Source organism: Cryobacterium adonitolivorans (assembly GCF_004402695.1).
In the GTDB taxonomy this organism is placed as follows: Bacteria; Actinomycetota; Actinomycetes; order Actinomycetales; family Microbacteriaceae; genus Cryobacterium; species Cryobacterium adonitolivorans.
The window spans coordinates 1-41,323 of record NZ_SOFL01000037.1 but is presented as its reverse complement, the minus strand read 5'-3'; the positions used below and the strand labels follow the sequence as shown (position 1 = coordinate 41,323).

The window sequence follows — 41,323 nt, the reverse complement described above, 5'->3', positions numbered from 1 at the left end:
CCCCCTGAGCAGACCATATCCACGAACCTCGTCCGCGTGCCCGCCGGAAAAAGCTTGACCATCCAACACTCCTTGAATCAGAGCGTTGCTACGACCGTATGACTTTGCCCGCGAATCCTGGTGCTTAAGTCACAGCTCGCGGATGGGGGCAGGGCTTGTTCGCGTAGGCTGGAGTGACTATGGATGACTTCTGGGCCAACGCTTTGTTCTCGCTCGCGCCCACGGTTCTGGTCGGGGTGATCTTCTGGATCATCATGCGCGCCATCATCCGCGCCGACCGCACCGAACGAAACGCCTACGCGCGGGTCGAAGCCGAGGAACGAACCAGACTCGGCCTCGACAAACCGGCCAGCTAACCGTGTTCGGTATCGACCTGTCCACCATCCTTCTCGTGGTGGCATTCCTTGTTGACTTCGCCATCCGAGTGATCGCGATCATCGTCGTGCCGCGCAACCGCAGGCCCACCTCCGGCATGGCGTGGTTGCTGGCGATCTTCCTGATCCCCTTCTTCGGTTTCCTGCTTTTCCTGCTGATCGGCTATCGCACCCTGCCCAAGCGCCGGGTGGAGATGCAGGCCGAGATCAACCAGTTCATCCTCGACAGCACCGCCGGCATGGAGCGGGTGCAACGCGACCACCCGTGGCCGGCCTGGCTCGAATCCGTGGTCGCGCTCAACCGCAACCTCGGGGCGATGCCGCTCGTCGGCGACAACCGGGCGCGGCTGCACGGCAACTATGAGGAGACCTTCGCCGCGATGGTCGCCGACATCGACAAGGCCAGGAAGTACGTGCACGTCGAGTTCTACATCCTCTCCCTCGACCCCACCACCACGCCGTTCTTCGACGCCCTGGAGAACGCCGTCAAGCGCGGCGTGACGGTGCGCGTGCTGATGGACCACATCCAGTCGATGCGGAAGCCGGGCTTCGCACAGACCAAGAAACGGCTCACCGCCTCCGGAGTGCAGTGGCAGTTGATGCTTCCGCTGCAGCCGTTCAAGGGCAAGTGGCAGCGCCCCGACCTGCGCAACCACCGCAAGCTCGTCATCGTCGACGGCCGGGTGGGGTTCATGGGGTCGCAGAACGTGATCGACCGCACCTACAACATGAAGCGCAACATCCGCCGCGGCCTCAAATGGAAAGACCTGATGGTACGGCTCGAGGGCCCCATAGTCTCCGGCCTGAACGCGATCTTCATCACCGACTGGTACAGCGAGACCAACGAGCTCCTCACCCGCGACATCGAGCCCGTGCACCCCGAAGACATCTCCGATGCCATCGACTGCCAGGTCGTGCCCAGCGGGCCAGGCTTCGAGGGGGAGAACAACCTGCGACTGTTCCTCGCGCTGCTCTACTACGCGCAGGATCGCATCGTGATCACCAGCCCGTACTTCGTGCCCGATGAGTCGATCATGTACGCCGTCACCACCGCAGTGCAGCGCGGACTGCACGTGGAACTGTTCGTCTCCGAGATCGGCGACCAGGCTCTCGTGTACCACGCGCAACGCTCCTACTACGAGGAACTGCTCCGGGCGGGCGTGAAGATCTACATGTACAAGGCGCCGTACGTTCTGCACGCCAAGCACTTCACCATCGACGACGACGTCGCCGTGATCGGCTCGAGCAACATGGACATGCGCTCGTTCAGCCTCAACTTCGAGGTGTCCCTGATGGTGCGTGGGGCCTCGTTCGTGCAGGCGCTGCGGGCGGTGGAGGACGGCTACCGGGCCGACAGCCGCGAACTCACCCTCGACGAGTGGATGAAGCAGCCGCTGCGCTCGACGATCCTCGACAACCTCGCCAGGCTGACCTCCGCCGTGCAGTAGCCGCGGCCCCCGGCCGGTTCAGCGGCGGGGCTTGAGCCGCACGGTGGGCAGCACCGGTGCCGGCAGCGGCGCACCGTGGTAGGCGACGTGACCGAACCGGCCGGCGGCATCCGTGCCGTCGATCACCTCTGACTGCCACTGGGCTCGCCAGGCGGTGATCTCCTCGTGGCTGCGGCCGATGAAGTTCCACCACATCACGATCTGCTCGCCGAGCGGTTCGCCGCCCAGCAGCACCACCCGGGCGGTGCCGTCGCCGGTGTTCTGCAGGCGGATGGCCGAGCGGCCGGCCAGGGCGACACCCAGTTCGTTTTGCTGCACCGTCGCGCCGGCGAACAGCACCGTGCCGGCGTCGACGAGCACCCCGTGCTCGAAGGACCAATCCACGTCGAGGTCGATCGACGACCCGGCCGGCAGGTCGATCTGCGCGCCGACCAGCGGGGTGTCCCCGGTGGCGGCGGCCCTCTGCCCGGCCAGGGTGCCCATGAACACGTGCAGGGTGACCTCGCCGAGCGTGATGGGCTCGATGACGTGGTTCTCGAAGTGCGGTGCCTGGTGCCGGGTGAGGTCGGGCAGCGCGATCCACAGCTGCACGCCGTGCAGTGCCGTGGTGTCTGGCGTGGAGACCTCGGAATGGCTGATGCCGGAGCCCGCGGTCATCAGGTTCAGCTCGCCCGGCCGCACCAGGGCGAGACTGTCGACGCTGTCGCGGTGCTCGACCTCGCCGGCGAACAGCCAGCTCGCCGTCTGCAACCCGGTGTGCGGATGTGGCGGCACCACCATCCCGCCGGTGACGGAGACGTCGTCGGGGCCGTAGTGGTCGATGAAGCACCAGGCGCCGATCAGGCTTCTCTCGCGCTGGGGGAGGGTGCGACGCACGCCCATCGCACGGAGGCCGCCCAGGGGGACGTCCCGCGGCGTCAGGATGACGACATCCGCCTCGGTGATCGTGCTGGGGTCGCAGACGATTTCGGCCGGTTCGGTTTCGAGGTTGCTCACACTGCGAGCCTAATCCGGGCGTGCCGGGGTGCGCAGCGGTTCGAGGGGTTCTGTCGGGCCGGTCTGTCCGCGCAGATCGTCGGGGTCTCCTGGCGGCAACGGGAGGGTGGGGTTGACCGGTTCCGTGCTGGCCGTGGCCGTCGGTTCCTGCGGTCCTGGACCCGTGCCCGGCCTGGCCCGGGGGACCAGGGGGACGCCGGGGGTGACCGGCGGGCGCTGCAGCAGCTCGACGAGCAGCACGGCCAGCAGCGCGAGGACCGCCGTCCAGATGATTACCGGCACGGCGAGCGGCCGCCAGAAAATCGCGACGGCGGCGGCGGCCAACCCGATCAGCACGTGGACCAGGCGCCGGTAGTGGTAGAGGAATTCTCCGAAGCCGCCCGTCGTGACTCCGGCGTTCTCCGCAGCCGTGCGCAACCGTGCGGTCGTTCCGATGGTGGCCCGGCGGAGCATGGTCGACCCGCGGAACGGCCCGGCCAGGTACGCCACGACGGCCACGGTGAAGCCGACCAGCCCCACCGACAGGGCCGTGGTGTTGATGAACGGCACCACGGCGTCATAGAGCGCCTGGGCCACATTATTGGGGAGGTACGTCGGCGACAATGCGCTGATGAAGAGGATTCGCCCCACCGCGATTCCGGCGGCGAGCAGGGCCATGGACAGGGCCAGGGTGAGTCCGGCCCAGATCATGGTGCGCGAGCGTCGTTTGGCCACCAGCACGCCGAGGACGATCAGGCCCAGGCTCACCAGCGGCAGGATGAAGCCGAGCACGTTCAGCAGCTGATAACCGGTGCGCGCCTGCACGAGGGAGTCTGACTGGGCCACCACGATGGTGCGATTCACCTCGGGGATGTTCTGCGCCAGCGAGAAGCCCCGGTTGACCAGTTCCTTCTTCACTTCCTCGATGATCGGTCCGAGCTGGATGCCGAGTTCGCCGGTGTCGCTGATCATCAGCGCCGTGGAGGTGTCGCCCTCCAACGCCGCGATGACCTGGGTCTGGCTGGTCCGCAGCGCCTGTTCCCAGAGCTCGGCGAAGGCATCCGAGGCGACGATGTTGGTGGCGGCGGATCGGATCAGGCTTTGCACCCCCTGCGTGGCGGGCTGTTCGAGCAGCCCGAGGGCGTTTTTGGCCTCCGGGGGGAGGTCGAGGTTGGCCAACCCGTCGAACAGGTCCTTGGTGATGCCGTCGATGTCGACGTTGTCGTTGACGACCGTGACGATCTCGTCGACCAGGTACGCCTGCACGGCGGGGTCGTCCGCGAGCGGGGCGAGCGAGGCGACGAACCTGTCGGTGTCGTTGACGTACCCCTTGGTCCAGTACGCCACCACGCTGATCGGTGCCAGGAGCACGCCGATGGTGATGAGCAGCGCCGCGAAAAACGCCCGCCACCTGGCGGACGCGCGGTGTTCGGCGGCCGGGCCGAGCTGTCCGCGCAGCCGGGAATTCTCGGCGGAGAGCCGGGCGATCTCGGCGGCTGGGTCGGTGATGCCGTTGGAACGAGCCGGATTGGCGAGGTTCGGGGAGCCGTCCATGGTGCCGCCGCCTTTCGCCTGCCTGCGCAGGTCCCGAAATAGTGGAGCCGAATGGTGACAGTATTGCGCAGTCCGGTGCCCTCGCAAGGGCGCGACGGGGTTGGCCGGGTTCAGTCGGCGCGCACGAGCAGGTCGCCGACCTCACAGTTCAGCGCGACGCAGACCGCGGCGAGGGTCGAATACCGGATGGCCCTGGCCCGGTCGTTCTTGAGAACCGAGAGGTTGACCACGCTGACCCCGACCAGCTCGCTGAGCCTGGTGAGGGTCATGCCCCGCTCGATAAGCAGCTCGTCGAGCCTGCAGTGGATGCCCGTGGCCTCGTCCTCGGCGGCGGGTGCCACTAGACGAGTCCGTCGGTCTCGCGCTGCAGGCGCTGGCCCATCGAGATGGCCGCGGCCGCGACGAGGAGCACGACTCCGGTTCCGCCCGGAGCGAGGTCGACGAGGGTTGCCAACGGCCAGAAGCCGCCAGGGGCGTCGCCGTTCAGCTCGCCAGCAGCGATCATCCGGCCGAGCCCACCGAAGCCCTGCCAGAGCACGGTGCCCAGGAGCAGCGCATCCGCGAAGAGTGTGACGACGAACCTGTCGGTCAGGAGCTGCCCGACCACGGTGGCGACGCCGATTCCGGTCGCCAGGAGGCCCCAGAGCAGGGCGCCGCCCAGAGCCAGCCAGGTGAGAACTCTGCCGAGCCGTCTTTCCAGCCGGGCCGTGCGGTCCGCCAGATGCAACTCGTCCGAACGGGGGCAGGTCGGGGGAAACACCGCGCAGCCGTCGGCGCGGCGTGCGGCGGAGCGGACCCCGCACGTCACATCCGTCACGCCCACGGCGAACAGAGGCACGCATCCGGCCTTGCGCTGGTTACTCTCGTTGTATCGGTGCCATAACCGCCCTGGCGCCAAGGGAGTGTTCATATGTTTGAGAGATTTACCGACCGAGCTCGTCGTGTCGTCGTCCTGGCCCAGGAAGAGGCCAAGATGCTCAACCACAACTACATCGGAACCGAGCACATTCTGCTCGGGCTCATCCACGAGGGTGAAGGCGTGGCCGCCAAGGCCCTGGAGAGCCTCGGCATCTCGCTGGATGCCGTGCGTGAACAGGTGCAGGACATCATCGGCCAGGGTCAGCAGCAGCCGACCGGGCACATCCCGTTCACGCCGCGCGCCAAGAAGGTCCTCGAGCTGAGCCTTCGCGAAGCCTTGCAGCTGGGCCACAATTACATCGGAACCGAGCACATCCTGCTCGGGCTCATCCGCGAAGGCGAGGGCGTTGCCGCCCAGGTGCTGGTCAAGCTCGGCGCCGACCTGAACCGGGTGCGCCAGCAGGTCATCCAGCTCCTTTCCGGCTACCAGGGGAAGGAGCAGGTGCAGGTGGGTGCGAACGAGACAGCGGCCAACCCCGCGGGCAGCCAGATCCTCGACCAGTTCGGGCGCAACCTCACCCAGGCCGCGCGCGATAACAAGCTCGACCCGGTGATCGGGCGCGAGAAGGAGATCGAGCGGGTCATGCAGATCCTCTCCCGCCGCTCCAAGAACAACCCCGTGCTCATCGGTGAGCCCGGCGTCGGCAAGACCGCCGTCGTCGAGGGCCTCGCCCAGGCGATCGTCAAGGGCGATGTGCCGGAGACGCTGAAGGACAAGCAGCTGTACTCGCTCGACCTCGGTTCGCTCATCGCCGGCAGCCGCTACCGCGGTGACTTCGAGGAACGCCTGAAAAAGGTCACCAAGGAGATCCGCACCCGCGGCGACATCATCGTGTTCATCGACGAGATCCACACCCTCGTCGGAGCCGGTGCCGCCGAGGGCGCCATCGACGCGGCCTCGATCCTCAAGCCCCTGCTCGCCCGCGGTGAACTGCAGACCATCGGCGCGACCACGCTGGATGAGTACCGCAAGCACTTCGAGAAGGATGCCGCGCTCGAGCGCCGGTTCCAGCCCATCCAGGTGAACGAGCCGTCGCTGCCGCACACCATCAATATCCTCAAGGGGCTGCGCGACCGCTACGAGGCGCACCACAAGGTGTCCATCACCGACGGGGCCCTCGTGGCCGCGGCGAACCTCGCCGACCGGTACGTCTCCGACCGGTTCCTGCCGGACAAGGCCATCGACCTGATCGACGAGGCCGGCGCACGCCTGCGCCTGTCGATCCTGTCCAGCCCGCCCGAGCTGCGCGAATTCGACGAGAAGATCGCCGTGGTGCGTGCCGCCAAGGAAACCGCGATCGAGGACCAGGACTTCGAGAAGGCCGCTGGCCTGCGCGACGAGGAGAAGAACCTCCTCGGCGAGCGTCTGCGCCTGGAGAAGAAGTGGAAGTCCGGCGACGTCAAGACCACCGCGGTGGTCGACGAGGGCCTGATCGCCGAGGTCCTGGCGCAGGCCACCGGCATCCCCGTGTTCAAGCTCACCGAGGAGGAGTCCTCGCGGCTGGTCTTCATGGAGAAGGCTTTGCACCAGCGCGTCATCGGTCAGGAAGAGGCCATCTCGGCGCTCGCCAAGACCATCCGTCGCACCCGTGCGGGCCTGAAGGACCCGAAGCGTCCGAGCGGTTCGTTCATCTTCGCCGGCCCGACCGGCGTCGGCAAGACCGAGCTGGCCAAGGCGCTCGCCGAGTTCCTCTTCGACGACGAGGCCGCCATGATCTCTCTCGACATGAGCGAGTACGGCGAGAAGCACACGGTGTCGCGCCTGTTCGGTGCGCCTCCCGGGTTCGTCGGCTTCGAAGAGGGCGGCCAGCTCACCGAGAAGGTGCGCCGCAAGCCGTTCTCCGTGGTGCTGTTCGACGAGATCGAGAAGGCCCACCCCGACATCTTCAACTCCCTCCTGCAGATTCTGGAAGAGGGCCGGTTGACGGATGGCCAGGGTCGCGTGATCGACTTCAAGAACACCGTCATCATCATGACCACCAACCTCGGCACCAGGGACATCAGCGGCTCGCCCGTCGGCTTCCAGCTCGAGGGTGACACCGCCACCAGCTACGACCGGATGCGCGGAAAGGTGAACGAGGAGCTGAAGAAGCACTTCAAGCCCGAGTTCCTCAACCGTGTCGACGAGATCATCGTCTTCCCGCAGCTGTCCAAGCCCGAACTGCTGCAGATCGTGGACCTGTTCATCAAGCGCCTGGGCGACCGGCTGCTCGACCGCGACATGACCATCGACCTCACCCTGGCGGTCAAGGAGCACCTCATCGAGGTCGGCTTCGACCCCGCGCTGGGTGCCCGGCCGCTGCGTCGCGCGATCCAGCGTGAGGTTGAGGACCGCCTGAGCGAGAAGATCCTGCACGGCGAACTGAACGCCGGCGACCACGTGCACGTGGACTTCGTGGACGGGGAGTACGTGTTCACCACGACGAACCGCAACGAGGCCGTCTCGGTGGGCATCAACACCGCCGCGGGTATCGGCACCGGACCGGGCACGCCCGACCTGGCCATCACCAGCGAATAGGCACCACCCAGCACTACACGAACGGCCCGGCGGACTCCCGCCGGGCCGTTCGTCGTGCGCCTCTAGACTTGACCTCTCGGCGGAACAGAATCGGCGGCTTCGGCGGCCAGGAGAGCGGGCGGACGTGACACAACAGGAGTTCATCGTGCGCCGGGCCCAAACCCGTGACGTGCCGCTCATCCAGGCACTCGTTGAACCCCTCGTGCAGCAGCGCATCCTCCTCGGCAAGGACCGCGTGGTCTTCTACGAGGCCGTGCAGGAATTCAGGGTGGTCGAGGACCTGGACGGCAACCTCGTCGGCTGCGGCGCCCTGCACGTGATGTGGGAGGACCTCGGCGAGGTGCGCACTCTCGCCGTGTCAGAGGACTGGCTCGGGCACGGCGTCGGGCACGCGCTCATGGGCCGGCTCGAGGCGGACGCCAGGGAGCTTGGCCTCAGCCGCCTGTTCTGCCTCACCTTCGAGGTGGGCTTCTTCACCCGGCACGGCTTCGTCGACATGGGCACCGAAACCGTCGACCCGGCCGTGTACGCGGAACTGGTTCGCTCACCGGACGAGGGTGTCGCGGAATTCCTCGACCTCGCCCGCGTCAAGCCGAACACCCTCGGCAACACCCGGATGCTCAAGCGCCTGGTCTGATTCGGCCACAGCACGCTCAGATGTGGGCACTGTCGGCGTTTTTGTGCTCATCTGAGCATGTTGTCGTCCCGTAACCAGCTGGACATAGACGGTCGTTAGGCTGCCCCCGAAGCACTCCGGCCAACCTGCACGGTTCCTGCGCCACCCGCCCCGCGGGGTTCGTGGCGCGCCCACTGGCACGTTCGGCGTGCCCCAAACCCGAGCTCCACCGTCGGCCCACCCGGCGCCCTGCTCTGCTCTGCCCTGCCCCTGCTCTGCTCTGCCCTGCCCCTGCCTGCTCTGCCCTGCCCTGCACACTGTTCCGCCAGACCGTTCATCGCACCCACCCAGGAGACTCCATGCCGCTCGCCCCGCCCCGCCCGCTTCGGCTGGCCCTCGCTTCGCTGATCGGAGCGTGCCTCGCCGTCGCCCCGGTCGTGGCGTTCCCCGCTCAGGCCAACACCGCCGGCACCGGCGTCGTCATCAACGAGGCCTACCTCAGCGGTGGCAGCGCCAACGCCGCGTTCACAAACAAATTCGTCGAGCTGTACAACCCCACCAGCGCTCCCATCGACCTGTCCGCCTGGTCGCTGCAGTACCGCAAGGCCTCCGGCACCGTCACGGATGCCCCGAGCGCCGTGGCCCTCACCGGCACCATCCCGGCCAACGGGTACTACCTCGTCTCCGGCGGGTCGAACGGCACCAACGGTTCGGCGCTGCCCGCCGCCGACCTGGTTTCCACGCTGAACCCGAGCGGCACCGCCGGCACCCTGATCCTCGCCAACTCCACCACGCCGCTCGCCCTTGCAGCCGGTGACGCCGCCGGCAACCCGAACGTGATCGACCTGGTCGGCTACGGCACGTCCCTCACCTATGAAGGGGCCGTCGCAACGGCGCCGACGGCCAATTCCGACGTCAGGTCGTTCAACCGCGGCAACGCCGCCGACACCGACAACAACGCCACGGACATCAGCCTGTCGGCCACCATCAGCCCCACCAACGCCGCCGGGCAGACCAGCGCGCCCCCCGCGCCGGTCCCCACCGGCACCCCGACCCCGACGCCCACCACGGCACCGCCGACCGGCACCACCGCGATCAGCGCCATCCAGGGCACCGCGGACGCCAGTCCGCTGGCCGGCGGCACCGTGAGCACCGTCGGCGTCGTCACCGCCGCCTACCCCACCGGCGGGTTCGCCGGCTTCTACCTGCAGACCCCCGGCTCCGGCGGCGCCAACGCTGCCGCCGCGGATCCGGCCTCCCACGGCATCTTCGTCTACACCAGGACCATCGCCAGCACCGTGGCCATTGGCGACTATGTGAGCGTCACCGGGGCCGTCAGCGAGTACTACGGGCTCACCCAGCTGACCGTCAACACCCTCGGCGACATCGCCCAGCTCGATCGCGCCGGCATCACGCCGCCGGTCGGCACGGCCCTGCGGCTGCCGGCCACCGACGCCGACCGTGAACGGCTCGAGGGCATGCTCGTCGCCCCCGCGGGCGACTTCACGGTGACGAACAACTACACCACCAACCAGTACGCCGAGATCGGCCTCGCCGCCGGTACCACGCCCCTGGTGAACCCCACCGTCACCGACCGCCCCGGCAGCGCCGGGTACACGGCCGCCATCGCCGCCAACGCAGCGCGGGCGATCACCCTCGACGACGGCGCGAGCACCAACTACCTGAGCTCGTCCAACCAGGGCAAGCCGGTGCCGTACCTCTCGACCACCGCCCCGGTGCGGATCGGCGCCGCGGTCACCTTCACCCGGCCGACGATCCTGGACTACCGCAACAACGCCTGGAAGCTGCAGCCGACCAGCGCCCTGGTTCCCGACAACGCCGTCACCGTGCAGCCGGCCACCTTCGCCAACACCCGCACCTCGGCACCGGAGAAGGTGGGCGGGGACATCCGCCTGGGCACCTTCAACGTGCTGAACTACTTCTCCACCACCGGAGACACCCTCACCGGCTGCCAGTACTACACCGACCGGGCCGGCGCCAAGACCACCGTGAGCGGTGGCTGCGACGCACGTGGCGCGGCCGACCAGGCGAACTTCCTGCGCCAGCAGGCGAAGATCGTCGCGGCCATCAACGCCCTCGACGCCCAGGTGATCTCCCTCGAAGAGATCGAGAACTCGGCAGTGTTCGGCGTCGACCGTGACACCGCGCTGGCCACCCTGGTTGCCGCGTTGAACGCGGACCTCGGCCAGGATGCCTGGGCATTCGTGCAGTCCCCGGCCGCGCTGCCGGCCAACGAAGACGTCATCCGCACCGCCTTCATCTACCAGAAGGCAATGGTCGAAACCGTGGGCGGATCCACGATCCTCACCGGCTCCGCAGCATTCAGCAACGCCCGCCAGCCACTCGCCCAGGCCTTCCAGCTTGTCGGCGACACCGGCAGCCGATTCCTCACCATCGTGAACCACTTCAAGTCCAAGGGGTCGGGCACCGGCGTCGACGCCGACATGGGCGACGGCCAGGGCGCGTCGAACGCCTCCCGCGTCAACCAGGCGACCGCCCTCGTCGCGTTCGCCGACACGATGTCAGCAGAGACCGGCATCGACCGGGTGTTCCTCACCGGCGACTTCAACGCCTACGACCACGAAGACCCGATCAAGGTGATCACCGACGCCGGCTACCTGAATCAGGAGGCCAAGAGCGGCGAATACACCTATGCGTTCGGCGGGTCGGTCGGGTCCCTCGACCACGTCTTCGCCTCCGCCGAGGCGGACGCCGTCGTGGCCGATGTGGATGTGTGGAACATCAACTCGGTCGAGTCCGTGGCACTGGAATACAGCCGGTACAACGCCAACGTCACCGATTTCTACGTCGCAGACCCGTTCCGGTCCTCCGACCACGACCCCGCGATCCTGGGCCTGAACCTGGCCACCTCGACGACGGAGCCGACCCCGGAGCCGACCACCGAGCCGACCCCGGTTCCGACGACCGGGCCCACGCCGGTCCCCACGACGACGGCGCCCGCCGTCCCGACGGCCACGGCGCCGGCGGTCGCCCCGACCGCGGCACGGGAGAGCGCCCTCACCGCCGCCTTCCGCGACCGGATCAGCACCAATGCGGCGCGCTACATGGCGGGGTCAGCGATCACCATCACGGCCGGCACCCCGCACGCCGGTGAGATCGTGTCGGCCTGGGTGCGCTCCACCCCGGTCAACCTGGGCGGCTGGCTGCAGGTCAGTGCCGCGGGCACGGTGACCACGGCGCTGCCGAAGGACCTGGCCGCGGGGACGCACCGCATCATCCTGCAGGATGCCGCAGGCGCCGTCATCGGCTGGACGGAGATCACGGTTGTCGCCTCCGGTACGGCGGCGGCCGGCACGCTCGCCAGCACCGGCGTCGAAAGCGCGCCGGTGCTGGCGGGGGCCCTGCTCCTGCTGCTGCTCGGCGCGCTGCTCGCTCGTCGTCGCCGGTCCACCCTGCCGAGCGCATAACCGGGCGTCGATCAGAGCGGGCGTTCCGCAGCCGGGGGACGCCCGCTCCCAGTTGCTCAGAAGTTGGCCTGGTCGGCGTTTTTCTGCTCATCTGAGCATGTTGCCCGGCCGTAACCCGCCGGACATCCGGCGTCGTTAGGCTGCCCCCACAGCACTGACCGGCAGGTGTCGTCGTCGCCTCGCGCGCGGCACCAGCACCGGCCCCTTCACCTGCATCCCGTCACCACACGGTAATTCCCTTGAGGAGAACAATGTCGCTCAACCCGTCCCGCCCGCTCCGGCTGGCCTTCGCTGCAGTGATCGGAGCGTGCCTGGTGGGCGCGCCCGTCGTCGCCGTCCCGGCCATCGCGGCCCCGCTCCCGGTGCAGCTGAACCTGCTGAACATCAACGACTTCCACGGGCGGATCGACGCGAACACCGTGAAGTTCGCCGGAACCGTGGAAACCCTCCGCGCCCAGTTCCCGGACAGCACCCTGTTCCTCTCCGACGGGGACAACATCGGCGCCTCGCTCTACGCATCCGCCTCGCAGAATGACACCCCGACCCTCGACGTCCTCGACGCCCTGGAGCTGTCTGCCTCGGCGGTCGGTAACCACGAGTTCGACAAGGGCGTCGCCGACCTCACCGGCCGGGTCGCGGGCGAAGCCGACTTCGACTACCTCGGCGCCAACGTGTACCAGGCTGGAACCCAGACGCCCGCCCTCCAGGAATACGTGATCCGGGACGTGCAGGGCGTCAAGGTCGCCGTCATCGGCACCGTGACCGAGGAGACCCCCACCCTGGTCTCGCCCAACGGCATCACCACGGTCAGCTTCGGCGACCCCGTCGCCGCGGTCAACCGCGTCGCCGGCCAGCTCACCGACGGCGACCCCGCCAACGGCGAGGCCGACGTCATCATCGCCGAATACCACGAGGGCGCCGGCGCCGGAACAGTGGAGAACGCCACCCTCGAGCAGGAACTGGCCCTCACCGACAGCGCCTTCGCCAAGATTGTCACCCAGACCTCGCCGGCCGTGGATGCCATCTTCACCGGCCACACCCACAAGCTCTACGCCTGGAACGCCCAGGTGCCCGGCGCCGCGACAGGCGTGACCCGCCCGGTCCTGCAGACCGGCAACTATGGTGAGAACATCGGCCAGGTCGTGCTCAGCTACGACTCCGTCACCAAATCCACCACCACGGTCCTCAACCAGAACGTCAAGCGCAGCACCGCGGCCGACGCCGATCTGGTGAACGCGTTCCCGCGGGTCGCCGCGGTCAAGTCAATCACGGATGCGGCGCTGGCCCAGGCGGCCGTCACCGGAAACGTGAAGGTCGGTTCCATCACCGCCCCCATCAGCCGTGCCTCCATCGGCGGGGCAAACCCGGTGGTAGAAGACCGTTCCGCACCGTCGACCATGGGCACCCTGGTTGCCAACTCCCTGCGCGAGTCCCTGGCCGACCCGGCCAAGGGCGGCGCCGAGATCGGCATCGTCAACCCCGGCGGCATGCGCGCCGAACTCTCCACAACACCGGACTCGGACGTTAGCTTCTCGGAGGCCAACGCCGTCCTGCCTTTCCTGAACAACCTCTGGACCACCACCCTGACCGGGGCGCAGTTCAAGGTCGCCCTGGAACAGCAGTGGCAGCGCGACAGCAAGGGTGCCGTGCCGAGCCGCCCGTACCTGCAGCTGGGACTCTCCGACAACGTGAACTACACGTTCGATGCGACCCGCGCCGAAGGCGACCGGATCACCGGCATCTGGATCAATGGCGCACCCATTGATCCCGCCCGCGGCTACCGGATCGGCTCGTTCAACTTCCTGCTCACCGGCGGTGACAACTTCCGCATCTTCACCGCGGGCACCGGAACCCGCGACTCCGGTCTGATCGACCGGGACGCCTGGATCTCCTACATCACGGCCAAGAGCCCGCTGTCGCCGTCGTTCAAGGCGCTGCAGGCATCCGTGACCGGCGTTCCGGCCACCGCAGTGAAGCCCGGTGACTCGGTGAGCTTCACCGTGGGCAAGCTCAACCTCACCTCACTGGGCTCGCCGAGGAACACCGAACTCGCCGTCACCTGGGCTGGCAGCAAGACGGTCTTCGCTCCGGCATCCGTCGACGCCACCGGCGCCGCAACGGTCACCGTCACGGTGCCCGCCGACGCCGCGCCCGCCAGTGAGATCACCCTCACGGCCAAGGAATCCGGCACCACGGTGCGGGTGCCCCTGGCCGTCACCGTTCCGGTGACGAAGCCGACCCCGGTCCCGACCACGGAGCCGACCCCGGTCCCGACGACGGCTCCGACCCCCGCCCCCACCGAGCTTCCCCAGACCGGATCGGCCGCTCCCACGAGCGCACCGACCGCCGCCGCGGAGTCCGCTCTGACCAAGGCCCTGCAGAACAAGATCACGGTCAATGACTCCACGGTGGCCGCCGGCGATAAGCTCACCATCGGCGTCGGAACCGCGTTCGCCCGTCAGTATGTCTCCGTCTGGGTTCGCTCCACGCCGATCAACCTCGGCGGCTGGCAGCAGGTCAGCGCCGCGGGCACCGTCACCGCGGTGGTTCCGGCCGGTCTCGCTGCCGGTACGCACAGCATGATCGTGCAGGATGCCGCGGGCGCCGTGATCGGCTGGACCGAGATCACCGTCGCCGGCGTCACCCCGGCCGCGACACTCGCTCAGACCGGACTGGACGCCAGCCCGTGGCTGGCCGGCGGCGTGCTGATGCTGCTGCTCGGCGCGGTCCTGATGCGTCGTCGCCGGGTTTCGATGGAATCGTAACCGACACGCAGAGCATTACCGGCGGCGCCGGTAGACCTCGCTAGCCTTGGACCATGTCGACGATCAAGCACCCCGTCGGCCCCCAGACCAGCAACGTCTACCGGCGCCGCCGTCTGGTGGTCGGCCTCGGCGTGCTCGCCGTGCTCCTGATCATCATTCTGATCGTCCTGCGTCCCGGCGGCGGCAGTGGCCCAGCCTCAACAGCGGCACCGGCGCCGACCGGCAGCGCGGCCGACCCGGCAGCGACCGCCGACCCGGCCGCCACCGACGCTGCCGCCGGCCCGGCGTGCGACCCCGCGACCGTGCAGGTCGAGGCGATCACCGACCAGGACGCCTACGACCCTGGCGACGAACCCGAGCTCTCGCTGAGCGTGACCAACACCGGCAGCACACCCTGCAACCTGAATGCCGGCACCTCCACGCAGGTGTTCACGATCACCAGCGGCGCCGATGTGTACTGGACCTCGACCGACTGCCAGACCGACCCGGCAGACGCCGAGGTCACCCTGCAGCCCGGCGTCGCGGTCAGCACCAAATCCCCGCTCACCTGGGACCGCACCCGGTCCAGCCCGGAGACCTGCGAGATCACCGAACGGGAGGCAGTGCCCGGCGAGGGTGCGTCGTACTACCTCTCCGTGAGCGTGGGCGGCGTCGAATCGGCCGGCCCCACGCAGTTCCTGCTCAACTAGTCCGGGCGGGCCGTTCGCTCAAGGCTGAGACCTGAAGTGGGTGCGCGTCGACACCGGATGATTGAATGGAGCACGTGACAGACGCGACCCAGGACACCCGCTCAGAAGCCCTCGCCACCGCACTGGCCAACCAGGATGTGGCCGCGGTGGCTTACGCACTCCGCAACGATGTGGTGATCGCGCCGCTGCTCGTGGTGAAGGGCTCCGCCGAACAGGTGCGGGTCTTCGGCCGTGAGGGCAGCGACAAGCGCACCCTGCTGCTCTTCTCCTCCGGCGAGAACTACGCCCGGATGATTCCCGACGAGATCAATCCGCAGGTGATGGTGGCCGACGGTCAATGGCTGAGGGAGTTCCTCACCGTGCACAGCGAGTCCCTCGAGATGGTGTTCTTCGACGTTGCCGGCCCCGCCGTGATGCAGGCGGCTCCGGCCGACCTGCTGCGCGCTCTCGGACCGATCGAAGACGTCGGCACCGACGCGGCCGAGCCAGACCCCGCCCCGTAGCCGCACGGGCCCAGCCGGGCTACCGGAACGCGTCGTCCAGTTCGGCGTCGCGTCGGGAAATGCCCGTGCCCAGCGCCCGGTTCACCGCGGTCTGCACGGTGCTGCTGGACGCGTCGATGCGGGTGCTGAACCCCATCCGGGCGGCCTCGGCGGCGCGCTGCTTGGCGGCGCTCACCGGGCGGATCTCGCCAGCCAGGCTGATCTCGCCGAACGCCACCACGTTGTGGGCGATAGGTTCATCGAGGATCGCCGACGTCAGCGCAATCGCAATGGCGAGATCCGCGGCTGGTTCCACCAACCGCACGCCGCCCACCGTCGACACGTAGACATCCTTCTTCGAGAATTGGTGGCCCACCCGCTTTTCCAACACGGCCAGCAGCATGGCCACCCGGGAGCTGTCCACGCCGTTGGTCACCCGGCGCGGGTTGGGCATGGCGGTGTCGATCACGAGCGCCTGCACCTCAACCGGCAGGGCACGACGGCCCTCCATCGCCACCGTCACGCAGGTGCCGGAGACCGCGGTGGTGCCGCGGCTGAGGAACAACCCGCTCGGGTCGGCGACCTCGCTGATGCCATCACCGGTCATTTCGAAACATCCGACTTCGTCGGTGGAGCCGAACCGGTTCTTCAGGGCCCGCACGAACCGCAGCGCGGTGTGCCGGTCGCCCTCGAACTGGCAGACCACGTCCACCAGGTGCTCGAGCAGCCGGGGGCCGGCAATGGTGCCGTCCTTGGTGACGTGCCCCACCAGCAAAACCGGCAGGTTACGGTCCTTGGCGAGCCGGATGAGCGTGGACGCGACCTCGCGCACCTGGCCGGGCTGACCGGCCTGGCCGTCGTTGAGGGAGCTGGACACCGTCTGCACGGAGTCGATGATCACCAGGTCGGGTTTGACCGCGTCGATCTGACCGAGGATGGTGGCCAGGTCGGTCTCGGCGGCAATGAAGAGCTCCGGCTGCAATGCGCCGGTGCGTTCAGCGCGCAGGCGCACCTGCGCCACCGACTCCTCGGCGCTCACGTAGAGCACCCGGGACTTGGCCACGGCCGCCTTGGACGCCACCTCGAGCAGCAGGGTGGATTTGCCCACCCCGGGCTCACCGCTGAGTAGGATCACCGAGCCGGGCACGATGCCACCGCCGAGCACCCTGTCGAACTCGTTGATGCCGGTGGGCCAGTGCGCCACCGCTGTCGTGTCGACATGGGTGATCGGGCGGGCGACGCCGGTGCCGCTCACAATGGAGGGAGCGACCGACCGGCTGATGCCGGTTTTCTCCGCGGTTTCCACCACGGTGCCCCACTGCTGGCATTCGCCGCAGCGGCCCGCCCATTTCAGCGTGGTCCAGCCGCACTCGGTGCAGCGGAAGTTGGAGACGGGTTTAGCCATGCTGCGAGCCTAGCTGCGGCCGCCGACAGCCCTCACTCGGTCAGGGCCTCCTGGGGCACGCGTCGCGCCACGGCCGAACTGAGCAGCGGCAGGAAAGCCTCCGCCCAGGTACGGTAGCCGCGGTCGTTCGGATGGAACATATCGTTGGCAACCTGCGTCAGCACGCTGCGCCAGCCCTGTCGTTTGGTGGTCGCGTGCAGCGGCACCACCGTGAGGCCGTGCTCGGCGGCCACGTCGCGCACGATCTGGTTGGCCACGGCCACCTTGCGTTCGTTGTGCGGCAGGTGGAAGCACGGCAGGTCGGCCACGAGCGCGTGCGGCGGCAGAGCCGCGAACACGGTTCGGATGCCGGATTCGAAGCGATCCGCATTCCACAGGGCGATGTCGTTGGCGCCGATGGCGACGGTGACGAAGTCGGGCTGCAGCTTGGCGAAGCGCGGCAGCTGGTCGCGCACAGCCAGCTCCACGGTGGCTCCCGAGACGCTGAGGTTGATCACTCGCAACGTCCGTCCGGTGGCCAGGCGGATGTGGTCGGCCAGGATCCCGACGTAACCACGGTTGGGCGCGCTGGCGCCGATGCCCTGCGCGGCACTGTCGCCGATGGCGACGTAGAGCAGGTCGCCTTTCTCCTTGGCGTGGGTGCGCCACCAGAGCGAGTTGATCGGCAGGGTCTCATTGAGCTCGGCGGCGCTGGCGGCCAGGTGAACCTTGAAACGCCGGTAATTGGCGACCGCCACTGCGGTGATGCCGGCGGTGGTGGCCAGGGCGCCGGCGGCGAGGGCGAGAGTGCGGGGAGCGGAGCTGTCGTTTGTCACGACGCGAGAGTACCGCCGGCCTCTGACAATTGCCCGGATTCGCGCCGGCCCCCTCTCTCAACTAGAATCACTCTCGGTACCGTGTCCGAGCGGCCGAAGGTGCAACTCTCGAAAAGTTGTGTGGGGGAGACTCCACCGTGGGTTCAAATCCCACCGGTACCGCCATGCAAAAGCCCCGTCAATCTCAGTGATTGCGGGGTTTTTTGCTCCCCAGAAGCGCTCAAACTCACGAAAACCACGACTGATTGGGTTCGTGCGGCATCCATGCGCCCAGGGCTCCGGAGATTCCCACGGACCGACCTCTGATGCGTTGCCACTCGCGTTCACAGAGTTCAATCGCCCGTGAACAGATTCCCAATCATGGGTACGCTCGATGAGGCGCGTTTGCAGAACTAGTTCACGTGCCGCTCGGCGGGCAATGTTCCGTCGCGCTCAGCTCGAACGTGAAGGAAACACCGTGTCTGATCACGCAAGAATCAAGGGCCACACCGTGACCCGCACCGTGCACATCGAGGCCTCGCGTGCGAGCGTCTGGAAGGCGCTGACCGACCCCGAGGTGATGGTCAAGTGGTTCGGAGACGGTGTGAGGTTCGCCGCGCTCGAGCCCGGGGCTGCTGGCAGCATCGACTGGGATGACTACGGCAGCTTCCCGATCGAAATCACCGAGGTGGTGCCCGACGGCTCGTTCGGCTTCCGTTGGTCGGGAATCCCCGCCGAAGAGCTCGACCAGTACTCGACGCACGTGCGTTTTACCATCGCCGATGCAGGTACCGGGACGGATGTCACGGTGATCGAATCGGGCTTCGATACACTCCCCGGTGGCACCCGCTACCGTCGCGAACGTCTTGAGCAGAACAGAGAGGGCTGGGACGTCGAACTCGACGAGCTCGCGATCCTGCTCGAGGGTGTCGCCCAGTAGTTCACGATTACGGGGGAGTCGACGCCTGATGCTGCGCAACGCGCCCGGGCCTAGGGCTGGACTGCTCACCGACAGTATCGCGGCGGATGGTACGAGCCGCCTTAGGCGGCAGGTACTTTCGGCGGGACCTTAGCAACGGCAAGTGCGCTGTCCATAACGACGCGCACGATCGCCTGGAGGTCGAGCCCAGAGCCTTTGGCCAGCTCGAGCAGCTGCTGGATAGCGATACCGTACGACGTCGGCCAGAGCTGCGGGTCGGGAGCATAACGTCGCAGCGAGCCACTGACGTTGGGCCACAGTGCGTCGGCGTACTCTAGAGGCGTCGAGCCGACCCCCGTCCCAGGAGCGAAACGCGGTACCCCGAAGGTCGGCCCACCCAACGACTGCACGCTGTGCGTGAAGTACTCGCGAGCCTCGGGGATCGGCTCTCCCACGCTGTGCAGGTAGCCCGCGATGAGCGCGAACACCGAGTACGGCCCCTCGGCGAGCTGCCAGTTTGTCGCGTCGCCGACAAGGTAGGTGCCGCCGTCCTTGGTGCTGATTGTGTTGAGGGTCTGCTTGTTGAGTGTCGGATCGTTGCCCGACTGCCCGGAAATGCCGGCGATGAGGCACGCGCGCCCGGCGAGGCCGCCGAGAATTGTCGCGACGACCTCGACCTGCACCCCGCGCTCGTCTTTGACCATCGTGAGGATGTTCTGAAAAATCTCCTTGCCCGCGATCTGCGCACCGAGCAGCGGCTTCTCGGCGAGCCGCGAATGCACCTGGCGCATGAGCGCCTGGGTGCCGGGGCTTTCGAGCGGCTCCGTGGGCTGTTCCCGCGGGGGTTGCTTGCGTCGTCCGAACATGCTCCTCACGCTACCGATGCGCGCGCGTCGGTTCAGGTCCCACTACGAGGGTGGGCGACGGCCCGGCCGGAGTTGCCTCCCCCGCGCTCAGCCGGTTCTCCGAACTATTCGCCGCAAGAACCACCATCCCGGGCCCAAGCCTTCCAGCCGCGAAGTCGCCGCTTACGCCCACAACGGCACAGGAACAGTGGACTCGCTGGTGATTCACGATCTCGGAGTACCGACTTCACTGCGACCTAGACTTTGACCATGGCCAAGATCTTCGATGCAACCGACCGGAACCTGCGATCGTGGATCGAGGAGCAACCGATGTGGTTCGTCGCCACCGCACCCCTCGGCGCAGACGGGCACGTGAACATGTCGCCTCGCGGCCACGACTCCTTCTCCGTCATCAGCGACTCGCGTCCCCACCATGGAAATGACTGGCGAGCGTGACCTTCTCCGCTTGCAGGCCGAGAAGAAGGGCGCGGACGGCATGGATCAGTACCGCGCCGAGCGCAACGCACGGAGCATAGATGGCTTGCCCGGGTACCCCCTCGACGAGGCCTGGTGATGCTCAGCCGGCCTAACCTTGAGCAATGACTGAATCAGGCTGGCTTGAGGTTGGTCCTGGCGTCTTTCACCGGCGCTACGACCCGATGGATGTCTCCGTGGTCGTGGTGGTCGGCCCCACCGGTATCACGGTCGTCGATACGCGCAGTAACCCGGCCGAGGCCGATGAGGTCATCCGTGATATCGCCCTTCGATTCGACCTTCCGATCGTCGCGGTGGTCAACACCCACGCCCACTACGACCACACGTTTGGGAACCAATCCTTCGCGGCTCTCCCAGCGGTGCCGGTCTACGGCCACCACCTCATCCCGAGCCACTTCGCCGACTACGAGGGTCCACGGCTGGCTGCCCAACAGGCCGATCCCTCCCTCGAGCCCGACAAGCAGTGGGCGGATGTTGTGCTCAACCCGCCCAGCATCCTGCTGGAGGAGCCCGGAACCGTGCTGGCCGGTGGGCGAACTATCGAGCTGATCCCGCTCGACCCCGGCCACACCGACACCGACCTGGCGGTCTACGTTCCCGACTGCCGGGTGTGGCTGCTGGGCGACATCATCGAGGAATCCGGCCCGCCTATGTTCGGCTCTGGCAGCTTTCCGCTGACCTGGCCCATTGTGCTCGCCGGGCTGTTGCGGGAGATCCAGCCGGGAGACGTCATCGTGCCCGGCCACGGGGCGGTGGTGGACCGGGATTTCGTACTGCGCCAGACGGAAGCGTTGCAGAAGGTCGTGGACACCATCCGTGCGTGTGCCGCCGACGGCACGTCGATCGACGGCCTGCCGGAGGACCACGGACTCTTCGCGCTCTGGCCCAAGGTCATGCTGGAGTCCGCCTTCGCCCGCGGTCTCGCCCAGATGGGCGCCTGAGCGCACGGCGTCCCAGCCCGCAGAGGTCGCGTCGGGTGTGGAGGTCCCGAGGTGCCGGCGGTTGTCTCCGATCCCTGGTCGAGCGTGTGCGTTGCACCGGCGTGGTGCGGGGTTCGTTTAGCGGGGTCTCGACAGGCTCGACCAGCGGATGGGTCGCCATCGCTCCGTCGTTCCAACGGCGTGGGGCGGATGCGGCGAGTGGCCAGGTGGGGGGCCCGAAGTGTCGTCTCGCGCGAGCAGCACGGGGGCTAACTGTTGCCCGAGCGGACATTTGCGGCCGGTGCGCCGGACGCAGAAGTCCGCATTGGCAACAGTTGCCCGAATCTCAGCCTAGGCGGCGACGCGCAGGGCCGATCGCAGGTGAATGAGTCCTTCGCTCAGGCGGGAATCGGCGACGTCGACGCTCACCCCGAGCAGGTCGGCGACCTGGTCGTTGCTGAAGCCCGCGTAGTAGGCGAGGTGGATTGCCTGGCGGTGCTCGGGCGACAGGGTGTCGATGGCTTCCGTGGCGTGGTCAAGGGTATGGGTGGTAGTGAACATGAAGCGTACTTTTCGTTATGACGTGTGAAGGCGGCGCGCAGCATTGCGTGCGCCGGAATTCGAACAGCGTGGGTGATCGACCGTAAGTCCCGGTCGAGTGCGTCCGAACGAGTACTACCCGTTCGAGCGGTGCGTGACTCCGGCCATGGATTGGGGCAGCGGAGTGGTCGGATCGTGATAAAGATCGACGCGCAACTTTCTACGCTACCACACGGGCAGGCCAGGTCCCGCCCCGTCCGCTACGGCAGGCCGAGCAGCCGGAGCCCGGCCGCCGCGGCCGCTCCGACGATCACCACGGCCAGGAACGGCGCCTTCAGCCAGAGGGCCACGGCGGCGGCCACGAGCGCTCCCAGCCTGGCGTCGAGCACCAGCTGCTGCCCGGTCGCCACGGTATTCGCTACGGTGAGGGAGGCCAGCAGCCCGATCGTGAGGGTGCCGGCCACCCGGGCCACCCGCGGATTCGCAAGCCACTTCTTCGGCACGAGGTAGCCGAGGAGCTTGGTGAGAAACCCGACGACGCAGGCGACGACGATCCAGAACCACAGGGTCACGAGGGGGCCGTCCGTCCGGTGTGGTCGGTGCCCGGGTACGGGTCGATGTCGGGTTCCAGGCCTTCTCCCTCGGGTCCGGCCCGGTAGCCGAACCAGCCGACAGCGGCGGCAACGACAGCCGCCACCAGGATCGGCACGCCCGGCGGCACGAACGGCACGGACAGGATCGTGGCGAGCGCGCAGGCCGCGGCGATCGCACCGGCCTCCCGCGATCGCAGCCGGGGCCACAGCAGAGCCAGGAACGCGGCCACGGCGGCGCCGTCCAGGCCCCACTGCTTCGGGTCGCCCAGCGCGTCACCGGCCAGGGACCCGACCAGGGTGAACAGGTTCCACAGCACGAAGATGCCGACCCCGGCCACCCAGAACCCGCGCCGCTGCTCGAGCGGGTCGGTCTGACCGGTGCTCGTGGCCAGGGACTCGTCGATGGTCACCTGGGCGGCCGCGAGGCGCCGCCACCCGCGCGGATGCAGCAGCACGTTGATCTGCATCCCGTAAACGGCATTGCGGATGCCCAGAAGCGCCGCCGCGCTCGCGGCGGCCACCGGTGTGCCGCCGCCGGCGATGACCCCGATGAACGCGAACTGGGACCCGCCGGAGAACAGCAGCACGCTCAGCGCCTGCGTCTGCCAGACAGTGAGCCCGGACGCGACGGACAGCGCGCCGAACGAGATGCCGTACAACCCGGTGGCCACGGCGATGGACAGGCCGACCCGGGCTCCGGGGGACTGGCGCAGGGACGTGGGCACCGGCTGATTTTAGCCGAAGCGGCGCCCGGCCGCGGTTCACTCCCTGGCGGTGCCGGGAGGGCGGAGGGCGAGCCGGGTTTGGGTCTGGCCGGCACTGGCCTGCTTTTTCAGGCGGTGCAGCAACTCGTTCAGGTGCGTGGTGTCGTTGACCCAGACGTGCAGCAGGTAGTCGTAGGGACCGGTCACGTGCACGGCGTCGCGCACCTCGGGTTCGGACAGTGCGGCGAGGAGGAAGGAGTCGGAGTCCGTGTCGGCGCGGAGCCGCACGTCGATGAACGCCTCCAGCCCGAGCGGGCCCAACGGGGCGTCGTCGGCCAGCACGGCCCGGTATCCCACGATGACCCCGGTGGCTTCGAGCTTCCGCACCCTGGCTGCCGCCGCGTTGGTGCTCAGCCCCACGGCGGTCCCGAGCGCACTGAAAGAAATGCGCCCATCGGTGCGCAAAATGCCGATGATTTCGCCGTCCAGATCGTCCATGCCGCGATTGTAGCCGTGCTGCAGCGAAAAGCTAAGGGCCGGGCGGGTGGCCGGGTCAGGATCGTGAACATGGAGATCGAGCTGGGGCCACTGTTCGTCGGCGGACTGCTGGCCGGGTGGGGAGTGGCCGTGCCCCTCGGCGCTATCGGCGTGCTCCTGATGCGGGAGGCCATGGCGGGCGGCTTCGGCGTCGGCGCCGTGGCCACGCTGGCGGTGGCGCTGGTGGACGGACTCTATTGCGTCGCCGCGCTGGCGATCGGCGCGGTTGCCGCCCCGGTGATCGCCTCGTGGGAAGGTGTGCCGGCGTTGGGCGCGGGGTTGATCCTCCTGGTGCTGGGCGGCCTCGGGCTGCGGCGCCGGGCCGCGGCGGGAGTGCCGCCCGACCGGCCGCCACGACCGTCATCGCCCGGCCGGGTCTTTGCGACGTTCGCGGGCCTCACCGCGATCAACCCGGCGACACTGCTCTACTTCGGTGCCTTGACTGCGGCGTTGCCGCCGTCCCTCGGCCTCGATAGGGCGCCGGCCGTGTTCGTGGTCGGCACCCTTGCGGCCTCCCTGGCCTGGCAGCTGGTCCTGGTCGCGGTGGGCGCCTTCGCCGGCGGCCGGATCGGGGTGCGCGGCCACGCAATTCTGAGCGCTTGCGGGTACGGCCTGGTGATGGTGCTCGGCGCGGCGGCCGTCGTCGCCGCGCTGGTGGCGCTGAGACCCGGTTAGATGACCTGCCAGGCCGGCTTGTTCGCGTAGGTGTAGCGGTAGTAGTCGAGGTTGGCCAGGCGGGAGGCCGCGGCCTCATCGACGAGCACGGTGACGTGCGGGTGTAGCTGGATGACGGAGCCCGGGCTGCTGGAGCTGACCGGACCCTCGACGGCCGCGGCGATGGCTTCGGCCTTTTCCTCGCCGAAGGCCAGCAGGATCAGGTGGCGTGCCCGGCGGATGGTGCCCATGCCCTGGGTGATGCAGTGGATGGGAACGTCGTCGGGGGAGCTGAAGAACCGGGCGTTGTCGAGCCGGGTCTTCTCGGTGAGGGTCTTGACCCTGGTCAGCGAGGCGAACGAGGAGCCGGGCTCGTTGAAGCCGACGTGGCCGGTGCGGCCGATGCCGAGAATCTGCACGTCGACGCCACCGGCGGCGCGGATAGCGGCCTCGTACTCGCTGCCCGCGTTCTCGAGGGTGGCCAGGTCGCCGTTCGGCACCCGGATGTTGGCGGGGGTGAGTCCGAGGGGCAGCACCGCGTCGCGGGTGATGACGGCCCGGTAACTCTCCGGGTGGCCGCTGGGCAGTCCCACGTATTCGTCGAGCGCGAAACCGCGCACCCGGCTGACGTCAAGTGGGTCGCTTCGCAGCGAGTCGGCGAGGGCGCTGTACAGCGACATCGGCGTGGAGCCGGTGGCGAGGCCGAGGACGGCATCCGCTTTCTGGCTGATCAGTGCTCTGATCGATGCGGCGGCGAGAATGCCGGCGTTCGTCTCGGATTCGAGGACGACTACTTCAGCCAAGGGATGCTCCAGGTGCGATTGAAAGTGGTGGGTGGTGCGAGAAACGGTGTTGCCGACCGGTGTCGCGAGCGGGGGCCCGCTCGCGACACCGGCCGGCCGGGCTAAACCGTGGTTTTCGAGGTGGAGTCGGGTGCTGCCTCCTCCACGATGTCGTCGCCGCGGCCCGGCGTCTTCAGGTTCCAGCGGCGGATGACGAAGCGGAACAGGAAGTAGTAGACCGCTCCGTAGGCCAGCCCGATGGGGATGAGCAGCAACGGCTTTTCGGCGAGGCCGAAGTTGAGGATGTAGTCGAAGGCTCCGGCGCTGAAGCTGAAGCCGTCCCGGATACCGAGGAAGTTCACCAGGGCGAGCGAGGTGCCGGTCAGCACCGCGTGGATGGCGTAGAGCGGGAAGGCGACGAACATGAACGAGAATTCCAGCGGCTCGGTGACGCCGGTGAGCATCGCCGTGAGGGCGCCGGTGAGCATGATTCCGCCGACGATCTTCTTCTGCGACTTCTTGGCTTCGTGCCAGATGGCCAGGGCGCCGGCCGGGAGGGCGAACATCATGATGGGGAAGAACCCGGTCATGAACGAGCCCGCCGTGGGGTCGCCGGCGAAGAAGCGGTGCAGGTCGCCGGTGGCGCCGTTGTAATCGCCGATTACGAACCACATCATCGAGTTGAGGATGTGGTGCAGGCCGACGGGGATGAGCAGGCGGTTCGCGGTTCCGTAGAGGAAGCCGCCCCAGATGTTGTTGGAGCTGACGAACTCGCCAAACGAAGTGAGTCCGCTGCTGAACGCCGGGTACACGAAGCTGAGCAGAACACCGAGCACGAGGGCTGCGACGGCGGTGACGATCGGAACGAACCGGCGACCACCGAAGAAGGCCAGGTAGCTGGGCAGTTTGATGCGGTGATACTTCTGCCACAGCACGGCGGAGACGACGCCCATGAGCACGCCGGCGAGCACGTTGTAGTTCACCAGTACCTGGTCGGCGCCCTCGGCGGGCAGGCCCATCACGAGCGGCGACATGGCCTTGCCGACGTTACTGAACACGAGGTAACCCACGACGGCGGCCAGGGCGGTCGAGCCATCCGCCTTCTTGGCGAAGCCGATCGCCACGCCCACCGCGAAGAGCAGGGGGAGGTTGTCGAACAGGGCGCCGCCGGCGGAGGCGATGACGGCCGCGCCGGTCTCGAAGCCCGGGATGGCGCCGAGCAGGTCAGGTTGACCCAGGCGCAGGAGCAGGCCGGCGGCCGGCAGGGCGGCGATCGGCAACATGAGGCTGCGGCCGATGCGCTGGAGTTGGGCGAGGCCCGGGATTTTTCGTCCCGTTCCGGCATCTACGGTGGTGCTGGACATGGATTCCTCCGATGGTGGTGCTCGTTGGTGTGGGTGGATGGGTGAATGGTGCGCGTGCGTCTATGAGGATGTGAGAGGGCATGCTGGCGCTGCCGATGGGCTCGGCGGGCCACCCTGGTGGGGCGGGGCAGGCTGACTTACAGTTCGTGGTTGAGGTCGAGGGTCATGTGGATCTGGTAGCGGTCGCCCCGGTACCACGAGGTGACGTGCTCAACGGGGGTGGACCCCGCCGATGATGTGCGGAGGAAAACGAGAAGGGGAACGCCCTCGGTGATGCCGAGGGGTTCGGCGAGTTCGGCGGTTGCGGTCTCGGCCCACGCGGTCTGTTCGGCGTGGTCGATGCGCAGCCCGTACTCGGTGGCGAAGGTGGCGTAGAGCGAACGGGTGAGGTCCTGGCCACCGAGGTCGGGCAGCAGGCCGGCGGGGTAGTAGCCGCGTTCGAAGGCCATCGGGATGCCGCCGGCGAGCCGCAGCCGCTCGACCTGCTGCACCTGCGCACCGGCCTTGAGGCCCAGCGCCGCCCGCACCTCAAGGGGCGCCTCAATCAACCTGGACTCCATCACGACGGTGGCGGGCACGAGGCCGCGCCGGCGCATGTCCTCGGTGAACGAGGCAAGGTGCAGGTCGCTCTGCACGCGCTCGCCGGTGACGAAGGTGCCCTTGCCCTGGATGCGGTAGAGCACGCCCTCGTCGACCAGTTGGCGGATCGCCTCCCGCACCGTCGACCGGCTCAAGCCGTACTTGGTCATCAGCTTTCGTTCCGGCGGGATCGCGGCGTGGGGCGCCAGGGTGGTCTCGACTCGTTCGAGCAGGATGGACCGCAACTGCACGTGCTTGGGCACGGCGCCGTTGGCGAGGACCGGGCTGTCGAGTGTCACGACTGCACCACCTTTCCGGGGTGTTGGCTTTCGGGGGAGCTTGCTTTCTGTGATCCAGCTGACAACCAACCGGACCACTTCCGCTTTGTGGTCCGTACTGGTACGGTCCAATTACTCGATAATGAAGGTGCGGCGGTCTGTTTGTCAAGGGCTGGCCCGCAAAGACGTCTCGTCGACGAGCGTCTCCTTCCCCGACCGTTCCATCCCATCGATCCGTAAACATTCCGAGGAGTAACTGATGAGTAGCAAGGCAGAGCAGATCCTGGCCGGCCTCGGCGGCGCCGGCAACGTCGTCGACATCGAGGCATGCATCACCCGGCTGCGCACCGAAGTGACCGACCCCGCGCTGGTCAACGAGCCCGCACTCAAGGCCGCCGGCGCCCACGGCGTGTTCAGGTCCGGCACCATCGTGCAGGTCATCGTCGGCCCCGAGGCAGAGAACCTCGCCGACGACATCGAGGACCTCAGGTGAGCGTCGCACCCCTGATCGTGCTCGCGCCCGTTCCCGGCCGGGCCGTCGAACTCGGCCTGGTGCCAGACCCCACCTTCGCCCAGGCGATCGTCGGGCCCGGCGGCGCAATCGATCCTCCGCGCGAGGTCGTCGACGCGATCGCACCGATCAGCGGAAAGCTGCTCAAGGTGTTCCCGCACGCCTATGTGATCGTGGCGCCGGAGGGCGTCGGGGTGCTCGTGCACCTCGGTATCGACACCGTGCAGCTGAAGGGCGCGGGGTTCACCCTGCGCGCCCAGCAGGGCGACACCGTCACCGCCGGTGACGTCATCGTCAGCTTTGACGTTCCCGCCATCGTGGCGAGCGGTCGCGACCCGATCGTGCCGGTGATCATCCTGGAGCGCCAGGCGGAGAACATCACCCTGGCCGACGCCGTGGCCGCCGGTCTAGATCTCGCGGCAGGGGACACCTTCCTCACCGTTCGCAGCTGACCCCGCCGACGCGCCAACGAGAACCCTGGAGACCCCGTCATGACACCGCTCACTTCCCGATCCGCCACCGCAGAACACGGGCACGTTCCCGCGCTGCCTGGCGCTGGCAGGCCGGGCACCGAGACGCCGCTGCTTCTCGCCGCCGGCACGGTGATCCTGCCCGACCGGGAGCACTCACCCGGTTGGGTCGAGGTGCGCGGCGGCGTGATCGTCGCCTGCGGAGCCGGCGAACCGCCCCGGCCCGCGGATGTCGAACTGCCGGCCGGTGTGCTGGCGCCGGGCTTTATCGACGCCCACAACCACGGCGGCGGCGGGGTCAGCTTCAACGATGCGGACACCAACGCCGTCGCCGTGCGTATCACGCAGACACACCGCGACCACGGCACCACCACCATGATGGCCAGCCTGGTGACCGCTCCCATCGACGAGATGGAGCGGCTGGTGCGGGCGCTCGCCGAGCTGGTGCGCGGCGGCCTGCTGGCCGGCATCCACCTGGAGGGCCCGTGGCTGAGCCCGGCGCACCGCGGTGCACACGCCGAGCAGCTGTTGCTGCTGCCGGATCCGGCCAGCGTCGACCGTCTGATGGGAGCCGGCGCCGGCGCGGTGCGCATGGTCACCATCGCCCCGGAGTTGGAGGGCGGCCTCGCCGCAGTGGCACGGATCGTCGAATACGGCGCCGTGGCCGCCATCGGCCACACCGACGCGGACTATGACCTCACGCAGGCGGCGATCGTGGCGGGGGCATCCGCGGGCACCCACGTCTTCAACGCCATGCGGCCGCTGCACCACCGCGAGCCGGGCGCCGCCCTCGCGCTGCTCGATGACCCGACGGTGTTCGCCGAGCTGGTCGCAGACGGGGTGCACCTGCACCCGGCCGTCGTGCGCCTGATCACCGAGAGCCCCGCCCGCCCGGTCTTTGTGACGGATGCCATGGCCGCGGCCGGCGCCGCAGACGGCGACTACAAACTGGGCGCCCTGGATGTGCGGGTGGTGGACGGCCAGGCGCGGTTGGTCGACGGCACCATCGCCGGCAGCGTGCTGACGCTGAGCCACGCGGTGCGGTACGCCGTGCTGACCGCGGGGGTGCCGCTGCCGCTCGCCATCCGGGCCGCCACCCAGAACCCCGCCGACCTACTCGCCCTCACCGACCGCGGCCGCATCCGGCCGGGCCTCCGTGCCGACCTGGTGCTGCTCGACGCCGACCTGAACGTGCACGCGACCCTGCTCGAGGGCGCCTGGGTCTGAGCGTGCGCGGGGTCTCGCGAACTGTGAGCTGAGCCCCGGAAATCTCGGGTTTGAGGTGCTTTTCTCACGGCTCGCGGGCGGATGGGTAGGCTCGCGGATGTGAATGACACCTTGAGAGCACGGTTGCGCGCCCTGCCCGACTTTCCCGACGACCTGCCGGTGTTCGACCCGAGCGCCGCCCCGGCCGACCCCGTGGAACTCTTCCTCAGCTGGTTCGAGGCGGCGCTCGCCGCCGGGGAGCGGCAGCCTCACGCCTTCAGCCTCGCCACCGTCGGCGCGTCCACCGGCACCGGGGCCGGGGCACCGTCATCGCGGATGCTCATCCTCAAGGACCTCGACGATGGCTGGCAGTTCGCCACCGCGCGCACCTCCCGCAAGGGCCGTGAGCTCGCGGCCAACCCGCAGGCGGCGATGAACTTCTACTGGTCCCGGCTCGGCCGTCAGGTGCGACTGGTCGGCCCAGTCGTCGAGCTCTCGGCCGAGGCATCCGCCCGGGACTGGTCCGAGCGCCCCGCCGCCGATTCGGCGCCGAACCCGGCCTGGCAGCTCTACGCGCTGCGCCCCACCGAGATCGAGTTCTGGCAGGCCAGCCCCGACCGCCGGCACATCCGCCACCGCTACGACCTTCCCGGGTAGGTCGCGGGCGGCACTCAGGGTTCGCTCAGGGTCGAGTCAGGGTTTGTCCCGATGCCGCGGTGCGGGGCAGAGGGCAACACTGGGGAGCGACCCCAGCGCGCTCGCGCTCCGACTCAGTGAAGGACCGTACATGACCGCCCATACGCTCACCTCGAACCACCCGGCGAGCTCGCTCGCAGCACCGCCGGCATCCGTGATCGCGTATGCCAGGGGCCTGGTCAAGACCTACGGCGCCGGCGAGACCGAGGTGCGTGCCCTGGACGGGATCGACGTGGACTTTGCCCGGGGCGAACTGACCGCCATCATGGGTCCATCGGGGTCGGGCAAGTCGTCGCTGATGCACTGCATGGCGGGACTGGACACCGTCACCTCCGGCACCGTGGTCGTGGACGACATGAACGTGGGGCGGATGTCAGAGCGGCAGCTCACGGCGCTTCGCCGCACCCGCCTCGGCTTCATCTTCCAGTCGTTCAACCTGATTCCCACCCTTACCGCCGCCGAGAACATCACCCTGCCGCTCGACATCGCCCGGCGCCCGGTGGACCGGGCGCACTTCGCGGCGATCGTCGCGGCCGTCGGACTCGAGGACCGCCTGCACCACCGGCCCAGCGAACTCTCCGGCGGCCAGCAGCAGCGGGTGGCCTGCGCCCGAGCCCTGGTGGCCCGGCCTGCCGTGGTATTCGCCGACGAGCCCACCGGCAACCTCGACTCGAAATCCGCGGGTGACCTGCTGCGCTTCCTGCGCGGCTCGGTCGACGACCTCGGCCAGACGGTCGTGATGGTGACCCACGACGCCCGGGCGGCGGCCTACGCCCACCGGGTGCTGTTTCTCGCCGACGGTCGGCTCGTGCACGAACTCACCGACCCCACCCAGGCGTCGGTGCTCGACGTCATGCGGTCAATGGGCGACGAGACCGAGGCCGAGCACGAGCACGACGGTGCCCGGCGATGACCAGGGTCGCGTTGCGCGGCATCCGCGCCCACCTCGTGCGTTTTCTGTTGTCGCTGCTCGCGGTGACCCTCGGGGTCGCCTTCGTGGCGGGCACCCTGTCGCTGCGCACCATGATGTGGTCCACCTTCTCCGGCATCGTGGCCAGCTCGATGCAGGGGGATGCCTACGTGCGCGGCAGCGAGCCTGCCGCCAGTGCCGCCCAGACCGGTAGCTCGGCCGGCGACGTGCGTGAGGCCATCCCGGCCGATCTCGCGCGAACCATCGGCACCGTCGACGGTGTGCGGCGCGCCCTGCCCGCGGTATCCGGCCCCATCGTGCTCGTTGGCGCCGACGGCACGGCCGTGGTGAGCTCGCAGGCGCCCAGCTTCGGGATGGCGCTCTACCCCGCCGACGACACCCTCGACGTCGTCGCCGGGCACGCACCCGTCGGCGCAACGGAAATCGCACTCGAATCGGCCACCCTCGAGTCCTCGGGCCTGGCCGTCGGCGACAACACCTCGGTGGTGCTCGCCGGTGAGGTGCAGACCGTCTCGGTGGTGGGGGAGGTGTCGCTCGGCGCGCCGATGGCCGGAGCCACCATCGTCTTCCTCGATGTGGCTACCTCCACCGCCGCCTATGCGGCCGACGGCCTGGTGGCGAGCATCGACGTTTACGGTGACGCCGGGGTGGACGAGCAGACCCTCGTCGACCGGATCGACGAAGCCCTGGACGCCACCGACGCCACCGGACTCGAGACCGTCAGCGGCACCGCCATTCGCACGGAGGCCACGGCCGACATCAACGACATGCTCGGCTTCGTGCAGACGTTCATGCTGATCTTCGCCGGCATCTCGCTGTTCGTCGGCGCGTTCATCATCTCCAACACCTTCGCGATGTCGGTGCAGCAGCGGATGCGCGAGTTTGCGCTCCTGCGCGCCGTCGGCGCCTCGCCCGGCCAGGTGTTCGCCTCCATCCTCATCCAGGCCGCCGTGGTGGGTCTGGCCGGCTCCGCGCTCGGCATCGCCGCCGGCCTCGGCCTGGTGTCTCTCGTGCGCCTGGCGCTCGCCCAGATCGGCATGAACCTGTCCGGCAGCATCCCGCTCAATGTCGGCACCGTGTTGACGTCGCTGCTGGTGGGCACCCTGGTGAGCATCGCCGCGGCAGCACTGCCGGCCCGCCGGGCGGCGCTCACCCCGCCGGTTGAGGCCATGCGGGAGGCCGGCGGGGCCCGGTCCAAGTCGCTCCGGCTGCGGGCCATCGTCGGATCGGTGCTCACTGTCGCCGGTCTGGCCGGCCTGTTTGCGGCTTGGTCTCGCCCGGACCCCGACGGCCCGGTACTGCTGGGCCTGGGCGCCGCCGGGGTGGTCGTGGGGGTGCTGGTCCTGGCCCCGGTCATCGCCCGGTACTCACTGAGCGCCCTTGCCGTGGTCTTCGTCGTGGCCGTCAAACCGCTGGGTCGGCTGGCCCGCGGCAATGTTATCCGCAACCCGCGCCGCACCGCGAACACCGCGGGGGCGCTCATGATCGGCATGGCCCTGGTGGGCGCGGCCTCGGTGCTCGCCGCTTCGGCGACGGTCTCGACCCGCGCGATCGTGGACGACGGCTGGATCGCCGACTTCTCGGTGCAGTCCGCAGCCGAGGTGGTGCCGACTGGGGTGGTGGCCGACCTGCGCGCCCTGGGCACGGTGGCCTCGGTCGACGAGCTGCGTTACGGCCCGGCGATGCTGGCCCCCGCGGCCGGTGGCACCGTCGCCGAGCGGTCCCTCATCGTGGTGGCGCTGCCGCCTGCCGCCCTCGGACACACCCTCGACTTCGACGCCGTCGAGGGCACGCTCGACGGCTTCGCGGCGGGGCAGCTGGCCGTTCAACGCGGCGTGGCCGACGACCGGGGGTGGAAGGTGGGCGACGACGTGACCTTCACGACGGCGGCCGGTGAGGCATCCGCCCCGATCGGCGCCATCGTCGACACGGCCGTGATCGGCGCGCCGATCATCATGCCGGACGACGCGTTCGAACGCATCGTGCCGACGTCGCAGATCGCGATCGACTCGCTGCTGATCACCGCGGCCGCGGCCGCCACGTTGGCCGAGGTTCGCGCCGACCTGACCGAGGCGGCCGCGCCCTACGTCGTGCTCGCGGTGCTCGACAAGGACGAGTTCGCCGGACAGCTGGCCGGGCAGGTCGACCAGATCCTCGGCATCCTCTACGCGATGCTGGCGCTCTCGATCATTATCGCGATCCTCGGCATCGTGAACACCCTGGCGTTGTCGGTGATCGAACGCACCCGGGAGATCGGGCTCATGCGCGCGGTGGGCATGGGCCGTACGCAATTGGCCGGGATCATCACCATCGAATCGATCCTCACGGCCCTGTTCGGCACCGTCTTGGGCATGGCAGTGGGTGTGGGCATTGCGTCGCTGATGCCGGCGGTCTTCACCGAGATCGGCCTCACCGAACTCGCCATCCCGTGGGCCCAGCTCGCGTCGATGCTCGGGGTTGCCGCCCTGGTCGGGGTGCTGGCGGCACTCTGGCCGGCGATCCACGCCGCACGGTTGCCCGTGCTGCAGGCCGTGTCGGCGGACTGACCCCGACACACGCACGCGAGCCGTGAGCTAAGCCCCAGAAAACGCTTGTTTTCGGGGCTTTTCTCACGGCTCGCGGGATGAGCGCTGATTTTACAGCGTGATCAGGCCGGACGTGGTGTCGCGCGCCTTCGTGAAGCGAGCGGAGACGTTCTCCCAGTCGGTGACGGTCCAGAATGCCTTGACGTAGTCGGCACGCACGTTCTGGTAGTCGAGGTAGTAGGCGTGCTCCCAGACGTCGAGCATGAGCAGCGGCACGATGCCGGCGGGCAGGTTGCCCTGCTGGTCGTAGAGCTGCACGATGATTGGCTGCTGGCCGAGGGTGTCCCAGGCGAGGATCGACCAGCCGGAGCCCTGAACGCCCATGGCAACGGCGGTGAAGTGCGCCTGGAACTTCTCGAACGAACCGAAGGTGTCATCGATCGCGGCAGCGAGCTCGCCGGTGGGCTTGTCGCCACCGTTCGGCGACATGTTGGTCCAGAAGATGGAGTGGTTGACGTGGCCGCCGAGGTTGAAGGAGAGGTCCTTCTGCAGCTTGTTGACGAAGGTGAGGTTGCCTGATTCGCGGGCCTCAGTGAGCTGGTCGAGCGCGGCGTTGGCGCCGGTCACATAGGCCTGGTGGTGCTTGCTGTGGTGGAGCTCCATAATGCGCCCACTGATGGCGGGCTCGAGGGCGGCATAGTCATAGGTCAGCGGGGGCAGCGTATATGCGGTCATTTGTTTACGATATCGTCTCAAGTGCACTTGAGATCAAGGAGAAGGCCAGTGTCAGAGCACTTGTCCAGCAATGATCTTCTGCCGATCGGGCAGGTTGCCGCCCGTGCTGGAGTCCCGGTCTCCACCGTGCGCTACTACGAGACGCTGGGGCTGATCCCTGCGATGCGCTCGAACGGCAACGTGCGCCTCTTTCCGCGACACGTGTTGCGTCGCATCGCCCTCATCCAGGTTTCGGTGCGTTACGGGATCTCGCTCGCCGAGGTCGCCGTCATCCTCAAGGACCTGCCGGACAGCCGCCCGCCGAGCCGGGCCGAGTGGGGCACCATTTCCGCCACCTGGGGGGCGCACCTGGCCAGGCAGCAAGCCGTACTCGAACGGATGCAGGCCGAGCTCACCGGCTGCATCGGCTGTGGCTGCCTGTCCCAAACCCGGTGCGCCGTCGTGAACTCCGACGACCGCCTGCGCACCGACGGTGCCGGCCCACGCCGGGTGCTCGACAGGCCGGAGGCCGCCGGAGTGGAATAATCTCGGCCGTTTCGTGTTTGCTCTGGTTAACCGACGGAAGGGAGCCAGGATGAAGGTACGTAACTCACTGGGTTCGATGAAGAAGATGCAGGGTTCACAGACGGTGCGGCGCCATGGGCGCACATTCGTCATCAACAAGTTGAACCCCCGATTCAAGGCTCGCCAGGGTTAATCCCTCGAACGCGGCGTGACGGGTCCGGCCGATCCGCGTGGCCGCTCGATAGGCGAGTTGGCATTTCCAGCCCAAAGAGAATGACCCCGGCGTAGCGCCGGGGTCGTTCTGCGTATGAGGGCCTGTTCACACGGTGTTCGCTGGTCGAGCCTTGAGAAACCTAAAGCAGGGTCGTCAGGTCGCGGGCGGCGGTCATCAGAAGAGGCGCGTGGGATTCGAGCTTCTCCCGCGGCACGAGCGGGGCGATAGTGGTGATGCCGATGCCGCCGACCAGGTTCTGCTGGGCGTCGAAAACCGGAACGGCCATGCAGCGGATGTGCTCCTCATTCTCTTGGTCGTCGATGGCGAAGCCACGGTTGCGCACGAGCCGCCCGTCGGCGAGCAGGGCGGCAACGTCGGTGATTGTGAACTCGGTGCGGGTGCGCAGCCCGTTGCGGGTCGCGTAGTCGCGCACCTCGCTCTCGGGGAGATTGGCGAGGATCGCCTTGCCGATGGCTGTCGAGTGCAGCGGGATCTGCCCGCCCACCCTGGACGCGATCTGGATGGGCGTGGTGTCCTCGATCTTTTCCACGTAGGTTGCGAAGTCCCCGGTGCGCAGCGCGAAGTGGATGGTGTTGTGCACGTCGTCCTGCAGGCGTCGCAGCCTGACTCCGATCAGGTCGGAATCGTCGGACGCGGCGGTCAGCTTGAGCGCCAGCAGGCGCAACGCCCGCCCGGGTGCGTAGCTGCCATCCGGGCGTCGGCTGACATAGCCGCTCGCACTGAGCTCGCTCAACAGGCGGAAGACACTCGTCTTGGCGAGCCCGGTCTCCGTGACGAGGTCGCTGAGCCGGTGGGTGTCACCGGGGTTCGACACGGCCTCGATCACCCGCAGGAGCTTCTGGGCGGCGTTGTCCTTGGTGGCTGGAGGTCTGGCCGGAGCCGCGGAAGCAAGCGTGTGTGCCATGGGTCCCACCGTTGAAATGACGTTCTGTCTCATGGATCAGCTAATCACGGTTATGGAACCCCGGCACTAAGCCTGAGCTGAATTGCCGACCAGGAAGGTTGCCAACGCACGCCACCGATGACTATGGTGAGTTCACGTGCCGGACTTTGGTTCCGCCAGGCGGAACGACGAAGAGATGATCTGGCGGATTCTCACAGTGGAGGAAACGATGCAGGCACCCACGGTCGTGTGTTTCGGCGAGACGATGGGCATGTTCACGCCCACCAGCTCGGTGCCGTTGGACACCGCACAGGCCTTCACCCTGGGCACCGGCGGCGCAGAGTCCAACGTGGCCATGCATCTGGCCGAACTCGGCCACCGGGTCGCCTGGGCCAGCTCCGTTGGCACCGACCCGGTCGGCACCAAGATCATCGACGCCCTCGCGAACGCGGGCGTCGACACCCGGTGGGTCGGCCGCACGACCGACGCACCGACCGGGCTCTACCTCAAGGAGCCCGACACCGGCAGTGGAGCCCATGTGTTCTACTACCGCCGGGGCTCGGCGGCATCCACGCTGAAGATCGCGGATGCCGTCGGCTGGCCTCTGGCCGGCGCGCGCTGGATTCACACCACGGGCATCACCCCCGCGCTGTCGGCCAGCTGCTCCGAACTCGTGGAACATGTGCTCGACCACGCTGCGGCGTGGGGCGCGTCGGTGTCGTTCGACATCAACTACCGCCCGGGAATCTGGTCGGTCGACGAGGCCGCGCCGCGCCTGCTCGCCCTGGCCCGCAAGGCCACGGTGGTGCTCGTCGGCCTCGATGAAGCCGCCGTGTTGTGGGGCTGCGGCACCGCGGCCGACGTGCGCGCCCTGCTTCCCGACCTGCCCTACCTCGTGGTGAAGGACTCATCGATCGACGCCACCGAGTTCGCCCGGGCGTCGGACGGCACCGAGACCGTCACGGTGGTGCCGGCCCGCGCCGTTGATGTCGTCGAGCCCGTGGGCGCCGGCGATGCTTTCGCCGCCGGCTACCTGTCCAGCCTGATCAGCGCACAAACCTCTGCCGAGCGCCTCGAACGTGGCCACTCGCGTGCCGCCTGGGCGCTGGGCAGCCGCGAAGACTTCCGTGCAGGACTCGGCCAGCGCATGTCGGCCGAAGAGCTCGCGCTTGAATTGAGGAGATAAGTCGCATGACCGCATCAACCGGCACCATCCAGCCGATCAAGTTCACCCAGTGGTTCCCCGGGGACTTCTTCAGTGTCCCCGTGATCGCCGTTTTCCGGGGCCTTTCGGCCGCCGAGGCCGTGCGCCTGTCGGTGCGCGCCTGGGACGCCGGCGTCGAGCACGTTGAGATCCCGATCCAGACCACTGACGCCGTTCCCGTGCTGCAGGCCGTCGCCGATGCCGCCACCGAGCGAGGCCTGGTCATCGGAGCCGGCACCGTGACCACGATGGAGCAGCTCGACGCCGCGACCAACGTTGGCGTGGCATTCACGGTGTCGCCCGGCCTCGACCCGGCCATCGTGGCCGAGAGCGTGCGCCGCGGTATCCCGCACCTGCCGGGCATCGCCACCGCCACCGAGATCCTGCAGGCCCGGGCCCTGGGCCTCACCTGGGTGAAGGCCTTCCCAGCTTCGGTGCTCGGCGCGGCCTGGGTGAAGGCGCAGAAGGGCCCGTACCCTGAGACGAATTTCATCGCCACCGGCGGCGTCACCGCCCTCAACGCCCCGGAGTTCCTTGCCGCCGGCACGAGCGTGGTGGGCTTGTCAGGGGCCTTCGCCGACGACGCCCAGCTCGACCTGGTGCGCGCGCTGATCGCCGGCGCCCGATAGCAGGTCACGGCTCGCCGGGCGGTAGGCTGAGCCGAGATCTGAGGGAGAGTCACGTGAGGGGCAACTGGCGCGACACGAGTCTCCGCAGCGTCGGAGACCGGTGGCTGATCTGGACCGTTTTCGTCCTCTTCGCTGCGTACACGATCGGGTTGCTGCTGCATGGCGAGGGCCCGAAGCCCATCGTCGACATCGTGCTGGCGGAGCTTACCCAGTGGCTCCCCGTCGCGGTCTTCTGGCTGGCCACCGTGCGAACCGGCTTCGCGCGCGGTGACGTGTTGTTCGCCTCGCTCGCGCTGACGTTCAACGCCGCCGCCGATACGTACTACATAACGGCGATGGATGCGGCGGGGGAGCTGCCGTTCCCATCTCCGGCCGATCTCGGGTACGTGCTGTTCTACCCGCTGATGCTCATCGCCCTGGTCGCCCTCGTTCGCAGCCAGATGCGCGGCCTGGCCTGGTCCGTGCTGCTGGATAGCACGGTCGGGGCGCTCGGTGCCGCTGCCGTCCTCGCCGCCCTCCTCGGCCCGGTGCTCAACGAGGCGGTCGACGAGTCCGCCATCCTGGCCACATCCGTAGCGGTCGCCTACCCCGTCTTCGACCTGCTCCTCGTCGCCGCGATCGCCGGCATCGCCGCCGCTCCGGGTCTACGCATCGGCCCGCGTTGGGGCTTCCTGGTCGGCGGCCTTGTTGTCTTCGCCGCCGCCGACGTCGTGTACGCGCGCCTGGAGGTGAGCGGGACCTACTACGTCGGCCTTCCCCTCGATGCCGCATGGGCGCTCGGTACCGCCCTCATGGCTCTGTGGGTCGACGCCGCCGGACGCCCGCACTCCGGTACCTTCGTCAGCGACCGGAAGACCCCGGCCCTCTTCGTTCCCGCGGTGGCTGTCGCCGCCGGACTGGGCGTGCTGATCCTCGGCACGCAGGTCGTCCAGCCCGTTGCGGCTGTCATCCTGGCCAGCCTCACCGTGTCTCTGGCTGCGATCCCGCTGGTGTTCCGGCAGCGACTGTTGCGCCGGCAGGCGCGCACCGACGACCTGACCGGCTTGCCCAACCGGCGAGCGCTGTACGCGGATGCGCCGGCGCTGCTCACCCTCAGCCGTGCGAGCGCGCGTCAACGACACTGCGCGCTGCTGCTGCTTGACCTCGACAGGTTCAAGGAGGTCAACGACAGCCTCGGCCACGATGTCGGCGACAGGCTTCTGGTGCAGGTGAGCGCCCGCCTGGCGGCGGCACTGCCGGAGGAGGCCAGCCTGGCCCGCCTCGGCGGCGACGAATTCGCTATCCTGCTCACCAACGCCGGTGAGACCGAGGCCACCGCCGTGGCGCTGAACCTGCGCGACGCGCTCGCCCAAACCTTCACCCTCGAGGGTCTGGCCGTGCAGACCAGTGCCAGCATCGGCATCGCGCTTTTCCCCGAGCAGGGCCACGACCTCAGCGACCTCCTGCGTCGTGCCGACATGGCGATGTACAAGGCCAAGTCCGGTCGGCACGGCCACCACGTGTACCAGTCCGAAGACAACAGCCACGGCGAGATCAGGCTGCGCACACAGCAGGAACTGCGCCTGGCCGTCACAGACGACCAACTCGTCGTGCACTATCAACCCAAGATCGGCCTGAAAACCGGCGAGGTCACCGGAGTCGAGGCGCTTGTGCGCTGGCAACATCCGACCCGTGGGTTGCTGCTTCCCGAGGACTTCCTCGACCTCGTCGAGGAATCGGGGCTGATGCACGCGCTCACCCGGATCGTGCTGACCAAGGCGCTTGATCAGGCCGTGCTCTGGCAGGATGACGGCCACGCCCTGACCATTGCGGTCAACATGTCGGCCAGCTCGCTGGTCAACGTGGAATTCCCCGAGGAGATCGTGCGCATGATCGCCGCACGTGGACTGCCGGCTTCGTCGCTGATGCTGGAGATCACCGAAGATTTCCTGATGAGCGACAGGGACCGGGCCAGGAACGTGCTCACCCGGCTGCGCGAGGCCGGGATCCAGATCGCGGTCGACGACTTCGGCACCGGGTACAGCTCGCTCTCCTACCTGCGCGACCTGCCCATCGACGAACTCAAGCTGGACCGGTCATTCGTGATGCCGATGGCCGACGACGCCCGCGCCGCCTCGCTGGTGGCGTCCACCATCGACCTGGCGCACAGCCTGGGCCTGCGCATGGTCGCAGAAGGCGTTGAAAGCAGTGTGGCGTACGACGAACTGGCCCGTTTCGGCTGCGATCACGCGCAGGGGTTCTTCATGTCGCGGCCGGTTCCGGCCCTGGAACTCGACAGTTGGTTGGCGGCTCGCCACGATCTGGAACCGGCACCCGCGAACGAAATCCAACTGCTGCCGTGACGATTGGGCCGCAGCAGGAGCACCCCGGCCTCACCGGTGCGACCCTGCCGCGGCCCGACCGCGGCGAAGACACCTATGCAGGCGCCGGCAAGCTCTTGTGCGAGCGGGCGCTGACCACCGGCGGCGACGTGGGGATCGGCCGTGCCGTCGCGATCGCCTTCGCTAGGGAGGGTGCCTACGTGGCCCGTGCTGCCGGTCACCGGCGCGCGCGCTCCAGACCGCCCGCGGGCATAACGACAGCGGGCGGCGGCATCTCGGATGCGCCGCCCGCTGTCTGGAGTCGTCGGACGACCGGATCAGACGACGTCGGAACGAGCCTGGGTGTTGCCCAGTGCCCGATCCTTTAGAACCGCGTACTCGCCCTGGCTGATCGCTCCGGAGTCGAGGAGCTGCTTGGCTTGGGCGATGTCCTGGGCAGGACTGCTGCCGGCGACCGACTTGATGTACTCGTCGGTACTCGCCTTCTCCTTCATCCCAGCGCTGACCTGGCGCTCCGCCATGCCGCGGCCGCGTGCGATGACGTACACGAGCACGGTCAGGATAGGCACGAAGACCATGAAGAGCAGCCACGCCGCCTTGGCCCAGCCGTTGAGCGTGCGATCCCGAAACACATCGATGATCACTGCGAAGAGCGCGAATAGGTAGGACACGAACACGTATGTCCAAAAGAAGAATCCGATGAAATCCCAGAAATTAGACCAGAAACTCATGGTCGGTACCTTTCTCTGTAACGTCTGGCCGAGGCCCTGCCGCCGCATGGGGCAGCACGTCACAGTCCTTGGCTGGTGTTCACGGTAATCACCCAGGGCGGTTCTGAATCACCCGGAACGGGTGAGAACAGAACGGTGTCGACCTGATCCGGGGGAGCCCGCGTGCAGCGACGCTGTCGAGCAGCAGACGGTCGATGAACGTCTTGCCTGGGTCGAGCGCCAGTGCCGGATCGATATGGATGTCGCGCTCGCCGCCGCGCGGGACTGGTTGCCTGAGCTGGGACCAGGCGAGCACGGAACGCTGAGCCGATGTCTCGAGGTGCGGGTGGTCTCGATCATGACCCAGGGTGCGACCAAATGCCCCCTTCCGGACCAGTTGCCCCGATGTGCTGGGGCAACTCGTCGAGAAGGGGGCAAGTGGTGGGTGGCTGAGCGCTACAGGCCTTGCGCCAGGCGGTAGTACGCCTGGTTCCAACGCACCTCGCGGGAGAAGTCCCGCAGGGTGGTGGTCTCATCGATCACGAGAAGCTCGGTGTGAGCGATCT

At 68.1% G+C, this 41,323-nt stretch carries 41 protein-coding genes, 1 tRNA gene and 1 pseudogene; 25 read left to right on the top strand and 18 right to left on the bottom strand.

Annotated features, from left to right (window positions below):
• The first annotated feature begins 179 nt into the window (after positions 1 to 179).
• Both E3O42_RS18050 and cls read left to right on the top strand, forming a co-directional pair.
• Positions 180 to 356 (top strand): hypothetical protein, encoded by a 177-nt coding sequence (locus E3O42_RS18050; RefSeq protein ID WP_166787988.1) that lies wholly within the window; start codon positions 180 to 182, stop codon positions 354 to 356.
• 11 nt (positions 357 to 367) lie between these two features.
• Complete coding sequence (gene cls, locus E3O42_RS12065; RefSeq protein WP_420897879.1) at positions 368 to 1,822, top strand: cardiolipin synthase; 1,455 nt, start codon at positions 368 to 370, stop codon at positions 1,820 to 1,822.
• 18 nt (positions 1,823 to 1,840) lie between these two features.
• Here the strand turns inward: cls and E3O42_RS12060 are convergent, their stop codons facing one another.
• From E3O42_RS12060 to E3O42_RS12045, 4 genes are all read right to left on the bottom strand, one after another.
• The gene (locus E3O42_RS12060) at positions 1,841 to 2,818 is read right to left on the bottom strand and encodes a pirin family protein (protein WP_134454175.1); all 978 of its coding nucleotides are present in this window, start codon (positions 2,816 to 2,818) and stop codon (positions 1,841 to 1,843) included.
• Positions 2,819 to 2,827: 9 nt separating this feature from the next.
• On the bottom strand, positions 2,828 to 4,351 hold the full coding sequence (locus tag E3O42_RS12055) for a hypothetical protein (RefSeq protein ID WP_134454174.1): 1,524 nt from the start codon (positions 4,349 to 4,351) through the stop codon (positions 2,828 to 2,830).
• Between the two features lie 110 nt (positions 4,352 to 4,461).
• A complete protein-coding gene (locus E3O42_RS12050) occupies positions 4,462 to 4,692 on the bottom strand; it encodes a helix-turn-helix domain-containing protein (protein WP_134454173.1) in 231 nt (76 codons plus the stop codon).
• Complete coding sequence (locus tag E3O42_RS12045) at positions 4,692 to 5,189, bottom strand: hypothetical protein (protein ID WP_134454172.1); 498 nt, start codon at positions 5,187 to 5,189, stop codon at positions 4,692 to 4,694. Before E3O42_RS12045 ends, E3O42_RS12050 begins: the two co-directional genes overlap by 1 nt.
• 72 nt (positions 5,190 to 5,261) lie before the next feature.
• Here E3O42_RS12045 and E3O42_RS12040 point away from each other — a divergent pair, with 72 nt between their 5' ends.
• The 6 genes from E3O42_RS12040 to E3O42_RS12015 all read left to right on the top strand — a co-directional run bounded on the left by E3O42_RS12040 (position 5,262) and on the right by E3O42_RS12015 (position 15,809).
• Positions 5,262 to 7,787 (top strand): ATP-dependent Clp protease ATP-binding subunit, encoded by a 2,526-nt coding sequence (locus E3O42_RS12040; protein WP_134454171.1) that lies wholly within the window; start codon positions 5,262 to 5,264, stop codon positions 7,785 to 7,787.
• Between the two features lie 124 nt (positions 7,788 to 7,911).
• Positions 7,912 to 8,424 (top strand): amino-acid N-acetyltransferase, encoded by a 513-nt coding sequence (locus E3O42_RS12035; protein WP_134454170.1) that lies wholly within the window; start codon positions 7,912 to 7,914, stop codon positions 8,422 to 8,424.
• 338 nt (positions 8,425 to 8,762) lie between these two features.
• A complete protein-coding gene (locus E3O42_RS12030) occupies positions 8,763 to 11,852 on the top strand; it encodes an ExeM/NucH family extracellular endonuclease (RefSeq protein ID WP_134454169.1) in 3,090 nt (1,029 codons plus the stop codon).
• Between the two features lie 251 nt (positions 11,853 to 12,103).
• Positions 12,104 to 14,617 (top strand): bifunctional metallophosphatase/5'-nucleotidase, encoded by a 2,514-nt coding sequence (locus E3O42_RS12025; RefSeq protein WP_134454168.1) that lies wholly within the window; start codon positions 12,104 to 12,106, stop codon positions 14,615 to 14,617.
• Positions 14,618 to 14,670: 53 nt separating this feature from the next.
• Positions 14,671 to 15,306, top strand: a complete 636-nt coding sequence (locus E3O42_RS12020) for a DUF4232 domain-containing protein (RefSeq protein ID WP_134454167.1) — start codon at positions 14,671 to 14,673, stop codon at positions 15,304 to 15,306.
• 74 nt (positions 15,307 to 15,380) lie between these two features.
• Positions 15,381 to 15,809 (top strand): dehydrogenase, encoded by a 429-nt coding sequence (locus E3O42_RS12015; protein ID WP_134454166.1) that lies wholly within the window; start codon positions 15,381 to 15,383, stop codon positions 15,807 to 15,809.
• Between the two features lie 19 nt (positions 15,810 to 15,828).
• On the opposite strand, the gene radA is transcribed toward E3O42_RS12015, so the two are convergent.
• Both radA and E3O42_RS12005 read right to left on the bottom strand, forming a co-directional pair.
• Positions 15,829 to 17,193, bottom strand: a complete 1,365-nt coding sequence (gene radA / locus E3O42_RS12010; RefSeq protein ID WP_134454165.1) for a DNA repair protein RadA — start codon at positions 17,191 to 17,193, stop codon at positions 15,829 to 15,831.
• Between the two features lie 32 nt (positions 17,194 to 17,225).
• Positions 17,226 to 18,008, bottom strand: coding sequence for an SGNH/GDSL hydrolase family protein (locus E3O42_RS12005; RefSeq protein WP_241984807.1), 783 nt, complete (start codon positions 18,006 to 18,008; stop codon positions 17,226 to 17,228).
• Positions 18,009 to 18,083: 75 nt separating this feature from the next.
• Here E3O42_RS12005 and E3O42_RS12000 point away from each other — a divergent pair.
• A tRNA-Ser gene (locus E3O42_RS12000) sits at positions 18,084 to 18,173 on the top strand.
• Positions 18,174 to 18,465: 292 nt separating this feature from the next.
• On the top strand, positions 18,466 to 18,927 hold the full coding sequence (locus E3O42_RS11995) for an SRPBCC domain-containing protein (protein WP_166787987.1): 462 nt from the start codon (positions 18,466 to 18,468) through the stop codon (positions 18,925 to 18,927).
• 101 nt (positions 18,928 to 19,028) lie between these two features.
• On the opposite strand, the gene E3O42_RS11990 is transcribed toward E3O42_RS11995, so the two are convergent.
• The gene (locus E3O42_RS11990) at positions 19,029 to 19,772 is read right to left on the bottom strand and encodes a hypothetical protein (protein WP_134454163.1); all 744 of its coding nucleotides are present in this window, start codon (positions 19,770 to 19,772) and stop codon (positions 19,029 to 19,031) included.
• 249 nt (positions 19,773 to 20,021) lie between these two features.
• Between E3O42_RS11990 and E3O42_RS18595 the strand changes: the two genes are divergently transcribed.
• On the top strand, positions 20,022 to 20,207 hold the full coding sequence (locus E3O42_RS18595; protein WP_241984806.1) for a hypothetical protein: 186 nt from the start codon (positions 20,022 to 20,024) through the stop codon (positions 20,205 to 20,207).
• A gap of 143 nt (positions 20,208 to 20,350) precedes the next feature.
• Positions 20,351 to 21,187: an MBL fold metallo-hydrolase gene (locus E3O42_RS11980; protein ID WP_134454162.1), complete on the top strand. Its 837-nt coding sequence runs from the start codon at positions 20,351 to 20,353 to the stop codon at positions 21,185 to 21,187.
• Positions 21,188 to 21,517: 330 nt separating this feature from the next.
• Here the strand turns inward: E3O42_RS11980 and E3O42_RS11975 are convergent, their stop codons facing one another.
• From E3O42_RS11975 to E3O42_RS11960, 4 genes are all read right to left on the bottom strand, one after another.
• The gene (locus E3O42_RS11975; protein ID WP_134454161.1) at positions 21,518 to 21,727 is read right to left on the bottom strand and encodes an RNA polymerase sigma factor; all 210 of its coding nucleotides are present in this window, start codon (positions 21,725 to 21,727) and stop codon (positions 21,518 to 21,520) included.
• A gap of 239 nt (positions 21,728 to 21,966) precedes the next feature.
• Positions 21,967 to 22,278 (bottom strand): AzlD domain-containing protein, encoded by a 312-nt coding sequence (locus E3O42_RS11970; RefSeq protein ID WP_134454160.1) that lies wholly within the window; start codon positions 22,276 to 22,278, stop codon positions 21,967 to 21,969.
• Positions 22,275 to 23,024 (bottom strand): AzlC family ABC transporter permease, encoded by a 750-nt coding sequence (locus E3O42_RS11965; protein ID WP_134454159.1) that lies wholly within the window; start codon positions 23,022 to 23,024, stop codon positions 22,275 to 22,277. Before E3O42_RS11965 ends, E3O42_RS11970 begins: the two co-directional genes overlap by 4 nt.
• Positions 23,025 to 23,060: 36 nt before the next feature.
• A complete protein-coding gene (locus E3O42_RS11960) occupies positions 23,061 to 23,501 on the bottom strand; it encodes an Lrp/AsnC family transcriptional regulator (protein ID WP_134454158.1) in 441 nt (146 codons plus the stop codon).
• 69 nt (positions 23,502 to 23,570) lie between these two features.
• On the opposite strand from E3O42_RS11960, the gene E3O42_RS11955 reads away from it, so the two are divergent.
• The gene (locus tag E3O42_RS11955; RefSeq protein WP_134454157.1) at positions 23,571 to 24,215 is read left to right on the top strand and encodes a hypothetical protein; all 645 of its coding nucleotides are present in this window, start codon (positions 23,571 to 23,573) and stop codon (positions 24,213 to 24,215) included.
• Here E3O42_RS11955 and E3O42_RS11950 read toward each other — a convergent pair.
• The 3 genes from E3O42_RS11950 to E3O42_RS11940 all read right to left on the bottom strand — a co-directional run bounded on the left by E3O42_RS11950 (position 24,212) and on the right by E3O42_RS11940 (position 27,218).
• A complete protein-coding gene (locus E3O42_RS11950; protein WP_134454156.1) occupies positions 24,212 to 24,997 on the bottom strand; it encodes a glucosamine-6-phosphate deaminase in 786 nt (261 codons plus the stop codon). The genes E3O42_RS11955 and E3O42_RS11950 overlap by 4 nt on opposite strands.
• 101 nt (positions 24,998 to 25,098) lie before the next feature.
• Positions 25,099 to 26,340 (bottom strand): PTS transporter subunit EIIC, encoded by a 1,242-nt coding sequence (locus tag E3O42_RS11945; protein WP_134454155.1) that lies wholly within the window; start codon positions 26,338 to 26,340, stop codon positions 25,099 to 25,101.
• Positions 26,341 to 26,477: 137 nt separating this feature from the next.
• Positions 26,478 to 27,218: a GntR family transcriptional regulator gene (locus tag E3O42_RS11940; protein ID WP_134454154.1), complete on the bottom strand. Its 741-nt coding sequence runs from the start codon at positions 27,216 to 27,218 to the stop codon at positions 26,478 to 26,480.
• Positions 27,219 to 27,456: 238 nt separating this feature from the next.
• Here E3O42_RS11940 and E3O42_RS11935 point away from each other — a divergent pair, with 238 nt between their 5' ends.
• From E3O42_RS11935 to E3O42_RS11910, 6 genes are all read left to right on the top strand, one after another.
• Positions 27,457 to 27,690 carry a PTS sugar transporter subunit IIB gene (locus tag E3O42_RS11935; RefSeq protein WP_134454153.1) on the top strand — a complete coding sequence of 78 codons (234 nt, stop codon included), beginning with the start codon at positions 27,457 to 27,459 and terminating at the stop codon, positions 27,688 to 27,690.
• The gene (locus E3O42_RS11930) at positions 27,687 to 28,160 is read left to right on the top strand and encodes a PTS sugar transporter subunit IIA (RefSeq protein ID WP_134454152.1); all 474 of its coding nucleotides are present in this window, start codon (positions 27,687 to 27,689) and stop codon (positions 28,158 to 28,160) included. The genes E3O42_RS11935 and E3O42_RS11930 overlap by 4 nt, the downstream gene beginning before the upstream one ends.
• Positions 28,161 to 28,199: 39 nt before the next feature.
• Positions 28,200 to 29,405 carry an N-acetylglucosamine-6-phosphate deacetylase gene (nagA, locus tag E3O42_RS11925; protein WP_134454151.1) on the top strand — a complete coding sequence of 402 codons (1,206 nt, stop codon included), beginning with the start codon at positions 28,200 to 28,202 and terminating at the stop codon, positions 29,403 to 29,405.
• Positions 29,406 to 29,486: 81 nt separating this feature from the next.
• Entirely contained in the window at positions 29,487 to 30,041 is a 555-nt protein-coding gene (locus tag E3O42_RS11920; protein ID WP_420897878.1) for a pyridoxine/pyridoxamine 5'-phosphate oxidase, read from the top strand.
• 130 nt (positions 30,042 to 30,171) lie between these two features.
• Entirely contained in the window at positions 30,172 to 30,993 is an 822-nt protein-coding gene (locus tag E3O42_RS11915; RefSeq protein ID WP_134454149.1) for an ABC transporter ATP-binding protein, read from the top strand.
• Positions 30,990 to 33,557: an ABC transporter permease gene (locus E3O42_RS11910; RefSeq protein ID WP_134454148.1), complete on the top strand. Its 2,568-nt coding sequence runs from the start codon at positions 30,990 to 30,992 to the stop codon at positions 33,555 to 33,557. Before E3O42_RS11915 ends, E3O42_RS11910 begins: the two co-directional genes overlap by 4 nt.
• Before the next feature lie 90 nt (positions 33,558 to 33,647).
• On the opposite strand, the gene E3O42_RS11905 is transcribed toward E3O42_RS11910, so the two are convergent.
• Complete coding sequence (locus tag E3O42_RS11905; RefSeq protein ID WP_134454147.1) at positions 33,648 to 34,271, bottom strand: superoxide dismutase; 624 nt, start codon at positions 34,269 to 34,271, stop codon at positions 33,648 to 33,650.
• A gap of 48 nt (positions 34,272 to 34,319) precedes the next feature.
• Here E3O42_RS11905 and soxR point away from each other — a divergent pair, with 48 nt between their 5' ends.
• Together soxR and E3O42_RS11895 are read left to right on the top strand one after the other, a co-directional pair.
• On the top strand, positions 34,320 to 34,796 hold the full coding sequence (gene soxR, locus E3O42_RS11900; protein WP_198414134.1) for a redox-sensitive transcriptional activator SoxR: 477 nt from the start codon (positions 34,320 to 34,322) through the stop codon (positions 34,794 to 34,796).
• A gap of 49 nt (positions 34,797 to 34,845) precedes the next feature.
• The gene (locus E3O42_RS11895) at positions 34,846 to 34,968 is read left to right on the top strand and encodes a ribosomal protein bL36 (protein WP_088457279.1); all 123 of its coding nucleotides are present in this window, start codon (positions 34,846 to 34,848) and stop codon (positions 34,966 to 34,968) included.
• A 160-nt stretch (positions 34,969 to 35,128) separates the two neighbouring features.
• Here the strand turns inward: E3O42_RS11895 and E3O42_RS11890 are convergent, their stop codons facing one another.
• The gene (locus tag E3O42_RS11890) at positions 35,129 to 35,914 is read right to left on the bottom strand and encodes an IclR family transcriptional regulator (protein WP_166787986.1); all 786 of its coding nucleotides are present in this window, start codon (positions 35,912 to 35,914) and stop codon (positions 35,129 to 35,131) included.
• 208 nt (positions 35,915 to 36,122) lie between these two features.
• Here E3O42_RS11890 and E3O42_RS11885 point away from each other — a divergent pair, with 208 nt between their 5' ends.
• The 4 genes and pseudogenes from E3O42_RS11885 to E3O42_RS11870 all read left to right on the top strand — a co-directional run.
• Complete coding sequence (locus E3O42_RS11885; protein ID WP_134454145.1) at positions 36,123 to 37,079, top strand: sugar kinase; 957 nt, start codon at positions 36,123 to 36,125, stop codon at positions 37,077 to 37,079.
• 5 nt (positions 37,080 to 37,084) lie between these two features.
• On the top strand, positions 37,085 to 37,726 hold the full coding sequence (locus E3O42_RS11880; RefSeq protein WP_134454144.1) for a bifunctional 4-hydroxy-2-oxoglutarate aldolase/2-dehydro-3-deoxy-phosphogluconate aldolase: 642 nt from the start codon (positions 37,085 to 37,087) through the stop codon (positions 37,724 to 37,726).
• Between the two features lie 53 nt (positions 37,727 to 37,779).
• Complete coding sequence (locus E3O42_RS11875) at positions 37,780 to 40,068, top strand: putative bifunctional diguanylate cyclase/phosphodiesterase (RefSeq protein WP_134454143.1); 2,289 nt, start codon at positions 37,780 to 37,782, stop codon at positions 40,066 to 40,068.
• Positions 40,065 to 40,253, top strand: a pseudogene (locus E3O42_RS11870) (NAD(P)-dependent dehydrogenase); the annotation flags it as partial. The gene E3O42_RS11875 and the pseudogene E3O42_RS11870, both read left to right, overlap by 4 nt.
• 111 nt (positions 40,254 to 40,364) lie before the next feature.
• On the opposite strand, the gene E3O42_RS11865 reads toward E3O42_RS11870, so the two are convergent.
• Together E3O42_RS11865 and E3O42_RS11860 are read right to left on the bottom strand one after the other, a co-directional pair.
• The gene (locus E3O42_RS11865) at positions 40,365 to 40,778 is read right to left on the bottom strand and encodes a PLD nuclease N-terminal domain-containing protein (RefSeq protein WP_134454142.1); all 414 of its coding nucleotides are present in this window, start codon (positions 40,776 to 40,778) and stop codon (positions 40,365 to 40,367) included.
• 88 nt (positions 40,779 to 40,866) lie between these two features.
• The gene (locus E3O42_RS11860) at positions 40,867 to 41,073 is read right to left on the bottom strand and encodes a hypothetical protein (RefSeq protein WP_134454141.1); all 207 of its coding nucleotides are present in this window, start codon (positions 41,071 to 41,073) and stop codon (positions 40,867 to 40,869) included.
• Between the last annotated feature and the right edge of the window lie 250 nt (positions 41,074 to 41,323).

Coding starts and splice junctions, on each gene's coding strand:
- E3O42_RS12030 (WP_134454169.1), top strand. CDS start 8,763: ATGCCGCTCGCCCCGCCCCGCCCGCTTCGGCTGGCCCTCGCTTCGCTG.
- E3O42_RS11960 (WP_134454158.1), bottom strand. CDS start 23,501: ATGGACGATCTGGACGGCGAAATCATCGGCATTTTGCGCACCGATGGG.
- E3O42_RS11915 (WP_134454149.1), top strand. CDS start 30,172: ATGACCGCCCATACGCTCACCTCGAACCACCCGGCGAGCTCGCTCGCA.
- E3O42_RS12040 (WP_134454171.1), top strand. CDS start 5,262: ATGTTTGAGAGATTTACCGACCGAGCTCGTCGTGTCGTCGTCCTGGCC.
- E3O42_RS11885 (WP_134454145.1), top strand. CDS start 36,123: ATGCAGGCACCCACGGTCGTGTGTTTCGGCGAGACGATGGGCATGTTC.
- E3O42_RS11935 (WP_134454153.1), top strand. CDS start 27,457: ATGAGTAGCAAGGCAGAGCAGATCCTGGCCGGCCTCGGCGGCGCCGGC.
- E3O42_RS11905 (WP_134454147.1), bottom strand. CDS start 34,271: ATGACCGCATATACGCTGCCCCCGCTGACCTATGACTATGCCGCCCTC.
- E3O42_RS11895 (WP_088457279.1), top strand. CDS start 34,846: ATGAAGGTACGTAACTCACTGGGTTCGATGAAGAAGATGCAGGGTTCA.
- E3O42_RS12025 (WP_134454168.1), top strand. CDS start 12,104: ATGTCGCTCAACCCGTCCCGCCCGCTCCGGCTGGCCTTCGCTGCAGTG.
- E3O42_RS11990 (WP_134454163.1), bottom strand. CDS start 19,772: ATGTTCGGACGACGCAAGCAACCCCCGCGGGAACAGCCCACGGAGCCG.
- E3O42_RS12055 (WP_134454174.1), bottom strand. CDS start 4,351: ATGGACGGCTCCCCGAACCTCGCCAATCCGGCTCGTTCCAACGGCATC.
- E3O42_RS11980 (WP_134454162.1), top strand. CDS start 20,351: ATGACTGAATCAGGCTGGCTTGAGGTTGGTCCTGGCGTCTTTCACCGG.
- E3O42_RS12020 (WP_134454167.1), top strand. CDS start 14,671: ATGTCGACGATCAAGCACCCCGTCGGCCCCCAGACCAGCAACGTCTAC.
- E3O42_RS18050 (WP_166787988.1), top strand. CDS start 180: ATGGATGACTTCTGGGCCAACGCTTTGTTCTCGCTCGCGCCCACGGTT.
- nagA (WP_134454151.1), top strand. CDS start 28,200: ATGACACCGCTCACTTCCCGATCCGCCACCGCAGAACACGGGCACGTT.
- E3O42_RS11865 (WP_134454142.1), bottom strand. CDS start 40,778: ATGAGTTTCTGGTCTAATTTCTGGGATTTCATCGGATTCTTCTTTTGG.
- E3O42_RS11890 (WP_166787986.1), bottom strand. CDS start 35,914: ATGGCACACACGCTTGCTTCCGCGGCTCCGGCCAGACCTCCAGCCACC.
- E3O42_RS11910 (WP_134454148.1), top strand. CDS start 30,990: ATGACCAGGGTCGCGTTGCGCGGCATCCGCGCCCACCTCGTGCGTTTT.
- E3O42_RS11975 (WP_134454161.1), bottom strand. CDS start 21,727: ATGTTCACTACCACCCATACCCTTGACCACGCCACGGAAGCCATCGAC.
- radA (WP_134454165.1), bottom strand. CDS start 17,193: ATGGCTAAACCCGTCTCCAACTTCCGCTGCACCGAGTGCGGCTGGACC.
- E3O42_RS11920 (WP_420897878.1), top strand. CDS start 29,487: ATGGGTAGGCTCGCGGATGTGAATGACACCTTGAGAGCACGGTTGCGC.
- E3O42_RS11880 (WP_134454144.1), top strand. CDS start 37,085: ATGACCGCATCAACCGGCACCATCCAGCCGATCAAGTTCACCCAGTGG.
- E3O42_RS11945 (WP_134454155.1), bottom strand. CDS start 26,340: ATGTCCAGCACCACCGTAGATGCCGGAACGGGACGAAAAATCCCGGGC.
- E3O42_RS11955 (WP_134454157.1), top strand. CDS start 23,571: ATGGAGATCGAGCTGGGGCCACTGTTCGTCGGCGGACTGCTGGCCGGG.
- E3O42_RS18595 (WP_241984806.1), top strand. CDS start 20,022: ATGGCCAAGATCTTCGATGCAACCGACCGGAACCTGCGATCGTGGATC.